The 56,979-nt window shown below is 41.8% G+C and carries 53 protein-coding genes, 4 tRNA genes and 1 pseudogene (1 of these 58 cut by a window edge); 38 read left to right on the forward strand and 20 right to left on the reverse strand.

Features of this window, described 5'->3' with window-relative positions:
* Positions 1–77 precede the first annotated feature (77 nt).
* Positions 78–407, reverse strand: a pseudogene (locus HMPREF9064_RS09625) (DMT family transporter).
* A gap of 238 nt (positions 408–645) precedes the next feature.
* Between HMPREF9064_RS09625 and HMPREF9064_RS05885 the strand changes: the two are divergent.
* Positions 646–2,172, forward strand: a complete 1,527-nt coding sequence (locus HMPREF9064_RS05885) for a catalase (protein ID WP_032997837.1) — start codon at positions 646–648, stop codon at positions 2,170–2,172.
* Between the two features lie 196 nt (positions 2,173–2,368).
* Here the strand turns inward: HMPREF9064_RS05885 and HMPREF9064_RS05880 are convergent, their stop codons facing one another.
* Both HMPREF9064_RS05880 and HMPREF9064_RS05875 read right to left on the reverse strand, forming a co-directional pair.
* Complete coding sequence (locus HMPREF9064_RS05880) at positions 2,369–2,737, reverse strand: rhodanese-like domain-containing protein (RefSeq protein ID WP_006717769.1); 369 nt, start codon at positions 2,735–2,737, stop codon at positions 2,369–2,371.
* A gap of 208 nt (positions 2,738–2,945) precedes the next feature.
* The gene (locus tag HMPREF9064_RS05875) at positions 2,946–3,767 is read right to left on the reverse strand and encodes a D-hexose-6-phosphate mutarotase (RefSeq protein WP_006717770.1); all 822 of its coding nucleotides are present in this window, start codon (positions 3,765–3,767) and stop codon (positions 2,946–2,948) included.
* 71 nt (positions 3,768–3,838) lie between these two features.
* On the opposite strand from HMPREF9064_RS05875, the gene HMPREF9064_RS05870 reads away from it, so the two are divergent.
* The 5 genes from HMPREF9064_RS05870 to rnd all read left to right on the forward strand — a co-directional run bounded on the left by HMPREF9064_RS05870 (position 3,839) and on the right by rnd (position 10,075).
* A complete protein-coding gene (locus HMPREF9064_RS05870; protein WP_006717771.1) occupies positions 3,839–5,785 on the forward strand; it encodes an ATP-dependent DNA helicase in 1,947 nt (648 codons plus the stop codon).
* A gap of 2 nt (positions 5,786–5,787) precedes the next feature.
* Positions 5,788–6,510, forward strand: coding sequence for a tRNA (adenosine(37)-N6)-threonylcarbamoyltransferase complex dimerization subunit type 1 TsaB (gene tsaB / locus HMPREF9064_RS05865; protein ID WP_006717772.1), 723 nt, complete (start codon positions 5,788–5,790; stop codon positions 6,508–6,510).
* 31 nt (positions 6,511–6,541) lie between these two features.
* The gene (locus tag HMPREF9064_RS05860) at positions 6,542–7,096 is read left to right on the forward strand and encodes a Slp family lipoprotein (RefSeq protein ID WP_006717774.1); all 555 of its coding nucleotides are present in this window, start codon (positions 6,542–6,544) and stop codon (positions 7,094–7,096) included.
* 66 nt (positions 7,097–7,162) lie between these two features.
* Positions 7,163–8,854: a long-chain-fatty-acid--CoA ligase FadD gene (gene fadD, locus HMPREF9064_RS05855; RefSeq protein ID WP_006717777.1), complete on the forward strand. Its 1,692-nt coding sequence runs from the start codon at positions 7,163–7,165 to the stop codon at positions 8,852–8,854.
* A gap of 63 nt (positions 8,855–8,917) precedes the next feature.
* Positions 8,918–10,075 (forward strand): ribonuclease D, encoded by a 1,158-nt coding sequence (rnd, locus tag HMPREF9064_RS05850; RefSeq protein ID WP_006717779.1) that lies wholly within the window; start codon positions 8,918–8,920, stop codon positions 10,073–10,075.
* Positions 10,076–10,158: 83 nt separating this feature from the next.
* Here the strand turns inward: rnd and HMPREF9064_RS05845 are convergent, their stop codons facing one another.
* The 5 genes from HMPREF9064_RS05845 to pgsA form a co-directional block, all read right to left on the reverse strand.
* On the reverse strand, positions 10,159–11,544 hold the full coding sequence (locus HMPREF9064_RS05845; RefSeq protein WP_032997838.1) for a cytochrome-c peroxidase: 1,386 nt from the start codon (positions 11,542–11,544) through the stop codon (positions 10,159–10,161).
* 917 nt (positions 11,545–12,461) lie between these two features.
* Positions 12,462–12,537 (reverse strand) — tRNA-Lys (locus HMPREF9064_RS05840).
* A 49-nt stretch (positions 12,538–12,586) separates the two neighbouring features.
* A tRNA-Leu gene (locus HMPREF9064_RS05835) sits at positions 12,587–12,673 on the reverse strand.
* 1 nt (position 12,674) lies between these two features.
* A tRNA-Gly gene (locus tag HMPREF9064_RS05830) sits at positions 12,675–12,750 on the reverse strand.
* Positions 12,751–12,904: 154 nt separating this feature from the next.
* Positions 12,905–13,462: a CDP-diacylglycerol--glycerol-3-phosphate 3-phosphatidyltransferase gene (gene pgsA, locus HMPREF9064_RS05825; RefSeq protein WP_006717782.1), complete on the reverse strand. Its 558-nt coding sequence runs from the start codon at positions 13,460–13,462 to the stop codon at positions 12,905–12,907.
* A 186-nt stretch (positions 13,463–13,648) separates the two neighbouring features.
* On the opposite strand from pgsA, the gene metC reads away from it, so the two are divergent.
* Together metC and HMPREF9064_RS05815 are read left to right on the forward strand one after the other, a co-directional pair.
* Positions 13,649–14,842, forward strand: coding sequence for a cystathionine beta-lyase (gene metC, locus HMPREF9064_RS05820; protein ID WP_006717786.1), 1,194 nt, complete (start codon positions 13,649–13,651; stop codon positions 14,840–14,842).
* Between the two features lie 200 nt (positions 14,843–15,042).
* Entirely contained in the window at positions 15,043–16,104 is a 1,062-nt protein-coding gene (locus tag HMPREF9064_RS05815; RefSeq protein WP_032997840.1) for a porin, read from the forward strand.
* A gap of 135 nt (positions 16,105–16,239) precedes the next feature.
* On the opposite strand, the gene dnaJ is transcribed toward HMPREF9064_RS05815, so the two are convergent.
* Entirely contained in the window at positions 16,240–17,364 is a 1,125-nt protein-coding gene (dnaJ, locus tag HMPREF9064_RS05810; protein ID WP_006717790.1) for a molecular chaperone DnaJ, read from the reverse strand.
* A gap of 61 nt (positions 17,365–17,425) precedes the next feature.
* On the opposite strand from dnaJ, the gene HMPREF9064_RS09890 reads away from it, so the two are divergent.
* A complete protein-coding gene (locus HMPREF9064_RS09890; RefSeq protein ID WP_155811784.1) occupies positions 17,426–17,650 on the forward strand; it encodes a hypothetical protein in 225 nt (74 codons plus the stop codon).
* Here HMPREF9064_RS09890 and HMPREF9064_RS05805 read toward each other — a convergent pair.
* The 3 genes from HMPREF9064_RS05805 to dnaK all read right to left on the reverse strand — a co-directional run bounded on the left by HMPREF9064_RS05805 (position 17,634) and on the right by dnaK (position 21,398).
* Complete coding sequence (locus HMPREF9064_RS05805) at positions 17,634–18,902, reverse strand: O-acetylhomoserine aminocarboxypropyltransferase/cysteine synthase family protein (protein WP_006717792.1); 1,269 nt, start codon at positions 18,900–18,902, stop codon at positions 17,634–17,636. The genes HMPREF9064_RS09890 and HMPREF9064_RS05805 overlap by 17 nt on opposite strands.
* Before the next feature lie 75 nt (positions 18,903–18,977).
* Positions 18,978–19,376 carry a GyrI-like domain-containing protein gene (locus HMPREF9064_RS05800; protein ID WP_006717797.1) on the reverse strand — a complete coding sequence of 133 codons (399 nt, stop codon included), beginning with the start codon at positions 19,374–19,376 and terminating at the stop codon, positions 18,978–18,980.
* A gap of 120 nt (positions 19,377–19,496) precedes the next feature.
* On the reverse strand, positions 19,497–21,398 hold the full coding sequence (gene dnaK, locus HMPREF9064_RS05795; RefSeq protein ID WP_006717799.1) for a molecular chaperone DnaK: 1,902 nt from the start codon (positions 21,396–21,398) through the stop codon (positions 19,497–19,499).
* 335 nt (positions 21,399–21,733) lie between these two features.
* On the opposite strand from dnaK, the gene HMPREF9064_RS05790 reads away from it, so the two are divergent.
* Positions 21,734–23,170 carry a YdgA family protein gene (locus tag HMPREF9064_RS05790; RefSeq protein WP_032997841.1) on the forward strand — a complete coding sequence of 479 codons (1,437 nt, stop codon included), beginning with the start codon at positions 21,734–21,736 and terminating at the stop codon, positions 23,168–23,170.
* A 356-nt stretch (positions 23,171–23,526) separates the two neighbouring features.
* Here HMPREF9064_RS05790 and argS read toward each other — a convergent pair whose 3' ends face one another.
* Positions 23,527–25,260, reverse strand: coding sequence for an arginine--tRNA ligase (gene argS, locus HMPREF9064_RS05785; RefSeq protein WP_006717803.1), 1,734 nt, complete (start codon positions 25,258–25,260; stop codon positions 23,527–23,529).
* Positions 25,261–25,358: 98 nt separating this feature from the next.
* Here argS and HMPREF9064_RS05780 point away from each other — a divergent pair, with 98 nt between their 5' ends.
* The 6 genes from HMPREF9064_RS05780 (at position 25,359) to HMPREF9064_RS05755 (ending at position 30,214) form a co-directional block, all read left to right on the forward strand.
* Positions 25,359–25,946: a VOC family protein gene (locus HMPREF9064_RS05780; protein WP_006717805.1), complete on the forward strand. Its 588-nt coding sequence runs from the start codon at positions 25,359–25,361 to the stop codon at positions 25,944–25,946.
* Between the two features lie 96 nt (positions 25,947–26,042).
* A complete protein-coding gene (locus tag HMPREF9064_RS05775; protein WP_006717807.1) occupies positions 26,043–26,498 on the forward strand; it encodes an outer membrane lipoprotein in 456 nt (151 codons plus the stop codon).
* 137 nt (positions 26,499–26,635) lie between these two features.
* On the forward strand, positions 26,636–27,718 hold the full coding sequence (prfA, locus tag HMPREF9064_RS05770; protein ID WP_006717808.1) for a peptide chain release factor 1: 1,083 nt from the start codon (positions 26,636–26,638) through the stop codon (positions 27,716–27,718).
* 43 nt (positions 27,719–27,761) lie between these two features.
* The gene (gene prmC, locus HMPREF9064_RS05765) at positions 27,762–28,661 is read left to right on the forward strand and encodes a peptide chain release factor N(5)-glutamine methyltransferase (RefSeq protein WP_006717810.1); all 900 of its coding nucleotides are present in this window, start codon (positions 27,762–27,764) and stop codon (positions 28,659–28,661) included.
* A 9-nt stretch (positions 28,662–28,670) separates the two neighbouring features.
* A complete protein-coding gene (gene kdsA, locus HMPREF9064_RS05760; RefSeq protein WP_006717813.1) occupies positions 28,671–29,525 on the forward strand; it encodes a 3-deoxy-8-phosphooctulonate synthase in 855 nt (284 codons plus the stop codon).
* Positions 29,526–29,701: 176 nt separating this feature from the next.
* A complete protein-coding gene (locus HMPREF9064_RS05755) occupies positions 29,702–30,214 on the forward strand; it encodes an NlpC/P60 family protein (RefSeq protein ID WP_032998117.1) in 513 nt (170 codons plus the stop codon).
* Between the two features lie 86 nt (positions 30,215–30,300).
* Here the strand turns inward: HMPREF9064_RS05755 and HMPREF9064_RS05750 are convergent, their stop codons facing one another.
* A complete protein-coding gene (locus HMPREF9064_RS05750) occupies positions 30,301–30,750 on the reverse strand; it encodes a LexA family protein (protein ID WP_006717818.1) in 450 nt (149 codons plus the stop codon).
* 317 nt (positions 30,751–31,067) lie between these two features.
* Between HMPREF9064_RS05750 and sstT the strand changes: the two genes are divergently transcribed.
* From sstT to HMPREF9064_RS05715, 7 genes are all read left to right on the forward strand, one after another.
* Positions 31,068–32,306 carry a serine/threonine transporter SstT gene (gene sstT / locus HMPREF9064_RS05745; protein ID WP_006717820.1) on the forward strand — a complete coding sequence of 413 codons (1,239 nt, stop codon included), beginning with the start codon at positions 31,068–31,070 and terminating at the stop codon, positions 32,304–32,306.
* Between the two features lie 124 nt (positions 32,307–32,430).
* Positions 32,431–32,943, forward strand: coding sequence for a hypothetical protein (locus HMPREF9064_RS05740; protein ID WP_006717823.1), 513 nt, complete (start codon positions 32,431–32,433; stop codon positions 32,941–32,943).
* 74 nt (positions 32,944–33,017) lie between these two features.
* On the forward strand, positions 33,018–34,124 hold the full coding sequence (dinB, locus tag HMPREF9064_RS05735; RefSeq protein WP_006717824.1) for a DNA polymerase IV: 1,107 nt from the start codon (positions 33,018–33,020) through the stop codon (positions 34,122–34,124).
* An 89-nt stretch (positions 34,125–34,213) separates the two neighbouring features.
* Positions 34,214–35,041, forward strand: coding sequence for a dihydropteroate synthase (folP, locus tag HMPREF9064_RS05730; protein ID WP_006717826.1), 828 nt, complete (start codon positions 34,214–34,216; stop codon positions 35,039–35,041).
* 66 nt (positions 35,042–35,107) lie between these two features.
* On the forward strand, positions 35,108–36,442 hold the full coding sequence (gene glmM / locus HMPREF9064_RS05725; RefSeq protein WP_006717828.1) for a phosphoglucosamine mutase: 1,335 nt from the start codon (positions 35,108–35,110) through the stop codon (positions 36,440–36,442).
* An 18-nt stretch (positions 36,443–36,460) separates the two neighbouring features.
* Positions 36,461–36,931, forward strand: coding sequence for a phosphohistidine phosphatase SixA (gene sixA, locus HMPREF9064_RS05720; RefSeq protein WP_006717831.1), 471 nt, complete (start codon positions 36,461–36,463; stop codon positions 36,929–36,931).
* Positions 36,932–37,026: 95 nt separating this feature from the next.
* On the forward strand, positions 37,027–37,605 hold the full coding sequence (locus tag HMPREF9064_RS05715) for a hypothetical protein (protein WP_006717833.1): 579 nt from the start codon (positions 37,027–37,029) through the stop codon (positions 37,603–37,605).
* Between the two features lie 18 nt (positions 37,606–37,623).
* Here HMPREF9064_RS05715 and minC read toward each other — a convergent pair whose 3' ends face one another.
* Positions 37,624–38,286, reverse strand: a complete 663-nt coding sequence (minC, locus tag HMPREF9064_RS05710; protein WP_006717835.1) for a septum site-determining protein MinC — start codon at positions 38,284–38,286, stop codon at positions 37,624–37,626.
* An 84-nt stretch (positions 38,287–38,370) separates the two neighbouring features.
* On the opposite strand from minC, the gene HMPREF9064_RS05705 reads away from it, so the two are divergent.
* The 7 genes from HMPREF9064_RS05705 (at position 38,371) to truB (ending at position 44,893) form a co-directional block, all read left to right on the forward strand.
* A complete protein-coding gene (locus tag HMPREF9064_RS05705) occupies positions 38,371–38,622 on the forward strand; it encodes a YcgL domain-containing protein (protein WP_006717836.1) in 252 nt (83 codons plus the stop codon).
* A 99-nt stretch (positions 38,623–38,721) separates the two neighbouring features.
* Positions 38,722–38,798 (forward strand) — tRNA-Met (locus HMPREF9064_RS05700).
* A gap of 155 nt (positions 38,799–38,953) precedes the next feature.
* Positions 38,954–39,409 (forward strand): ribosome maturation factor RimP, encoded by a 456-nt coding sequence (gene rimP, locus HMPREF9064_RS05695; protein WP_006717838.1) that lies wholly within the window; start codon positions 38,954–38,956, stop codon positions 39,407–39,409.
* Positions 39,410–39,432: 23 nt separating this feature from the next.
* Complete coding sequence (gene nusA, locus HMPREF9064_RS05690) at positions 39,433–40,929, forward strand: transcription termination factor NusA (protein ID WP_006717840.1); 1,497 nt, start codon at positions 39,433–39,435, stop codon at positions 40,927–40,929.
* 15 nt (positions 40,930–40,944) lie between these two features.
* The gene (gene infB, locus HMPREF9064_RS05685) at positions 40,945–43,434 is read left to right on the forward strand and encodes a translation initiation factor IF-2 (protein WP_006717842.1); all 2,490 of its coding nucleotides are present in this window, start codon (positions 40,945–40,947) and stop codon (positions 43,432–43,434) included.
* 152 nt (positions 43,435–43,586) lie between these two features.
* Positions 43,587–43,973, forward strand: coding sequence for a 30S ribosome-binding factor RbfA (gene rbfA / locus HMPREF9064_RS05680; RefSeq protein ID WP_006717844.1), 387 nt, complete (start codon positions 43,587–43,589; stop codon positions 43,971–43,973).
* Complete coding sequence (truB, locus tag HMPREF9064_RS05675) at positions 43,973–44,893, forward strand: tRNA pseudouridine(55) synthase TruB (protein WP_006717846.1); 921 nt, start codon at positions 43,973–43,975, stop codon at positions 44,891–44,893. Before rbfA ends, truB begins: the two co-directional genes overlap by 1 nt.
* 37 nt (positions 44,894–44,930) lie before the next feature.
* Here truB and HMPREF9064_RS05670 read toward each other — a convergent pair whose 3' ends face one another.
* From HMPREF9064_RS05670 to HMPREF9064_RS05655, 4 genes are all read right to left on the reverse strand, one after another.
* Positions 44,931–45,761: a DNA ligase gene (locus tag HMPREF9064_RS05670; protein WP_006717848.1), complete on the reverse strand. Its 831-nt coding sequence runs from the start codon at positions 45,759–45,761 to the stop codon at positions 44,931–44,933.
* Between the two features lie 176 nt (positions 45,762–45,937).
* Positions 45,938–46,681: a YdcF family protein gene (locus HMPREF9064_RS05665; protein ID WP_006717850.1), complete on the reverse strand. Its 744-nt coding sequence runs from the start codon at positions 46,679–46,681 to the stop codon at positions 45,938–45,940.
* Between the two features lie 31 nt (positions 46,682–46,712).
* Entirely contained in the window at positions 46,713–47,678 is a 966-nt protein-coding gene (locus HMPREF9064_RS05660; RefSeq protein WP_006717853.1) for a polysaccharide pyruvyl transferase family protein, read from the reverse strand.
* Entirely contained in the window at positions 47,675–49,198 is a 1,524-nt protein-coding gene (locus HMPREF9064_RS05655) for an oligosaccharide flippase family protein (RefSeq protein ID WP_006717855.1), read from the reverse strand. The genes HMPREF9064_RS05660 and HMPREF9064_RS05655 overlap by 4 nt, the downstream gene beginning before the upstream one ends.
* A 148-nt stretch (positions 49,199–49,346) precedes the next feature.
* Here HMPREF9064_RS05655 and HMPREF9064_RS05650 point away from each other — a divergent pair, with 148 nt between their 5' ends.
* The 8 genes from HMPREF9064_RS05650 (at position 49,347) to rfbB (ending at position 56,872) form a co-directional block, all read left to right on the forward strand.
* Positions 49,347–50,117, forward strand: a complete 771-nt coding sequence (locus HMPREF9064_RS05650; RefSeq protein ID WP_006717856.1) for a glycosyltransferase family 25 protein — start codon at positions 49,347–49,349, stop codon at positions 50,115–50,117.
* 8 nt (positions 50,118–50,125) lie between these two features.
* Positions 50,126–51,319, forward strand: coding sequence for a hypothetical protein (locus HMPREF9064_RS05645; protein WP_006717858.1), 1,194 nt, complete (start codon positions 50,126–50,128; stop codon positions 51,317–51,319).
* Positions 51,319–52,200, forward strand: coding sequence for a glycosyltransferase family 2 protein (locus HMPREF9064_RS05640; RefSeq protein ID WP_006717860.1), 882 nt, complete (start codon positions 51,319–51,321; stop codon positions 52,198–52,200). The genes HMPREF9064_RS05645 and HMPREF9064_RS05640 overlap by 1 nt, the downstream gene beginning before the upstream one ends.
* 96 nt (positions 52,201–52,296) lie before the next feature.
* Positions 52,297–53,100 (forward strand): glycosyltransferase family 2 protein, encoded by an 804-nt coding sequence (locus HMPREF9064_RS05635; RefSeq protein WP_032997842.1) that lies wholly within the window; start codon positions 52,297–52,299, stop codon positions 53,098–53,100.
* A 3-nt stretch (positions 53,101–53,103) separates the two neighbouring features.
* A complete protein-coding gene (locus HMPREF9064_RS05630; protein WP_006717863.1) occupies positions 53,104–54,225 on the forward strand; it encodes a lytic murein transglycosylase in 1,122 nt (373 codons plus the stop codon).
* A 20-nt stretch (positions 54,226–54,245) separates the two neighbouring features.
* Positions 54,246–55,049, forward strand: a complete 804-nt coding sequence (gene xthA / locus HMPREF9064_RS05625; protein ID WP_006717865.1) for an exodeoxyribonuclease III — start codon at positions 54,246–54,248, stop codon at positions 55,047–55,049.
* The gene (locus HMPREF9064_RS05620; protein ID WP_006717867.1) at positions 55,049–55,837 is read left to right on the forward strand and encodes a TIGR01619 family protein; all 789 of its coding nucleotides are present in this window, start codon (positions 55,049–55,051) and stop codon (positions 55,835–55,837) included. Before xthA ends, HMPREF9064_RS05620 begins: the two co-directional genes overlap by 1 nt.
* A 6-nt stretch (positions 55,838–55,843) precedes the next feature.
* On the forward strand, positions 55,844–56,872 hold the full coding sequence (gene rfbB / locus HMPREF9064_RS05615) for a dTDP-glucose 4,6-dehydratase (protein WP_006717870.1): 1,029 nt from the start codon (positions 55,844–55,846) through the stop codon (positions 56,870–56,872).
* 73 nt (positions 56,873–56,945) lie between these two features.
* Here the strand turns inward: rfbB and HMPREF9064_RS05610 are convergent, their stop codons facing one another.
* Positions 56,946–56,979: the end of an ArsR/SmtB family transcription factor gene (locus HMPREF9064_RS05610; protein ID WP_006717872.1), read on the reverse strand. The gene runs 269 nt beyond the window's last position; the window shows 34 of its 303 coding nt (coding positions 270–303); the start codon falls outside the window, past its right edge — the gene reads right to left on this strand; its stop codon occupies positions 56,946–56,948.

The following is a 56,979-nucleotide window of genomic DNA, read 5'->3' on the forward strand; positions in this document are numbered from 1 at the left end:
GGTAAAGTAACATGAGAAAGAACAATGAGAGCGCTTCTTGCTTTGAAGGTGACAACAATCACGTTATTTTCTGAAAATTAGTGATTCGTTGTTGAAAATAGATTAATCACCAGCACGCCGGAAATAATCAGGGCAATTCCTAACATAGCGGGCATATCGAGTTTTTGTCCAAAGGCAAACTAGGCAACCATCGCTGTCAAAATGATCCCTACGCCGGACCAAACGGCATAGACCAAGCCGACAGGCAGGCTACGGAAGACGATGGAGACCAAATAAAACGATAAGGCATAAATCAATAACGCACTTATGGTGGGAAGCGGTTTGGTAAAACTATCGCTTAATTTCAGCAAATTGGTGGCGATGACTTCCAAGCCGATAGAGCTACCTAGTAAAAGCCAAGGATTCATATTTTCTCTCCGTTTGTAAAATCTTTCTAAAAAATGACCGCACTTTAGAATGCGATTGAACCGTTCATGAAAAAACGTCAATTTTGAGCTGAATATAGCAAATTTGCATTATGCCGTCGCAATTCTTTTTTAGATAGGGTTTTTGAATTGATTTAATAGATTTTAATCGGTAAAACCTTTCTATATTATGCTTGGCGATATTTACTTCAAGCTAATACTATTTATTAAGGAGTTTTCTATGAGTGCTAAATGCCCTTTTTCTCATTTAACCAGCACGCCTTTAACGATGGGTAACGGCGCGCCTGTTGCCGATAACCAAAACAGTTTAACTGCCGGTCCACGCGGTCCGTTACTTGCACAGGATTTATGGCTAAATGAAAAATTAGCAGATTTTGTGCGTGAAGTGATTCCGGAGCGTCGTATGCATGCGAAAGGTTCCGGTGCATTCGGCACCTTTACTGTGACGAATGACATCACTCAATACACCCGCGCAAAAATTTTCAGTGAAGTCGGCAAAAAAACGGAAATGTTTGCACGCTTTACGACCGTTGCCGGTGAACGTGGTGCTGCGGATGCGGAACGTGATATTCGTGGTTTTGCTTTAAAATTCTATACCGAAGAAGGGAACTGGGATTTAGTGGGTAACAACACGCCGGTATTTTTCTTGCGCGATCCGCGTAAATTTCCTGATTTAAATAAAGCGGTAAAACGCGATCCGCGCACGAATATGCGTTCAGCCACAAACAACTGGGACTTTTGGACATTATTGCCTGAGGCATTGCACCAAGTCACTGTTGTCATGAGTGATCGCGGTATTCCGGCAAGCTATCGCCATATGCACGGTTTCGGTTCACATACTTACAGTTTCTGGAACGAAGCAGGCGAACGTTTTTGGGTGAAATTCCACTTCCGTACCCAACAAGGCATTAAAAACTTAACCGATGCAGAAGCGGCTGCTGTTATCGCAAATGACCGTGAAAGTCATCAACGCGATCTGTATGAAGCGATTGAACGGGGTGATTTCCCGAAATGGACGTTATACGTACAAATTATGCCTGAAGCCGATGCGGAAAAAGTGCCTTACCACCCATTCGATTTAACCAAAGTATGGCCGAAAAAAGACTATCCATTAATTGAAGTAGGGGAGTTTGAACTTAACCGCAATCCGGAAAACTTCTTTGCTGATGTGGAACAATCTGCCTTTGCACCGAGTAACTTAGTGCCGGGGATCGGTGCAAGCCCGGATAAAATGTTGCAAGCGCGTTTATTCAACTATGCCGATGCACAACGTTATCGTTTAGGAGTGAATTACCGTCAAATTCCGGTAAATCGTCCACGTTGTCCGGTGCACAGCAACCAACGTGATGGTTTTGGTCGTGTGGACGGTAACTACGGTAGCTTACCGCACTATGAACCGAATAGTTTTAATCAATGGCAACAACAACCGGATTTTGCCGAACCACCACTTCGTATTAATGGTGATGCGGCGCACTGGGATTTCCGTAACGATGATAACGATTACTTCAGCCAACCGCGTGCATTATTTAATTTAATGAATTCGGAGCAAAAACAAGCGTTATTCAATAACACGGCAGCCGCAATGGGGGATGCACCTAATTTCATCAAATATCGTCACATTCGCAACTGTCATTGGTGTGATCCGGCGTATGGTGAAGGTGTTGCCAAAGCATTAGGCTTAACTGTTGAAGATGCTTTAAAAGCACGTGAAGTAGATCCTGCTTTAGGTCAACCAGGATTGTTGTAATTTCAGGTTTTAATGCATATAGGTTGAGCGACAAAAAAACACCTGAAAAATGGATTGGGCTTTATCATAAAAAAACATCACCTGAAATCTTAATAGCCGTGATATGCAATTTTTCGATAGAGCTCAGTCAAAAATTACTTATAAAAAATCCCCTAAATTAAACATTTAGGGGATTTTTGTTTTTAATAAGGTATGATTATTTCATGCCTTTCTTAACCAAATCTTCATAACCGCCATGGTTGGTAACGTTGGTGTAACCTGCTTTTTTCAGTGCGTTTAACGCCACTTCTGCACGGCGACCGCTGCGGCAGTAGAGGTTGATAGGTGCGTCTTTATCCGGGCTAACGGATTGGATGCGTTCAAGGATTTGATCGTGTGGAATGTTCACCGCATCTTGTAAATGGCCCGCGTTAAATTCTTCAGCAGAGCGAACGTCAATCCAAACGCCTTTTGTATTTGCTTGTTGTGCCACCGCTTTTTCAGTTTCAGGTATAGAGGCTGCAGAGGCAGCTAAGGGTACTGTCATCCCAGCAGCAAAAACGATCGCAGTTATCAATTTTTTCATGATTTAATCTCCTTTTATATGGATGGTTATGTGTTTTGAATCGCCCATTATGTTACTCACAAACACGGCAGTAATAAATGGCAAATTAGTCCAAAAATGAGATGTTTTATGAATCGTTTTGATAGAAAATTTTAGGGGATTTAGGCAGATCTCAAGCGATCAGATGTTGAGTTTTGAAAAACATCTAAAAATCTGACCGCACTTTGAACTATTTCACACTCAATCTCACCGCCACGGTTTCGCCAGCCTCAAGATAGCGATGGATCCTTGCGGTTTCTACGCATACCATGGTTTGATAGCCATTTTCAGCCATGCTGCTTGTGGCTTTATGCCATGGGTTCCATAACACCACATCGCTGGCATTTTGATGTGTCACGAATAGGGTGCGTTGGTTGGCTTGGTCGTGAATTTCCGTTGGCTGTGGTGGCGCGGTATAAATGCAATCCACGTTTTCATTGATGGTGCGTGGTGAGGGCACGGTTTCCTGCGATTTAGTGAGAGAGTTAAAACAGGTTGTTGGCAGGTTGGCGATACTCGTGTTGGCGATGTTGCCAATGTTGAAATAACTGTGTAGCGCTAGTTGTACGTTTTCCATGCCGGTTTCGCCGTAGTGAGTAAAGCGTAGATCGCAATGTTCGGTGAACAGCATTTCAATTTTAGCCAAGATGATGTTGTGTTTGGAAAATAACGAAAAAACCAACTGCACTTTGTCGTTGTTAATCTCGTAGTCGCTTAATTGCCATAGGCTGGTACGAGCGAAGCCGTGCGCAGGCGTGCCGGCATTACCAAACCATGGGTAGCAAATAGGGATGCCGCCACGAATGGCGTTACCGGCTTTAAACGGCTCAATGTCACTTAACCACAATACGTCTTGTTTGCTGTGTGTCGGTTGCCAGCTGAATAAATGTGCCCCTTGTAAGGCGATTTTGGCGGTGCCGACAGCGTGGTGTAAATGTAAAACGGGAATGTCGTTATACGCATATAAGCTCAATTCCGGTGTGATTTGTTGTTGTAATTGAATGTTCATCATCTTGTCCTTGTTGATTCAGTAAGAAGGGGAAATCTGCTATACTGTGCCGACTTTTTAACAGGTGAAAAATAATGGCGTATTCAAAACAAATTAGCAAGGCGTTTTCCCCAGACGGTGCATTGAGCGCCCATATCAAGGGCTTTCGTCCCCGCGCAGAACAGGTCGACATGGCGACGGCGGTGGGCAATGCCATTGAACAGCAAGGGGCGTTAGTGGTGGAAGCCGGTACGGGTACGGGCAAAACCTTTGCGTATTTGGCGCCGGCGTTATTGGTGAAAAAGAAAACCATCATTTCCACCGGTTCCAAAAACTTGCAAGATCAGCTGTTTAATCGCGACTTACCCGCTATTCAAAAAGCTCTCGGATATAGCGGCAAAATTGCTTTGCTCAAAGGACGTGCCAATTATTTATGTTTAGAACGTTTGGAACAGGTGATTGCGCAAGGCGTGCTGGGTGATCGCAGTGTGCTGCATGATTTATCTAAAGTGCGCAAATGGCGCAACGCCACGAAGACCGGCGATTTGTCCGAATGCATTGAGATTGCCGAAGACAGCCCGATTTTGCCTCAACTCACCAGCACGGCCGAAAGTTGTTTAGGGAGTGATTGCCCCAATTATGCGGATTGTTTTGTGGCATTGGCGCGTAAAAAAGCGCTGAATGCCGATTTGGTGGTGGTCAACCATCATTTATTTTTTGCTGACATGGCAGTGAAAGAAAACGGCTTCGGCGAATTGATCCCGAATGCTGAAGTGATTGTGTTTGATGAAGCGCACCAACTGCCTGATATTGCCAGCCAATATTTTGGTCAATCGGTCACCTCCCGTCAACTTTTTGATTTATGTAAAGACATTCAAATTACCTACCGCACCGAAGTGAAAGATATGAAACAGCTTGGTGTGGCGGCAGATCAACTTTTAAAAATCGTGCAGGATTTTCGTTTAATGTTGGGTGAAGGCAATTTGCGCGGTAATTGGCGACAAATGCTGCAACAAAGTGCGGTTAAAAAAGCCTTTGATTTTTTACTGGAAAAACTGAATTTTACTGCCGAAGTGGTGAAATTAGGCTTGGGGCGTTCACAAACGCTAGACAGCATTTTTGAGCGCATCGCGCAGTTACAAAATCTACTTAAACGCCTGACGGAAACAGAAATCACCGGCTATTGCTATTGGTTTGAATGTATCGGTCGCCAGTTTGGGCTACACATTACGCCACTTACTGTGGCGGACAAGTTTGGTGAGCAAATGGCAAAACAAAAATGCGCCTGGATTTTCACTTCTGCCACCTTGGAAGTGGGCGGCACTTTTGCCCATTTTTGCCAGCGTTTAGGTATTCAAGATGCGGAGCAGAAAATTCTGCCAAGCCCTTTTAATTATGCAGAGCAATCTTTGCTTTGCGTGCCACGTTATCTGCCGGCAACCAATCACAGCAGCACGTTCACTCAATTAGGCAAAATGTTACTGCCGATTATCGAAGCCAACCAAGGCCGTTGTTTTGTGCTTTGCACGTCTTATGCCATGATGCGTAGCCTGGCAGATTATTTTCGTGAAAACAGTGAACTGACGATTTTATTGCAGGGTGAAACGGCGAAAACTACGCTGTTGGAACAATTTATTTTGCAATCGCACAGCGTGCTGGTGGCAACTTCCAGTTTTTGGGAAGGCGTGGACGTACGAGGCGATGCGTTGTCATTGGTGATTATCGATAAATTGCCCTTTACTGCACCTGATGAGCCATTATTGAAAGCACGTATTGAAGATTGTCGTTTGCAGGGCGGCGATCCGTTTAACGATATTCAAATTCCCGAAGCGGTGATTACCTTGAAGCAGGGCGTTGGGCGATTAATTCGTGATGTGACCGATCGCGGTGCTGTGATTATTTGCGATAACCGTTTGGTGATGCGCCCTTATGGAGAAACCTTTTTGCGCAGTTTGCCGAATTTTAAACGTACGCGGGATTTGCACAAAGTGGTACAATTCCTGACAACCTTGAAGACAGACGATAACAAAGAATCTATATAACCATGAAAAATGTCACATTATTAGCTTTAGATACTGCAACAGAAGCTTGTTCTGTTGCTTTGTTACGTGGTGGTGAAAAAACACATTTAGCGCAATTTGCACAGCGTGAACATACTAAACATATTTTGCCGATGGTGGATGAAATTTTGGCTCAAGCAGGCATTACGCTACATCAAGTGGATGCCCTGGTTTTCGGTCGTGGCCCGGGTAGCTTTACCGGTGTGCGCATTGGTGCAGGTATTGCGCAAGGCTTAGCCTTCGGGGCTGAATTGCTGGTGATTCCTGTGTCCAATTTGGCCGCAATGGCACAAGCTGCCTATGTGCAATATCAGGCGGAAAATGTGTTGACAGCCATTGATGCTCGTATGAATGAGGTGTATTTTGCCCAATGGCAGGCGCAAAAAGTGCGGTCAGATTTCGGCGAGTTTTTAGATTGGCAGCCGATGATTGCCGAGCAGGTTTGTAGCCCGTCAAACGTCATTGAGCAGGTATCTCAACAACATCATGAAAACGCCGTTTTAGCAGGAACCGGCTGGGCGGCTTATCCTGAGTTAAAAGAAGCGAATCTTGGTAAAGTGACAGAGATCACCTTGCCTTCCGCTTTATATATGCTGGATTTGGCATTGCCAAAATGGTTTGCCGGCGAGACCATTAGCCCGTTGGAGATTGAGCCGATTTACTTACGCAATGAAGTGACGTGGAAGAAATTGCCGGGGCGAGAATAGATTTTAATCACCTTTTGAGAGGAGCATTAAAATGAGCAAAAAAATAGGGTTAATATTGACCGCACTTTCTCTTGTTTTAACCGGTTGTGTGTCGGCGCCGCAAGGGTTAGAGCCAAAACAATTTGATGCGTTAAATTTAAATAACATTCAACAGCAAGATTATGATTGTCGTTGTGTGAAAGTACGTCTGGGCGGCAAAGTGATTTCCGCTACCGCATTAAAAAATCAGACAAAAGTGGAAGTGTTGAACCAAACGGTCGCGTATTTCTCTGCAAAACCGATGATTGATAGCCACAGTAATGGGCGTTTTATTGCTTACTTAAACGGCTTTGTGGATCCGGAAAACTTAAAAGATCAATATATTACCGTTGCCGGTGTGCTAAGTGGCAAAGAGCAGGGCAAAATTGATCAAGCGGATTACAGCTATCCGGTGGTGCAAGCCCATCAATATCGTCTTTGGAAGCTCGTGCAAGAATATTATTACGATCCGGACGACATGTATGATTACGGACCATTTTATCCATACGGCTGGTGGGCGCCGAGATTTATGTGGGCCGAACCACGCCTTCGCTATAATTTGTATTAAGTTTGGGCGGAATGTTAAAATTCCGCCTCATTTTATAAAAATAAAGAAAAAAGAGAAGGAATCACTATGACTAAACCTTGGTTTCAAAATTATCCGGAAGGCTCTGAGCGTGAATTGGATACGTCAGAATATGATTCGATTTTAGATATGTTTGATAAAGCGATTCGTGAACATCCCGACCGCGCCGCTTATATTAATATGGGACAAGTGTTAACGTTTCGTAAATTGGAAGAACGCAGTCGTGCTTTTGCAGCCTATTTGCAAAATGAATTGAAGTTAGAACGTGGTGAGCGTGTGGCATTAATGATGCCGAATTTGTTGCAATATCCTATCGCGTTATTTGGGATTTTACGTGCCGGTCTTGTGGTGGTGAACGTGAATCCGCTTTACACACCACGCGAGTTAGAACACCAGCTGCAAGACAGTGGCGCTAAAGCCATTGTGGTGGTGTCTAACTTTGCCTCTACGTTAGAAAAAATTGTTTTCAACACTTCTGTGAAACACGTTATTTTGACCCGTATGGGCGATCAGTTGTCTTTCGGTAAACGCACATTAGTGAACTTCGTGGTGAAATACGTGAAGAAACTCGTGCCAAAATATAAGTTGCCAAATGCGGTCACGTTCCGTGAAGTGTTGAGTGTCGGTAAATATCGTCAATATGTGCGTCCGCAAATGGAACGCGATGATTTGGCCTTTTTGCAATACACAGGTGGCACTACGGGCGTAGCAAAAGGGGCGATGTTGTCGCACGGCAATATTATCGTGAATGTGTTCCAAGCCAAGTGGATTGCCCATCCTTTTGTGGGTGATCGTAGTCGTGAGCGATTAGCCATTTTGGCCTTGCCGTTGTATCACGTTTTTGCCCTCACCGTGAACTGCTTGCTGTTTGTTGAATTGGGGGTGACTGCCGTATTAATTACGAACCCGCGTGATATTCCGGGTTTCGTAAAAGAACTGAAAAAATATCCGTTTGTGGCGATTACCGGCGTGAATACCTTGTTTAACGCCTTGTTAAACAATGACGAGTTGAAGAACGTGAATTTCTCTGCCTTAAAACTTTCCGTGGGCGGCGGTATGGCGATTCACCAATCTGTTGCCACTCGTTGGCATGAATTGACCGGTTGTAACATTATTGAAGGTTACGGCATGACAGAATGCTCTCCGCTAATTGCGGCATGCCCGGTGAATGTGGTGAAGCATAACGGCAGTATTGGTGTGCCGGTCCCGAACACCGATATTCGAATTGTGAAAGAAGACGGTTCTGAAGCGGCTCTCGGTGAAGCAGGGGAGTTGTGGGTGAAAGGCGAACAGGTGATGAAAGGTTATTGGCAACGCCCGGAAGCCACCGCAGAAGTGATCAAAGACGGTTGGATGGCAACCGGTGATATTGTGATCATGGATGAAAGTTACAGCTTGCGCATTGTGGATCGCAAAAAAGACATGATTTTGGTGTCCGGTTTTAACGTGTATCCGAATGAAATCGAAGATGTGGCGATGTTAAACAATAAAGTGGCTGAAGTGGCGGCAATCGGCGTGCCAAATGACGTGTCCGGGGAAACCATCAAACTCTTCGTTGTGAAGAAAGAGGACAGTTTAACCCGCGATGAATTACGACAACACTGCCGCAAATATTTAACCGGCTATAAAATTCCAAAAGACATTGAGTTCCGTGAGGAATTGCCGAAAACCAACGTGGGTAAAATTTTACGTCGTGTTTTACGTGATGAAGAAATTGCGAAACGTGCGACAACTGCCTAAGTTATTTTATTAATCAATGCGAGAGAGAATGTCGCTTTACAGCACATTCTCTCCTTTATTTCTATGACATATCAAATAAAAGAATGTAACACCCCGCCACGCTTTCAATTAATTACAGATGATCAGGCATTGTTTGATGTTTGTGAACAGGCAAGAACACAAAGTGCGGTGGCATTAGACACTGAATTTGTTCGGGTCAGAACCCTGCACCCGAAATTAGGGTTAATTCAATTATATGCCGGTGATGAAGTGGCGTTAATTGACCCGACAATGATTCAGGATTTTTCCCCTTTTATTGCCTTACTTGCCGATGAAAGCGTATTGAAAGTATTGCATGCCTGCGGTGAAGATTTGGAAGTTTTTCAACATTATTTCCAACAATTACCACAGCCTATGTGCGATACACAGGTGATGGCGAATTTTCTTGGTTTTGCCGGTTCTGCCGGTTTTGCTACGTTGGTACAACATTATTTCCACATTGAAATTGATAAAGGGGCGTCACGCACCGATTGGTTGGCGCGCCCGTTATCCGAGATACAGTTACGATATGCCGCTGCGGATGTGTGGTATTTGTTGCCTTTATATGTACAAATGCAGACACAATTGGCACAAACCGAATGGCAAAGTGCGGTCAAAAATGAATGTGAATTTTTGCTGCACAAACGGGCACATGCTGTTAAAAATCCTGATACGGCTTATTTTGCGATTCCGAATGCGTGGAAGTTAAATCGCTTAGAATTAATGCGTTTAAAATTGCTCGCAAAATGGCGCATGGAAGAAGCTATGAAACGGGATTTAGCATTGAATTTTGTAGTTCGTGCAGAAAATTTATGGCAAGTGGCAAAATACAATCCGAAGAATACGTCGACTTTATTGGAGCTCGGCTTGAGTACGGCGGAAGTCCGCATTCACGGTAAGAAATTGTTGCAAATTATTGATCAGGTGAAACGCATTTCAGAGGAGGATTATCCGCCGCCAATTCAACGTTTGGCGGATGATTCGCGCTATAAAGCCGCATTGAAAGCATTGCAGCAACAATTAATTCAGATTGCTCCGGCGAATTTACCGAAAGAAGTGATTGCCAGTAAACGTCATTTAGAAAGTCTGATGAAGTGGCACTGGCGAAAAGAAACGGAGGATGAGCCGCCGGAATTATTAAGTGGTTGGCGTAAACCCTTTGGTGAAAGGCTGTTGGAATCCTTAAAAGCATTTGATGCATAAGATATTTAAATAAAAAAGTGCGGTGAATTTTTACGACGTTTAAAAACGTGTTGAAAATCCACTGTACTTTTTATTGATGGTGATTATTGCAATTTCTTACCTTCAAATTCACCAGTGAGACTTTCTAAGAAAGACGTAATGTCATCAATGTCTTGTTGTTGAGGTTTTACGTTGCTTTGATATTGCAACATAATTCGAACAGCTTCTTTCAAGTCTTTTGCAGAAGCATCGTGCATATAAGGCGTAGTTAATGCGATATTACGCAATGACGGCACTTTAAAGCGATGCATATCATACGGATCCTTGGTTTGTGCGAAACGACCTTGATCGGCTTCCGTGATTGGTGTGCCGCGATCTTTGAAGTAATCGCCATAAATACCCATGTATTCGTAAGATTGTCCGCCCATATTCACACCGGTATGGCAGGTATCGCATTTATGTTTCTTAAACAATTCGTAGCCTTTTAATTGCTGCTCATTTAATGCGGTTTTATCGCCTTTCAAGTAACGGTCAAAATCGCTATTTGGCGTGATTAAGGTTTTTTCATATTCACCGATAGCGTGGGTTAATGTCGCTTGGCTCACTTCAGGATACACTTTTAAGAATTCTTTTTTGAATTCTTCATCCTGTTTAAATTTCGCTACGATGTCATCCCAGGTGTGGCTGCCCATTTCAACTGGGTTAATCGGTGGTCCACCTGCTTGGTCAGCAAGATCGATTGCACGACCATCCCAGAATTGGACGAAGTTAAATGCGGAGTTAAATACGGTTGGTGCGTTGATGCCGCCTTTTTTGCCTTCAATACCGATAGAGACATCCAAGCGGTCAACCCCACCTTTGTCGAGTTGGTGGCAAGTTTCACATTGAACGGTACCATCTTGAGAGAGGCGGTCATCCATAAAGAGTTTTCGACCGAGTTCTACTTTAGCCGGATCGGTCATGATGGAATCCGGAATTGGTTGGATCAGGCTGTGAGGATTTGTCCCTTCCGTGTTTGCAGGTAAAAAGGCTTTACGTTGTTCGCGAATCCAATTTAATAGCGTGGTTTTTTCGTTTTCATCCGGACGACTTCCCCAGTGAACATGGCGGAATGTTGCTACCGGCATTTCATTATTTTCAATCACGCGTTCAAGTTTTGCTAAATCAACTTCAGATAATTTACTCGGATCTTTTAAACCATCCAGTAATTTGTTTAATAAAAAGACGCGTTTACCTGATTCAATATCGCGACTTAAGATGGAATCCGCTAACGGAAGATTAGCATAGAAAGGCAAATCAGCATTAGGGGAGTGGCAATATTGACAACCGTTATCTAACAAGATTTTGGCAACCTTTTGTTGCTCAGCAGAGTAATTACCCTCAGCAAGTAATTTTTCTGATTGCCCCTTATCATATAGATGAATATACCCAACAACGCCTAAATAACCTGCAATCGCGATGACTGCGGCTTTAAGTGCAAATTTTTTCATAATCATGCTCCAATATTAAAAAAGTAAAAACAGCAGGGCGATTATGGCTAAAAACAGAATCTAACTATATGATTTAAATCAATAAACTTGATTTGAAAAAGCAATGGATTTAATCGCTTTTATTAATCAAAAATAGGTAATTGAGTGAAAAATATGCACTTAGAAGGCTTAAAAATACAATAAATAAGGCAAATTAAAAGGTGATTATCAATAGGTAAAATCAAACGTGGAAACCAAGCGATATAAGACAAATTCTTGTATATAAAAGAGAACCGCGCCGAATTCGACGCGGTTTGGTTTCACCCGAAGGTGAGTTCATGGTTTTTCAATGCGTTAGGAGTGACGTCAATCTAACAAAATCAATTTGATGTTCAGCTTGACTTGTTTTAAGCCTTTCTTTTCATTCTCGCTTTTTGAGAGAAGCAGAGCGCCACAAATGGGACGTATCTAGTGATGCATATAGTTGCTACTGTTCTCCAGCAGCTGAAACTTTCGTTCCTTATATCCTAAGATATTCGCCTTGACTCCATCCCTTTCACCGCTGTTGCTACTTTATAACGACTAAAGAAAGAAGCGGCAACATTCATGTTGAAGTATTACAGTTATAATAGGAATAGGCCTTTGACTCTTGGCCGATAGCCTTGTTGAAGACACCCAAGGAATCATCAAATTGTCCTTGTGTGTAATTCTCTTTCTATATCGAACCCTTCCGAATCATTCATAATAGAATTGCTTATTCTCACGTACAATCAAACGTTGTTTTTCAAGTGGAGCTAAAACTGTTAAGGCTATTTTCGATAATTGTTATAAGGAGAGGGAGACGCATTTAATAAATAAGGGTAACGCCTTATTTTATTCATTAAAGAGAAAATAAAGATTAAGAGAAAGAATATATCGAATAATTGGGAATTTATATTTGGTGGGTCGTGAAGGATTCGAACCTTCGACCAACGGATTAAAAGTCCGCTGCTCTACCGACTGAGCTAACGACCCAACGATATGATTTAAAAGGGGAATTTAATAAACTAAGGAGTGTATTAAATGGTGCCCGAGGCCAGACTTGAACTGGCACGCCTCGAAAGGCGAGGGATTTTAAATCCCTTGTGTCTACCGATTCCACCACTCGGGCTTGGAGCGGGAAACGAGGCTCGAACTCGCGACCCCGACCTTGGCAAGGTCGTGCTCTACCAACTGAGCTATTCCCGCATCATTATTTAGCAGTGCTAAACAACGGAGTGCATTTTACTTATTTATGATTGTGAGTCAAACAGAAATTTAAAAAAAATTATTTAACTGCTTAAAAAAAATTCAACTTTGGAAAATACACGAAATAAAAATACCTTCAAAAACGACCGCACTTTTATTTGCGCAAGTCTTCTAATAGACTGTCTTTAGCCGCATTCAGATATTGCAACATAGACCAAATTGTTAAAATGGCAGCAACATAAAGCAGAACTATGGCAATGATTTCCATTGCGGTATTATAACGCCATAACAATCCACCTAACGCAAGCATTTGGGAGGTTGTTTTTACTTTGCCTAACCAAGATACTGCGACTTTACTGCGGCTACCTAATTCAGCCATCCATTCACGTAAAGCAGAAATAATAATTTCTCTTGAAATGACCACGATTGCGGGAATCGTAATCCAAAAAGTATGGTTATATTCCACCACTAAGACCAAACCCGCGACCACCATAATTTTATCCGCGACAGGATCCAAAAAGGCTCCGAATCGGGTGGTTTGTTTCCATTTTCTTGCTAAATAGCCATCAAGCCAATCGGTGACACCGGCAATGAAGAAAAGTAGAGTAGTTAAGAAAGGCGCCCAATCGAAAGGTAAATAAAAGGTAATAACAAAGAAAGGAATCAAAATAACGCGAAAAATCGTAAGAAAAATGGGAATATTAAGTTTCATGATTCATTTTGCTAGAGGTGAATAGTGTGCTTATTCTAAATCAGATTCTTCCCTTTTAAAATGCCAATTTAGAAATTTGATTTAAAAAGAAACTCTAGTGATGATAAGAATTTGGCGTTAATATTTTTAACGGCAAAAACGACCGCACTTTTACTCGATTTTTTTATTATTTTATAGGATGTCATCATGTCAGAAAAATCTCTTGCAACCGCGTTAGTTCATGCGGGCAGAAAAAAACGTTATACCCAAGGCGCCGTTAATCCAGTGGTGCAACGTGCTTCTTCTTTGGTTTTTGATTGTTTAGCCGATAAAAAACACGCCACAATGAATAGAGCAAAAGGTGAACTCTTTTATGGCAGACGCGGCACACTAACACATTTTGCTTTGCAAGATGCAATGTGTGAATTAGAAGGTGGTGCAGGTTGCTATTTGTATCCTTGTGGTGCTGCCGCTGTGACAAACAGCATTCTGTCCTTTGTACAAACCGGTGATCATATCTTAATGACCGGTGCGGCTTATGAGCCTACACAAGATTTTTGCAATATCATTTTGCAAAAAATGGGGATAGCAACCACATATTATGATCCGATGATTGGCGAGGATATAGCCCGCTTAGTTCAACCGAATAGTAAAGTCTTATTTCTTGAATCGCCGAGTTCGTTAACCATGGAAGTGCCTGATATTCCAGCCATTGTGAAAGCGGTGCGAAAAGTAAATCCGGAAATCGTGATTATGATTGATAACACGTGGGGCGGTGGCGTTCTTTTTAAAGCTTTAGAACATGATATTGATATTTCCATCCAAGCGGGGACGAAATATTTAGTGGGACATTCTGACGTGATGATCGGTACCGCCGTGTCTAATGCTCGTTGTTGGGATAAATTGCGTGAGCATTCCTATTTAATGGGACAAATGGTGGATGCCGATAGCGCTTATACGACAGCTCGTGGTTTACGCACGTTGGGTATTCGATTAAAACAACATGAGGAAAATAGCATTAAAGTGGCACAATGGTTGGCACAACAACCTGAAGTCAAAGCCGTATATCATCCGGCATTGCCAAGCTGCCCAGGGCATGTATTTTTCCAACAAGATTTTCTTGGAGCAAGTGGTCTATTTTCATTTGAATTAAAACAAAAGCTTACTCAACAACAGTTAGAAGCATTTATGGATCATTTTGAATTATTTACGATGGCGTATTCTTGGGGCGGCTTTGAATCGCTTATTCTTTGTAATCAGCCGGAAGAAATAGCCAAAATTCGCCCGAATATTTCACGTAAATTAGAGGGAACGCTGATTCGTATTCACGTTGGTTTGGAAGATGTTGATGATTTAATTGAAGATTTAAATGCCGGGTTTAGACGATTAAATGCAATTTGAGAACGTTTTTTCCTAAATTGACGTAGGAAAATGTGATCTGTATCAGAAAATAGGTAGAAAAAAAGGAACTTTTTATTGACGGTCTGGTTTTTCTTTGGCAACATTTAGTCGCTTCAAAAGAAGTAGCTTGGACTATTCGCAATTTGAAAAGTTCAAATTTACCTTAATAACAAGTAAGTTCTGAAAAAGGAATGATGATTATGAAAAAGACAGTAATCGCATTAGCAATCGCTGCTTTAGCAGCGGCAGGCACTTCAAGTGCAGCAACAGTTTATAACCAAGATGGTACTAAAGTTGACCTTGGCGGTTCTTTCCGTATCTTCTTAGGTAAAGCAGGTGAAAACCAACGTGGTGATTTAATCAACGATGGTTCACGTATTAAAGTAAATGCATCTCACGCGTTAGACAACGGTTTATCTGCATTTGTTGGCTATGAAACTCGTTTCAACGGTGACCAAAAATCTAACCAACCAAGTTCTACCACTGGTTTTGGTAATATCACAACAAAAAAATTATTTGTTGGTTTCGGTTTTGAAAACGTAGGTAAATTAAGCTTTGGTCGTCAAGCGACTACTTCCGATGATGTGTTAGGCGACAGCTTATACTACCGCTCTGGTAACTACAACCTTTTAACTACCGATGCTGATAAATCTATCAAATTCCGTTCTGCTGACTTCGCAGGTTTCAGCTTTGGTGCTGACTACTTATTCGGTCATGCTAAAAAAGACGTTGCAGGTTATAAAAGTGGTTACGGCGTAAGCGCATTCTATAACTACGATTTCGCTGAAAACCACAAAGTTGATGTTGCAGCGGGTTACACAGTTGATCAATTTGATACAGCAGGAAGTACTGAAACTAACCAAAAAAATCATAACTGGTTGTTAGCGACTCACTATCAACTTAACGATTTCTACTTCGGTGCGGCATATGGTCAAGGTGTAGAGAAATACAGATCTGCTGAAAGCCAAAACAGAACTAAATTTATCTTCTTAGAATCTAAATATGACTTAAATGGTCTTACCGGTATTCCATCAACTGTTGGTTTACAATGGCAACGTTTAGGTACTAAATATGATGAAAACGCAGTTTCAGCACAAGATAAAGCGAAAACTGTGAAAAATCAATATATTGCAGTGGTTGACTACAAATTCAACAAATATGTAGTGCCTTATGTACAATATACTCGTGAAACTGTTAAAGATAACGAAGGTCTACGTACTAACGAAAATATCTTCGGTGCAGGTTTACGCGTACACTTCTAATTTGAGTTAATACTCATTGAAAAGACCGACATTATGTCGGTCTTTTTTTATACCTAAGTTTTATACGTAAAAAAGTGCGGTAGAAATTTTGAGTATTTCTACCGCACTTTGGTTTTGTTTTGGATTAGGTTAACTTTACTTTGTTAGATCATCAAAGAAACGTTTTACACCATCTAAAAAGCTAGAAGATTTAGGACGCTGTTTCGTTTGCCCTTCCAAGCTTTCTTCAAGCTTCCTTAGCAATGCTTTTTGTTCTTCGTTGAGTTTCACCGGTGTTTCTACCACAATTCGACAGATTAAATCACCGGCATAACCGCCACGTGAGGTAACGCCTTTGCCACGCATACGGAATAATTTGCCGGTTTGGGTCTCTTCCGGGATTTTTAATTTAACGCGTCCATCCAATGTTGGTACTTCAATTTCACCCCCAAGAGCAGCCATAGTGAAGCTAATCGGCACTTCACAATAAAGGTTGCTGCCATCACGCTCAAAAATGTGATGCTCTTTCACATGGATTACAACATATAAATCGCCTGCCGGTGCCCCATTTTCACCTGCTGCGCCTTCGCCTGATAAGCGCAATTGATTTCCTGTATCTACGCCGGCCGGGATTTTTACGGAAAGGTTTTTCGGTTTATTCACTCTGCCGTCACCGTGGCAAGTTTTACACGGTTTCTCAATTTTCTTACCGGTCCCATGACAGAAATGACAAGGTTGTTCCGTCATAAAGAAACCTTGTTGGCGGCGTAAGCGGCCAGCACCGTGACAATGTGGACAGGTTTCCACTTTTGAACCGGCTTCAGCGCCAGAGCCATGACAAGTTTCGCAAGGGGCAAGCGTATGAATTTTAATGTCTTTTGTCGTGCCTTTGACGGCTTCTTCAAGGGTGATTTCTAGGTCATAGCGTAAATCATCACCACGCACAACACGTTGGCGACCACGTCCGCCGCCACCGAAGATATCCCCGAACATATCGCCAAAAATATCGCCGAAATCTGCACCGCCAAAACCACCACCGCCGGCACCAAAACCTTGTTCAAATGCGGCATGTCCGTATTGATCATAGTTGGTCCGTTTTTGCTTATCGCTCAGTACTTCATAGGCTTCTTGGATTTCTTTAAATTTTTCTTCTTTCGCTTTATCACCTTGAGTTCTGTCCGGATGATATTGCATAGCAAGCTTTTTATAGGCTCTCTTAATTTCCTTTTCATCGGCGGATTTAGAAATGCCGAGAAGTTCGTAGTAGTCTTGTTTTGCCATAATGTTTCAATTTTCCGTTTAAAATATCAAATGCTACTTTTATGATTGTCTATTGTATTACATGAACAATATCGCTAAAGACAAAATGATACCAAAAGGCAGAAATATCAAGAGCCAACACATGAATTTATTAAGGCATGGTTCGGCTTATTTTCGTTTGTTACAGTCAAACGAAAGCCAACAAACTAAAGTGAGCCGTCTATATTTCTGTTACGATATGATTTTGTCGTTGTTCAAAGAGGCAGGCCGATTGTCTGCCTTGAATACCATCATTTTGCTGCATTGAAGGCTTGTTCTAAGTCAGCCAAAATATCTTGAACACTTTCAATACCACAAGAAAGGCGAATTAATCCTGCGGAAATGCCTGCTTTTTCTAATTCGATTTCACTTAATTGGCGATGCGTTGAGGTCGCAGGATGTAACGCACAAGTACGAATATCCGCCACATGCACTTCACGCGAGGTCATTTGTAAGGCATTTAGCCATTTTGCCGCAGCGTCTTTGCCCCCCTTGATTTCAAAAGAAATGACACCACACAAACCGTTTGGTAGGTATTTTTGTTTGAGCGCGTAATCCGTGGAACTGATTAACCCCGGATAGCTTACTTTTGCTACTTGTGGGTGTTTCTCCAAAAACTCAGCCACCGTTTGTGCATTTTCATAATGACGTTGCATACGCAATGCAAGGGTTTCCATGCCGACATTCAATAAGAAACTGTTTTGCGGTGCCGGTGTTGCGCCTAAATCACGCATTAATTGCACGCGCGCTTTAACAATATAAGCGGCAGGGCCAAATGTTTCCGTATAGACTAAACCGTGATACGTTTGGTCCGGTGTGCTTAATTGCGGATATTTGCCGTTATTCCAATTAAAGTTGCCACCATCCGTAATAGATCCGCCAAGTGCAATGGCATGGCCATCTAAATATTTAGATGTGCTATGAATAACCACGTTTGCGCCAAATTCGATTGGGCGGCAAAAATAAGGAGTGGCAAAGGTGTTGTCGATTAGTAACGGTGCCTGCGCAGCTTGGGCTAAGGCAGCAAATTTTTCAATATCTAGCACTCGTAACGCCGGGTTTGCAATGGTTTCGGCAAAAACAGCTTTGGTATTTGGACGAATAGCCTTTTTGAGTTCTTCGAGCGGCAAATCTTGATCCACAAAACTGACTTCAATCCCCATTTTTTTGAACGTGTGTGCAAATAAATTGTAGGTGCCGCCATAGACACAAGAGGAAGAAATAAAGTGATCACCGGCTTCTAAAATATTCAACATGGCATAAAACACCGCCGATTGCCCTGAGGCGGTACACATTGTCGCCACACCACCTTCAAGTGCGGTAATTTTTTCTTCTGCAGCATTCGTGGTTGGATTTGCCAGGCGAGTATAGAAATAGCCAGCCGCTTGCAAATCAAATAATTTACCGATTTCTTCCGCAGAGTCGTAAGTGTAAGTCGTACTTTGTACGATGGGTTGAACACGCGGCTCACCATTTTTAGGGCTATAGCCGGCATGGAGACATTTTGTTGCAAATTCCATTATTTTTCCTTGGGTTGTGTTTATTTTGAGGGGAAAAGTGCGGTCATTTTTTATAAAATTTTACACACTTTGAGCTTAACAATGTGGTTCAACGGCGATATAAATTTCTACTAAACCATCAGAGTGGTATTTTTCAAAATCCACAGAATAAGCCCGCTTAAGTAAGCCTTGTTGTTCTTTTTTCCAGATCAGTTGCCATGTTTGATAAATTTCATCTGCTTGGCAACGAAAAACTTCGTAGAAACTCAAATCTTCAATTTCAATCGCCGGGATATCTGTCTCTAATACGGCTTCACTTGCAATCGCAAAATCATAGTCTGCTTGGTAATTCGCAGCATAATTAAAATAAATGCCATAACAATAGTGACCTTGTGGCAGTTTATCGAAATTATTTTGCCAAAGGGTTGGGATGATCTTATTTGCTATGTTGTTATTTAAGCGTTGTTGTACGATTGGGTAGAGTTTTAGCGCCATTTGTTCTCCTGGTTTATTTTTTCTGACTTCACTTTTTTAAATAAAGTCAGAAAAAATTGTGGTTGATGAATGCACCAAAAGGGCGTATTGCTACGCCCTTTTATTTTAGTGAGAGTGAAACTACTTATTATCTTTCACTTCTTCAAACTCAGCATCCACAACATCATCGTTTGGTTTGCCGTTGCTTTGCGCTTGTTGTGGCTCACCTTGCGGTTGTGCTGTTTGTGCAAGTTTTTGTGCAACTTCGGCAAGGGCTTGAAGTTTGGCTTCAATCACTGCTTTGTCTTCGCCTTTCACTGCTGCTTCTAAGTCGCTTAATGCGCTTTCAATAGCGGCACGATCTGCAGCAGGTACATTGTCACCGGCTTCACTTAATTGTTTGCGGGTGCTGTGTACAAGGTGATCTGCTTGGTTGCGAGCTTGTACTAATTCTTCAAATTTACGGTCAGACTCCGCGTTCGCTTCGGCATCGCGTACCATTTGTTGAATTTCTTCATCACTTAAACCGGAAGATGCTTTAATGGTGATTTGTTGTTCTTTACCTGTGCCTTTGTCTTTCGCAGAAACGTGGATGATACCGTCTGCATCGATGTCGAAGGTTACTTCAATTTGTGGCATACCACGCGGAGCAGGGTTGATGCCTTCAAGGTTGAATTGACCTAAAGATTTATTGGCAGAAGCCTGTTTACGTTCACCTTGTAACACATGAATGGTTACCGCACTTTGGTTATCTTCCGCCGTTGAGAACACTTGCGATTTTTTGGTTGGAATCGTCGTGTTTTTCTCAATTAAAGTGGTCATCACACCACCCATGGTTTCGATACCTAATGATAATGGGGTAACGTCTAACAACAATACGTCTTTTACATCACCAGCTAACACACCGCCTTGTACCGCTGCACCAATTGCAACAGCTTCATCCGGGTTCACGTCTTTACGTGGTGCTTTGCCGAAGAATTCTTCCACTTTTTGTTGAACAAGTGGCATACGGGTTTGACCGCCCACGAGAATAACATCATCAATTTGAGACGCTGTTAATCCGGCATCGTTTAATGCAACTTTTACCGGCTCAAGGGATTTCGCCACTAAATCTTCCACTAAGGATTCTAATTTCGCACGAGTCAACTTGATGTTTAAGTGTTTAGGACCGGTTGCGTCCGCCGTGATGTAAGGAAGATTTACATCGGTTTGTTGTGCGGAAGAAAGCTCAATTTTTGCTTTTTCACCGGCTTCTTTTAAACGTTGCATTGCAAGCGGATCTTTGCGTAAGTCAATGCCTTGTTCTTTTTGGAATTCATCGACTAAATAGTTGATCACACGGTTATCGAAGTCTTCACCCCCTAAGTGAGTATCACCGTTGGTTGCCAATACTTCAAAGGTTTTTTCGCCACCCACTTCATCAATTTCGATGATAGATAAGTCGAATGTACCGCCCCCTAAGTCGTAAACCGCGATAGTTTTGTTACCTTGACCTTTATCTAAGCCGTAAGCTAGTGCGGCTGCAGTAGGCTCGTTGATGATACGTTTAACTTCTAGGCCTGCGATACGACCTGCATCTTTGGTTGCTTGACGTTGCGCATCGTTAAAGTAGGCAGGCACGGTAATAACCGCTTCAGTAACCGGTTCGCCCAAGAAATCTTCGGCGGTTTTTTTCATTTTTTTCAACACTTCGGCAGAAATTTGCGGAGGTGCTAATTTGTCGCCTTTCACTTCAACCCATGCATCGCCATTATCGGCTTTTGTAATAGTAAATGGCATGATGTCGATATCACGTTTTACTTCAGCATCTTCAAAACGACGGCCGATTAAACGTTTGATTGCGAATAAGGTGTTTTTTGGGTTGGTCACCGCTTGGCGTTTTGCCGGTTGACCGACTAAAATTTCGTTATCATTTGTATAAGCAATGATTGACGGCGTGGTGCGATCGCCTTCTGCGTTTTCAATCACACGTGGTTTATCGCCATCCATCACAGCAACACAAGAGTTTGTTGTACCTAAGTCAATACCAATAATTTTTCCCATTTGTTTTCTCCTCGTAAAATTTTAAATTCGGTGTAATGGTTTACGGATTGTAAGATGTGGATTGAATTTTGCATTTCAAGGCATTTATTTAAAAATTTTTTCAATGCATGAAAAGTGCGGTTCGAAAATCAGATGGATTTTCAGTGCTAGCTTTACCCAAAGGCTTGTTGCTAGAACGGCACATTTGCGGTTCAATCCTGATTCGTTTTGTAAAATGAGGATAAAAGTAAGAGATTCAAGAGGAAGAGAAAAATTTAGTGATCTTTTTTCTAAAAAATCAAATTTGTGCTAGATTAGCCGAGCTATTTCACTTTTTATTTATTAAGGACAGAGGTATGAAAAAATCAACGTTAACGTTAGGTGTTATTGCTGCATTAGGTGCCGCCTGGGTTGGTGGTGCATGGTACACGGGAAAAGTGGCAGAAGAAGAATTTGTCCATCAAGTCAATCTCGTGAATAAAGATCTTAGCCAATCAGCTGATTCTCTCGGTTTGGATATTCGCTTTGATCATGTGTCTTTCGAGCGTGGTTTATTTAGTTCTAAAACTAAATATGACATTTTAGTGGCTGAGCTTGAAAATCCGAGCAAAACGTGGACGTTGCCATTTGAGGGGACGTTATACCATGGCCCGTTGCCGTTAAATCAGCTAAGTCATTTTAATTTCATGCCAAGTCTGTTTTCCAGTGTGGATTTGATCACTAAAAATGAAACAACAGCCCCTTGGTTTGAAGCAACAAAAGGTAAAACACCGATTACGGTGACTACCTTTGTCGATTATAACCAAAGCGGATCTTCTCATGTGGATCTTGTGCCTTTTGAAGCTGTGATGGAAGAAGGAACATTGGCTGTGAATGGCTTGGATATGAAACTGGGCTTCAAGCGCGATGGTGTGAATAAATTAGATTTTGCGCTGAATAAACTTCAATATAGTGAGCCGGATAAAAATGCTTCTGTTGAATTCAACGATTTGAAAATTGATGCTGAGTATCAACGCATTCCCGAATGGACGTATCTTTCCACCGGCAAACAATCTTTGTCAGGCGGTGCGGTGAAGTTCAATGCAATAGATTCTGAAGGAAAAAACAATCACGTTGAATTTAAAAATTGGAAAGTCGATTTTGATACGGTAAGAAAAGATAACATCTTAGATTCCGGGGCAAAAATTGTATTTAACGGAATTTCTGTCCGTGATTTTGATTTAGGAGATTTAACCATTGATATGGCGTTAAACCACGTTGACGGTGAAACCTTTAACCAGTTAATTCAGGTTTATAACGAATCCGCGAAACAACAGCATGATGAGCTTACCGATGAGGAAGTGCAGATCACGAAAAAATTTATTGATACTCAACCGCAGTTTATCTTAAATCCGACACTTAGCAATAAAGCCGGTAAATTAGCTTCCAATTTAGATATTTCTATGGCAAGCGCTGATTTTGAAAATGCTATCGGCCAAGGAAAGATTTTCCGTTTGTTTAACCACTTTATTTTCAAAATGGATGCCAATAAAGAAGCGTTAATTGAGGAAGCTGCGACGGTATTGCAGTTAGACCGACTTGATGATAAAGAACAGGCAACTAAAGTGGCAACAGAACAAGTTAATTTAGGCGTTAAAAATGGTGTGCAGCAAGGTATTCTGGTTGAGGACGGAAAATCCGTTAAACTCGATCTTGTGCTGGAAAAAGGTGAGCTTAAATTAAACGGAAACGTGATTCCGGAAGAACAGGTGGCTTCAATGTTGTTCTTAATGGTGATGTCAATGGGACAGTAGTTTATATCAATATCCCTCGATAATATTGTGCATATAAAGTGCGGTCGATTTACAAAACGTTTTGAATGTCGACCGCACTTTCTGTTTATAGCGCCTTTCTTATCAGAGAATAAATTGATGTAAAACCGTGAGTGAGTTCACAAAATTACAAATAACCGTTTGCTTTATAATGTCATGTTGCTATCCTTAGCCCCAACAAAAATAAGTGCTATACAAATAGCCAAACATATTTTGCTTTCCGAGTAGTGCCTCCTGTGAGGCACTTTTTTTTACCCGATTTTTTTCATTCTTGATGGCATGATTTTAAGCATAAAAAAATCCCGCCATAAAAAGCGGGATGTGATTTATTAATGAGATTACATTTTCTCAACGGTTTTAATGCCGAGTAAATCCAATCCTTGTTTTAGCGTTCTTTCTGTTAACAACGCCAGTTTTAAGCGACTGAGTTTCACTTGATGATCGTCATTATTCAGAATCGGGCAATGCTCGTAGAAGGAAGAGAATACGCCGGCCAATTCGTATAAATAAGCGCAAAGTACATGCGGTGTACCTTCTTTTCCAACCACTTGAACTGCCTCTTCAAATTGCAATAATTTGATTGCCAAAGCACGTTCTTTTTCATCAGTAATGCTTAATGTGGCTTGTTCCACTTCGCTTAGGGCTATTTGGCTACGATTGAAAATCGAACGAATGCGGGTGTAGGCATATTGCATATAAGGCGCTGTGTTGCCTTCAAAGCTCAACATATTGTCCCAGTCGAACACATAATCCGTGGTGCGGTTTTTCGATAAGTCCGCATATTTCACCGAACCGATACCAACAGCTTCAATGACATCCGCTTTTTCTTGTTCAGAAAGTGCGGTGGATTTTTGTGAAATTAATACGCCCGCACGTTCAATGGCTTCGTCTAATAAATCGGCCAGTTTTACGGTGTCACCACTACGGGTTTTGAATGGTTTTCCATCTTTGCCTAACATCATGCCGAAATTTTTGTGTTCTAGCTGGAAACTGTCCGGCACATAGCCCGCTTTACGGGTGATGAGCCAAGCTTGTTGCATATGTTGGCTTTGGCGAGTGTCGGAGAAGACTAACGCACGATTGGCTTTTAAGGTTTCATAACGATATTTGGCAGCCGCGATGTCGGTGGTGGTGTAAAGGAAACCGCCGTCTTTTTTCTGCACAATAACACCCATTGGATCGCCGTCTTTATTTTTGAATTCATCCAAATAAACCACTAATGCGCCGTCATCTTCTACGGCCAAACCTTGTTTTTTCAGATCTTCAACAATGCCCGGCAACATTGGGTTATACAAACTTTCACCCATCACATCTTTGTCTGTTAAGGTCACATTGAGACGATCGTAGTTGTGTTGGTTTTGTTGCATAGTGATTTTCACCAGTTTTTGCCACATAGTGCGGCAATACTCATCACCACTTTGCAGTTTTACAACATAGTTACGGGCTTTTTCGGCAAAGACCGGATCTTCGTCATAATGTTTTTTTGCTGCGCGATAAAAGGCTTCTAAATCGCTCAATTCCATTTCGCTGGCATGTTCGTTTTCCATTTTTTCCAAATAGGCAATCAGCATACCGAATTGAGTACCCCAGTCGCCTACATGGTTGGCGCGGATGACGTTGTTACCTAAAAATTCAAGTGTGCGTACAACGGCATCGCCAATAATGGTGGAGCGTAAATGTCCCACGTGCATTTCTTTGGCAACGTTCGGGGAGGAATAGTCCACAACCACGGTTTGTTTTTCCGGATTGTGTACACCTAATTTCGGATCTTGTACAGCGCGGCTGATGTTGTCTGCAAGCCAAGTATCTTTTAGAAAAATGTTAATAAATCCCGGGCCGGCAATTTCCGTTTTTTCTGCAATGTCTTGTAATTCGGCTTTGTCTAATACGCTTTGAGCAAATTCACGTGGGTTTAATCCCAATTTCTTGGCGGCCGGCATGATGCCGTTAGCTTGATAATCACCAAACTGCACTTTGCCCGATTGGCGAACGAGGGCTTCACATTGTGCGTCGGCACCGGCTGCAATCATCGCCTGTTTGATTTTTTCGGATAAAATAGATTGAATATTCACGGCTGAACCTTAATTTTTTGAAATAAGTTTGGGCTGATAAAAAATAGCTAGATATAATACCGTTCTTTCACCTTTCAGAAAAGCCAAAAAGGAAAATTATGTCATTTCGCTTTCCCCATAAAATATTTGAAAAACAGACCGCACTTTTTGCCGACTTTCAGGATTTTGAGCAAAAAATTCAGGCATTGGCACAACAGATCAATTTAGATTTAAACCAATATGAAATTGATCACCTTTCTTTGCGGGTGAATACCGAGCAAACGGCGAAGGCTTGGCTGACGCTATTGTTAGAGTATGGTTCGGTGTTGAGCGATAACCTGATTAACGGTAGAGTGATTTATTTGATTCAGTTACATGAGCCTTTGCGTTTGGCGCAACAAGAGGTTGATGTGGTGGAATTACCTTTCCCAAAAGATAAACATTATCCGCAGGAAACTTGGGAGCATATTGAGGTGGTTGTTCCATTTTTACCCAATGAAACCGCAGCTGAATGGTTAGCAAGAATAAAAAATACATTCTTGCGGAACCAACCCGAACGTTTTAAAGTCAAAACGAGCGAACCGAAAGGATGTGGTGAAACACTGCTCAATTTGTCTGTTGCAGTAAGTTTTGTGGATAAAATGCAGAATCCTACTTGTATCAAGTTCCACCCATACAGCATCAAGCAAATTGTAAGCGCGGTTTGATGATATAAAGCGGTTCAATAAAATCAGATTTATCGTTTATTTATCAAAGAATAAATAAGCAAAATAAAAGGTTAATTTCGTGTTTAAGGAGCTTTTATGAAAAAGATCGCATTAGCTATTTTAATGAGCTTAACTCTTGTTGGGTGTGCCAATGAAGATATTTATGGCGGTAACGTCTATTCTGGCGCTCAAGCGAAAGAAGCCCGCTCGATTAGTTACGGCACAATCGTTTCCACTCGCCCAGTGAAAATTCAATCAGACAATCAAGGTGTGGTCGGCACGATCGGTGGTGGCGCGATTGGCGGTATTGCCGGTTCCACGATTGGTGGTGGCACAGGCAGAGCCCTAGCAACTGCGGTTGGTGCGGTTGCCGGTGCAGTTGTCGGTAGTAAGGTTGAAGAAAAAGCGAGCCAAGTTAGCGCCATTGAAATGGTTATTCGCAAAGATGACGGCAAAGAAATCGTTGTGGTGCAAAAAGCCGAAGCAAATTTAGTGCCAGGTGCGCGAGTGCGTATTGTTGGCGGTTCACGTTTGAATGTTTCCGCACTTTAATTTAAATAAGATGAGAAAGGCTTTTGAGATAGCTCGAAAGCCTTTTTTATTGCCTAAACTTCAATAACATTTCTATTCTGTGCTAGAATGCCCCGATTTTTTTATTTCCCTTTCCATTTTCCTTCGAAGGTTAAAGAATGAAACCCTCTATTATCAATAAATTAGATAGCTTAAAAGAACGTTATGAAGAGCTTGAAGCGTTGTTAGGCGATGCTTCTGTCATTAGTGATCAAGATAAATTCAGAGCCTATTCCAAAGAATATTCGCAACTTGAAGACGTGGTGAAAAGTTTTAGCCGTTGGAATCAGCTCAATGCCAATTTAGAAGAAGCGCAGCTCCTGCTTGACGATCCGGAAATGAAAGAAATGGCACAAATGGAGATTGAAGAATCCAAAGCCGAACTGGAACAAGTTGAGCAGCATTTACAAATTCTCTTATTACCGAAAGATCCGAACGACGAATATAACTGCTACCTTGAAATCCGTGCCGGTACTGGTGGTGATGAAGCTGGGATTTTCGCCGGCGATCTTTTCCGTATGTATAGCCGTTATGCGGAAACCAAACGCTGGCGCATTGAAGTGCTGAGCGAAAACGAAAGCGAGCAGGGCGGATTTAAAGAAATTATTGCTCTTGTCAGCGGCGATGGTGCCTATGGTCAATTAAAATTTGAATCAGGCGGTCACCGTGTACAACGTGTACCAAAAACTGAGTCACAAGGGCGTATTCATACCTCTGCGTGTACTGTTGCAGTGATGCCGGAATTACCGGAATCTGAAATGCCGGAAATTAACCCGTCAGATTTGCGTATTGACACCTATCGTGCTTCCGGTGCGGGTGGTCAGCACATCAATAAAACCGATTCCGCCGTGCGTATTACGCATATTCCAACCGGCATGGTGGTGGAGTGTCAGGATGAGCGTTCACAACATAAAAATAAAGCCAAAGCCTTGTCTGTGCTGGCTTCCCGTTTAGTACAACAAGAACAGGAAAAATTGGAGCAAGAGCAAGCGGATACCCGTCGTAACCTTTTGGGTTCCGGTGACCGTTCTGATAAGATTCGTACCTACAACTACCCACAAGGGCGTGTGACTGATCACCGCATTAACTTGACGATTTATCGCTTAGATGAAGTGATGAACGGTAAAATTGACGACTTGATTCAGCCGATTATCACCGAATATCAGGCGGATCAGTTGGCGGCATTGTCCGAACAGAATTAACGAGAGAACGAGCTTAACGGCTCGTTCATTTTATTTGACGAAAATGAATTATCAACAATGGCTGCAACACGCCGCGCAAGCGTTAAATCAGGCAAATCCTACGGAAAATGGCAGAACTGATGCACAGGTGTTATTGCAATTTGTGACGCAAAAATCTCGCGCATTTATTTTGGCTTTTGGCGAGACAGCGTTGGACGAAAAAACACAAGAAAAACTGACCGCACTTTTATCCCGTCGTTTGCAAGGTGAACCCATCGCTTATCTTCTCGGTGAAAAAGAGTTTTGGTCGTTGCCGTTGAATGTGTCGGCAGGTACGCTGATTCCGCGTCCGGATACCGAAATTTTGGTGGAAAAAGCTGTAGCGATTTCTGCAGAGGCGTTACAAAAGTGCGGTCAAAATTCCCAATGTTTTCGTATTTTAGATTTGGGTACCGGCACGGGTGCGATTGCCTTAGCGTTAGCGTCTGAATTAAAACCTATTGCGCAAAAACAGCAAATTCAGCTAGAAGTTATTGGAGTGGATGTTATGCCGAATGTGGTGGCGTTGGCGACATCCAATGCGGAAAAAAATCAGTTAGGCGTCAGTTTTTTACAAAGTCATTGGTTTGACAAGATGACAGGCACATTTGATTTGATTGTGAGTAATCCGCCTTATATTGATGCAAAGGATGAACATTTAACCCAAGGAGATGTACGCTTTGAGCCCTTGTCAGCGTTAGTGGCGGAAGAAGAAGGCTATGCGGACTTACGTCATATTATCGCCAATGCGCCGAAATTTATGCGGACAGGCGGTTATCTGTTGGTGGAACACGGTTGGCAACAAGGGGAAAAAGTGCGGTCGATTTTCCAAGAGAATTTTTGGACATCGATTGAAACTTTACGGGATTACGGAAATAATGAGCGCGTAACCTTAGGTTGTTGGGCTCAAATTGAAAATAAATAAGGAAGACATATGCAAAATAAATGCATTCAATTAGGCGATATTCAAATTGCCAACGATAAACCCTTTGTCTTATTTGGCGGCATGAATGTGCTCGAAAGCCGCGATATGGCAATGCAAGTGTGTGAAAAATATGTGGAAGTGACGCAAAAATTGGGCGTGCCTTATGTGTTTAAAGCCTCTTTTGATAAGGCAAACCGTTCTTCCATTCATTCTTATCGCGGCCCGGGCATGGAACAGGGATTGAAAATTTTTGCTGAGTTAAAGCAAACATTCGGTGTAAAAATCATTACGGATGTACATGAAATTTATCAATGCCAACCGGTTGCGGAGGTGGCGGATATTATTCAGTTACCGGCATTTCTTGCTCGCCAAACAGATTTAGTCGAAGCGATGGCGCGCACCGGTGCAATCATTAATGTGAAAAAACCGCAATTTTTAAGTCCGGGACAAATGGGCAATATTGTGGAAAAAATCGCTGAATGCGGCAACGATAAAGTGATTTTGTGTGATCGTGGCACGAATTTCGGCTATGACAATTTAATTGTTGATATGTTGGGTTTCAGCGTGATGAAAAATGTCTCTAAAGGTTGTCCGGTGATTTTTGATGTGACCCATTCATTGCAATGTCGTGACCCGTTTGGCGCTGCCTCCGGTGGGCGTCGCGCGCAAGTTACCGAACTTGCCCGTGCCGGTCTAGCTATCGGTTTGGCGGGGCTATTCTTAGAAGCTCACCCAGAACCGAGCAAAGCAAAATGTGATGGCCCGTCAGCGTTACCGTTAGATAAATTAGAAGCCTTCGTTGCACAAATGAAAGCAGTTGATGATTTGGTGAAATCCTTCCCTGAATTAGACACTTCTAACTAGTCTCTTCAATATTCAATATATAGTGCATAAAATTCCTTTTATGCACTATATATGCGATAAAACATGAATTTTATGAAATTAAACTGAGCTTTTTCTGGATTTTTTCTTCATTTTACGCTAGGATGCGGAAAAATTTTGTCAATGAATCTCTATTTAAATAAAAAAATTTAATGTTTATGTTTAAAAAATTTTTGATGATTGTTCCTTTATTTGTTTTGGCGGCATGTTCAAATTCTACAAAGAATGTTGCTGCTTCAGTACAAGATCAAGAACAGTTAAACCAATTAATTCATGCGCAACTAAAAACGAATAAACCGCATCAATATTCTGAGGTAATGGATAAACAACTTGCGAACGTATATCAAGAATGGGCAGGTACACGTTATCGTTTAGGCGGTCTGACGAAAGGGGGCATTGATTGTTCCGGTTTTATGCAAACGACTTTCTTGAAAGCTTATGGTTTAGCATTGCCTCGCTCTACATCTGAACAACGTTATGTCGGCACAAAAATTGAAAAAAGTGAATTAAAAGTTGGTGATTTAGTTTTCTTCCGTAAAAACAAGCATGTTGGCGTGTATATTGGCGGTGATAAATTTATGCATTCCAGTACAAGTCGTGGTGTCATTATTGAGTCATTAAATGATGATTACTGGGCAAGGACTTATACTCAATCTCGTCGAGTGCTTTAAGTTTATTTTTCTGAAACATAAAAGAGCGGTCAAAAGTGTTAGCATTTTTGACCGCTCTTTTATTTGAGATGCCGGTAGTTCTTTTATTAGGCGGCAAACCCGAGTGTATTTTTACGTTGTAGTTGATGAATGACATTGGTTACGGTGCCTACAATCGGTAGTTCTCGCCAATTGGTCGTTTTAATATTTTCCATTTTAGAGTCCAAAGATAAGAAAATAAATTCCCCGTTGTTGTGTGCAATAAACTCATATACGTGAAATTCATTGTTTACTTCAAGGACGATCAATTCGTCTAAAAATAATTCCTCATTATTTTCTACGACCAACATATCACCTTCTTCAATTCCCCAGGCGAGCATATTGGGATTTGTCATTCGAATAAAACATGTTTGTTGAGGACGTTTAATGCAGTACAAGTTGAGATCAAGTTTTTTATTGAAACTACGATTTTCTTGTTTCATATCTTCAAAAAAAGGAATGGGTTGATAAGAAAACATGTGATCGTTTTGTGCAACAACGTTGTGGTGGTAGTTCATATCTGCTCCTCAGTAAAATAAACTGTATTTTTATACAGTTAAATATACTGTTTTTATATCCAGTAAGTCAACAGGTGAAAAATAAATTTTTGAATTATTTTTTCGATAGGATAATGCAAGAATTATTGTTTTCTAAAAAAGTATTAGGTTTATTAAATTTAATCTAAAGAAATTTATCAAAATTTCTATAAACTTAATGAAAGTTAAATGTTCGTATTTATTTTATCAAAAAAATCCGCTATCTTTATCGCCCTAGGGGAATCAGTTTTGATTCTAAGATCAACCGCAAGTGATTGCATAACTCTCGTTAACTTATTATGAATATGTCTCGTTTAATTTCACTCTTCTTCCAAGGCAGTTTGGTCAAACGTATTGCTGTTGGTTTAGTGTTAGGTATTTTGGTCGCACTCATTACACCTATGTTACAACCGACATTAGGTTTTAACTTGGCTGAAAAAGTCGGTGTGTTAGGTCAAATTTTTGTTCGTTCACTACGTGCTGTTGCACCATTATTGATCTTTGTTTTGGTTATGGCCGCAATTGCCAATAAGAAAGTGGGTTCCAAAACTAGCATGAAATCCATCATTGTGTTGTATTTGGTCGGTACTTTCTTAGCAGCATTAGTTGCTGTTATTGCAGGATTCTTGTTCCCAACAGAAGTTGCATTATCAGTAAAAGAAGATATTTCCGCTGCACCAAAAGGTGTTGGAACCGTATTGTTGGATTTAATTTTCAATATGGTGGACAACCCGTTAAATGCATTATTTAAAGCAAATTTCATTGGCGTATTAACTTGGTCTATCGGCTTAGGTTTGGCCTTACGTCATGCTTCTGATGCAACTAAAACCGTGATTTCTGATATTTCTGAAGCGGTCTCCAAAATTGTTTATGTCGTTATTTCATTTGCGCCAATCGGTGTATTCGGTTTAGTTTCTGAAACATTAGCGGATAAAGGCTTGGTGGCATTAGGTGGCTATATTCAATTATTAAGCGTGTTAGTCGGCTCCATGTTGTTTGTAGCTTTTGTTGTGAATCCGGTTTTAGTTTTCTGGAAAATCCGTCGTAATCCGTATCCACTCGTTTGGACTTGTTTACGTGAAAGTGGCGTAACCGCATTCTTTACCCGTAGCTCTGCAGCGAATATTCCGGTGAATATCAATCTTGCGAAACGCCTGAATTTAGATGAAGAAACGTATTCTGTTTCTATCCCGTTGGGCGCAACCATTAATATGGCTGGTGCTGCGATTACGATCACTATTTTAACGCTTGCGGCAGTAAATACGTTAGGTATTGAGGTTTCTTTTGGTAGCGCGATTTTGTTAAGTCTTGTTGCCAGTTTATGTGCTTGTGGTGCTTCCGGAGTTGCCGGTGGTTCATTATTGTTAATTCCATTAGCATGTAGTCTATTTGGAATTTCTGATGATGTTGCGGCACAAATGATCGGGGTTGGTTTCATTATCGGTATCTTACAAGATTCTACAGAAACCGCACTTAACTCATCTACTGACGTACTTTTTACTGCAGCCGCTTGTATTGCAGATGAAGACAAAAAGTAGAAGATAAACTTGTACAATTGAAATAATCAAAAAGGATAGAAATTCATCTATCCTTTTTACTTTTTATTTCGCGCGGTATATTCTTTTAACCCATTACTTCTTAATTTAGATAGAGGTCATTTGAATGAAATTATTTGTTTTCATTTTTTTATCGTTCATCTTTTCCTGCAATACGGTTGTTGCGGCAGAAAAAAATATTCAAGGGATACAAAATCAGCTCGAGCAACAAGTTGATAAAAAAAACTCAAATGCGCAAAGTGTTTCCTTGGGCGTTTTTCAAAATTATGTTGTTGTAGGTTTTGAAGGGCGGGAGATTGCGGTCGATGACAATAATCAGGCTTATGTCTTGGTCAAATTTACAGTTGAGAATAAAAGCAATAAACCAATAAGATTTCTTCAATGGCTAAGTGTCTATACATACGATAAACAAATTGTTCATTTACAAAGCGTGCCATTAAGTTTTGCTCAACCAATGGCGCCTGCAGCTAAGGCGGATATTAATTTGCGAATTCCATTTAATAAAGTGCCGAATGAATATCGCTCTTTATTTAGTAATGTACAAGAAAACTTAATGATTTATGCCGTACCGGAAAATGTTGTTTTTGCGGATGGGCAAAAAATGAATGTTAAAAATTAAATACTGCTTTTTTATCCAGTGATTTATGCTAAAGTGCGGTTAGAAAATAACATGTTTTTTAACCGCACTTTTTTATGCCTGATTCTCTTTCCCGCAAGCCTAGAAAAATTATTCACATTGATATGGACTGTTTTTACGCTTCCATTGAAATGCGTGAAAATCCTACATTGGCGGATAAGCCTGTTGCTGTTGGTGGAAGGCCAGAGCAACGAGGCGTGTTGACAACATGTAATTATATTGCCCGAAAGTTTGGGCTACACAGTGCAATGCCAACCGCACAGGCGCTAAAATTGTGCCCTCATTTGGTTTTACTGCCGGTTAACATGCCTCTATATCGCGAGGTTTCCCGTCAAATTCATCAAATTTTCCAGCGTTATACGACAATCATTGAACCGCTTTCTTTAGATGAGGCTTATTTAGATGTAACCGATTGTGATAAATGTGCCGGTTCGGCAACTTGGATCGCACAAGATATTCGCCAAGCCATTTGGGATGAACTTCGGTTAACCGCTTCTGCCGGTGTTGCACCATTAAAATTTTTAGCCAAAATCGCATCTGATCAAAATAAACCAAACGGGCAATTTGTGATTGAGCCGAAAGATGTCGATGAGTTTGTTGCTCATTTGCCACTTAAAAAAATTCCAGGTGTGGGCAAAGTAACCTCGGAAAAATTACTGCAAATGGGCTTAGCATATTGTGCAGATGTACAAAAAATTGATCGGCATCTCTTGTTAAACGCATTGGGTAAGATGGGGCAACAAATTTGGTCATACAGCCATGGTATTGATGAGCGAATGATTCAGCCTCATCGAGAGCGTAAATCCATTGGTGTTGAAACGACATTATTGACGAATATTACTGCCTTGGAACAGGGCATTGCCGTGTTGGATGAGTTATATGCTCAATTAGTAAAACGAGTGCAACGTTCTGCTGTTAGTATTCCTTTTTCACAGTTGAGAAAAATCGGCGTGAAACTCAAGTTTGAAGATTTTCAGGTGACGACTCTAGAAAAAAGTGCGGTAGTTTTTTCGAGAGAAAATTTTCAACAGCTGCTAAGTCAAATTTGGCAACGGAGACAGGGGAGAAGTATTCGTTTAATTGGCTTGCATGTCATGTTGCCGGAAGAAAATCATTCAGGGCAAATGAGCTTGTGGGGATTTTCTGAAGAGCGTGATAAATAACCTCCTTTCTTATGCTTTCTTTTTGGCAGGCTATAGAAATTCTCTTATAATACACCGCACTTTTTACCTAAACGGTAAGCGAATAATCTATGAAATTAACAGCAAATAATAAAACACTCGATCTTTCTACCCCTAAAATTATGGGGATCCTCAATTTCACCCCGGATTCTTTTTCTGATAGCGGTAAATTTTTCCAATTAGACAAGGCGTTGTTCCAAGTAGAAACGATGTTGAAGCAAGGCGCATCGATTATTGACATTGGGGGAGAGTCAACTCGTCCGATGGCAGAAGAGGTAACGTTAGAAGAGGAACTTGAGAGGGTTGTTCCTTTAGTTGAGGCGGTGAGAAAACGGTTCGATTGCTGGATTTCGGTAGATAGTTCCAAAGCACAGGTGATGCAAGAGGCCGCTAAGGTGGGCATGGATCTGATTAATGATATTCGTGCTTTACAAGAACCGGATGCATTACAAACCGCTGCTCGTTTGGCATTGCCGGTGTGCATTATGCATATGCAAGGGCAACCGCGAACAATGCAGCTCAATCCGCATTACGATGATGTGGTGGCGGATATTTTAAAATTTATGCAGCAGAGAACGGAACAATGTTTGGCTTCCGGAATCAAAAAAGAGAATCTGATTTGGGATCCGGGCTTTGGTTTTGGCAAAAGCGTGCAACATAATTATTGTTTGTTACAACAATTTTCTGTTTTCTGTGAACAAGGGTATCCGGTGTTGGCGGGAATTTCCCGTAAATCTATGATTGGTGCCGTATTGGATAAGCCTGTAGAACAACGGACCGTGGGCAGTGTGGCTGCCGCATTAATTGCTGCGATGAAAGGCGCCAGCATTTTGCGTGTGCATGATGTTGCTGAAACTGCTGATGCCCTTAAAATTTGGCTTGCAACACAGAATGCGTAATTGTGCTGTCAGACGAACGACGGCATAAAATAATAAATGACATTTTTATTAAGAAGGAATTGAAACATGGCTGAACGTAAATATTTTGGGACTGATGGGGTGCGTGGCAAAGTAGGTAACCATCCGATTACGCCTGATTTTGTTTTAAAACTCGGTTGGGCTGCAGGTAAAGTGTTAGCGACACAAGGGTCTCGCGTGGTGCTGATTGGTAAAGATACCCGAATTTCGGGCTATATGCTTGAATCCGCCCTTGAAGCCGGTTTGGCAGCAGCCGGTTTATCTGCCGCATTTACCGGCCCAATGCCAACCCCAGCGATTGCTTATTTAACCCGCACTTTCCGCGCGGAAGCCGGTATCGTGATTTCCGCTTCCCATAATCCGTATTATGACAATGGGATTAAATTCTTTTCTACACAAGGAACGAAATTACCCGATGATGTGGAGGAAGCTATCGAAGCCATGTTGGAGCAACCGATGGACTGTGTCGAATCTGCCGAATTAGGGCGTGCCAGCCGAATTAAAGATGCGGCAGGGCGTTATATTGAATTCTGTAAAAGTACGTTTCCGGCTCACTTGAGTTTAGAGGGATATAAAATTGTGGTGGATTGTGCCAATGGCGCAACCTACCATATTGCGCCGAATGTTATGCGTGAATTAGGCGCGGAAGTTATTGAAATTGGCACCCATCCGAATGGCATGAATATTAATGAAAAATGCGGTGCAACGGATATTAAAGCGTTACAACAAAAAGTGTTAGAAGTAAAAGCGGATGTCGGTTTGGCGTACGATGGTGATGGTGACCGTTTAATTATGGTGGATCATCTCGGTAATAAAGTCGATGGTGACCAAATATTATTTATTATTGCCCGTGAAGCCTTGCGCGAAGGGCGTTTGCAAGGCGGTGTCGTAGGCACCCTAATGAGCAATATGAGTCTTGAACTTGCCTTAAAACAATTAGCCATTCCGTTTGTGCGTGCCAATGTGGGCGACCGTTATGTGTTGGAACAAATGCAAGAACGCGGTTGGGGCTTAGGCGGTGAAAACTCGGGGCATATTATTATTGCGGATCGCAATACGACCGGCGATGGCATTATTGCGTCTTTAGCCGTGTTGACAGCAATGGTAAAACATCATTTGTCGCTGAACGAATTAGCCGATGCAGTTAAATTATTCCCACAAGTGTTAATTAATGTGCGTTTTGCCGGGGGGAATAATCCATTAGAAAGCGACGCCGTGAAAGCGGTGGCTGCCGAGGTTGAAAAGCGCTTGGCCGGCAAAGGACGTATTTTACTGCGTAAATCAGGCACTGAGCCGTTAATTCGCGTGATGGTGGAATGTGAAGACGGCACATTGGCTCAGCAATGTGCAGAAGAAATCGCGGAAGCGGTGAAGGCCAATTAATCTTTAAGGTCGTTATAAATGCATTTATTTATTATGCGTCATGGTGAAGCAGAATTGATGGCGAACTCGGATAAAGCGCGTCATCTTAACGCTAACGGCAGAGAGCAATCCCGACTTCAAGGAATGTGGCTAAAATCCACCGCACTTGAGTTCGATAAAGTCTTGGTGAGCCCTTATACCCGTGCTTTAGAAACCTTTGATGAAATTAATCAGGTTTTTGAGCAACAACTTTCTGATAAATTGGAAGTGTGGGAAGGTATTACGCCTTATGGTGATTCCGGCTTGGTGAGTTCTTATGTGGCTTTGTTGGAAAAAGAAGGGCACCGCAATCTCCTGCTGATCTCTCATTTGCCTTTGGTGGGGGATATTGTGAAGGAATTGTGCGGTCGAAATCCGGCGAGTTTTTATCCTGCTACGATTGTTGAGGTTCATTTGAATAATCACCGAGCTGAAGTTAAAGAAATAAAATATTTCAGTAAAACGAATTAAAAAACATTTCTTTTTACGTCATTTTGTTACACACTGTAAACGTCTTACAAAATAGGTTTGTGAGGCGTTTATTTTTTTATTCGTTAGGAGCTACTATGAAAAGAACAGTATTAACCGCCTTAGTCTTAGGTGCAGTGTTAAGTGTTACCGCTTGTGATGACAATAAAACTTCACAAAAAGTTGAACAGGCTAAAACCAGTGTTTCAGAAGCGAAAGATGCGGTAGTCAGTGCAGCACAAGATGTAAAAACGGCAACCGTTGAAGCTGTCAAAGAAACAAAAGACGCTGTGGCAGCAAAAGCTGGCGAAATGAAAGAAGCTGCTGCTGAGAAAGTCACTGAAGCAAAAGAAGCTGCAGCTGAAAAAATGGATGCAATGGCAACCAAAGCAGGAGAAATGAAAGACGCTGCGGCTGAGAAAGTGGCTGAAGCAAAAGAAACTGCAGCTGAAAAAATGGATGCAATGACAACTAAAGCAGGTGAAATGAAAGACGCAGCTGCTGAGAAAGTCGCTGAGGCAAAAGAAACCGCCTCTGAAAAAATGGATTCAATGGCAAGTAAAGCAGGTGAAATGAAAGATGCCGCAGCAGAGAAAGTGAGTCAAGCTGCAGATGCAGTATCTGAAAAAGCGGCTGAAGTGAAAGAAGCCGTAAAAGAACGCACTGAAAATAAATAAAAAGCAGATTGTCTGCTTTTAGAATGGGATAAAAACTAATTTATCCTTTTCAGCAAAAATCCTGACTGAACGATATAAAAATTCAGTTGGGATTTTTTCTTTGTGTAAGAAACGGCTATTTACCGCTAAAAATTCGGCATCTAAATATTGTGTATAGATCGCACCGGAATTGCTGTTGACCCCCGCCATGGCACGTCCTAATAATTCGCCATAAATATGAATATTGCCGTCTGCTGCGACTTCAGCGCCTTGTTCTACGTCGCCATGAATAATCAAATCACTGTTTTTCGCATAAATGACCTGCTTATCAATAACGCTGTGGGTTATGACTTTTGTCGGCAGACTACGAGGTTCGGGAAGTATTTCTGAAAGATTATCAATGTTGCCTAGAATCGGTAAGTCGGCGGTTAAAATTAATTCTCTTTGCAGATGATTTTGCCAGTCGGCAACCCCAATGACGTGAATGTGATATTCGGCAAGCAGGGCTTTTAGGTCGGTTAAATTCACTTTTTCCAGCATCGGATTGAATTGCAAAATTACTTCAATGTTTTTAAATAATGAAGGGGAAGTTTTGCTTTTCTTCGCCAATGCGCGCTTAATTGCGGTCAAGCTTGAACTATGGATACTGATAAATACAGCAGAAAATTGACCTGTTCGTAGTTCGATAATATCTTGAGCCATAAAGAAATTCCAAGGAAAAAAGTTGCTTAATGATAATGAATTATTGCAAAATCGGCAACTTGAACCTTGTCTTGGAGCAAAATTATGCTATGTGCTATTTATAAAAGCCCAAAAGAAGCGGGCATGTATCTTTATATTGAAAAACGCGATCAATTTGATGCGCTACCTGAAGCGTTATTAACGGTTTTTGGTAAACCGGTTTTTGTTATGTTGTTTAATCTTGCCGGTACAAAACCGTTGGTAAATGCCGATAAAACGGAAGTGTTACAGCAAATGAAAGAAAAAGGATTTTACTTACAAACGCCAAAAAAAGACGATTGGTTGTTTAGTCTTTAAAAGTGCGGTGGATTTTCAGACCGTTTTTTCTCAGGCTTTTACTGAATTAAATCTTGCTATTTGTGTTCTAGAACACTATAATACGCCACATATTTCGGACGCGGGGTGGAGCAGCTTGGTAGCTCGTCGGGCTCATAACCCGAAGGTCGTCGGTTCAAATCCGGCCCCCGCAACCAATCACAAGTTCAGTAAAAAGAACCCCAATTTTGGGGTTTTTTTATACGATAAATTTGTTGTTTAAATATCAACGCGTTGTTTTTAATACGTTGATAATTATTGAAAAACTGGGCTGTAAGCCCTTTTTTTACGTCTATCGTTTAGGGAGGTTGTTTTGGCAACTTTGGAACAAAAATTACAGGATTTATTACAAGGCTCGGTAGAAGATCTAGGCTGCGAGCTTTGGGGCATTGAATGCCAACGCGTCGGTCGTTATTTAACCGTGCGTTTATTTATTGATAAAGAAGGTGGTGTCACAGTAGATGACTGTGCCGATGTAAGCCGTCAAGTGAGCGCAGTGTTAGATGTGGAAGATCCGATTGCCGATAAATATAACCTTGAAGTGTCCTCACCTGGGTTAGATCGTCCGCTATTTACCTTGGCGCAATATACCCGTTATGTCGGTCAGGAAATTGTCGTGCATTTGCGTATTCCAGTGGCGGATCGTCGTAAATGGCAAGGCGAATTGGCTAAAATTGAAAATGACATGATTACGTTGATTGTGGATAAACAAGAACAGGTTTTGGCGTTTGGCAACATTCAGAAAGCCAACGTTGTTGCGAAATTTTAAATTTAAAGAAGGATAGAAAAAGCATGAGTAAAGAAATTTTATTAGCGGCAGAAGCCGTATCCAATGAGAAATTGCTTCCGCGTGAAAAAATTTTTGAAGCGTTGGAAAGCGCTATTGCCCTTTCCACCAAAAAGAAATACGAATATGACGTTGATGTTCGTGTTGCGATTAATACTAAGACCGGTGAGTTTGACACATTCCGTCGTTGGTTAGTGGTGGAAGAAGTGAATAACCCGACAAAAGAAATCACCTTAGAAGCAGCTCGTTTTGAAGACCCTAATGCACAAATTGGTGATTATGTGGAAGATCAAATCGAATCTATCGCCTTTGACCGTATTGCGATGCAAACTGCGCGTCAAGTGATTAGCACGAAAATTCGTGAAGCAGAACGCAGCAAAATCGTTGACCAATTCCGTTCGAAAGAAGGACAAATTATTACGGCGACCGTGAAGAAAAGTAACCGCGATAGCGTCATTTTAGATGTGAATGGTGAAGACGGTAATAAAGCAGAAGCGGTGATGTTGCGTGAGGATATGTTGCCACGTGAAAACTTCCGTCCAGGTGACCGTGTGCGCGGCGTGTTATATAAAGTGAGTCCGGAAAGCAAAGGCGCACAATTATTCGTGACGCGTGCTAAACCGGAAATGTTAATTGAATTATTCCGTTTGGAAGTGCCGGAAATTGGTGAAGAATTGATCGAAATTAGAAGTGCAGCACGCGATCCTGGTTCTCGCGCTAAAATTGCGGTGAAGAGCAATGATAAACGTATTGACCCTGTAGGTGCTTGCGTAGGGATGCGTGGTGCTCGTGTTCAAGCGATTACCAATGAATTAGGCGGTGAACGTGTTGATATCGTGCTTTGGGATGACAACCCGGCACAATTTGTGATCAATGCTATGGCTCCGGCAGATGTGAGTTCTATCGTGGTTGATGAAGATAAACATGCGATGGATATTGCGGTAGAAGAAGCTAACTTAGCGCAAGCCATTGGTCGTAATGGTCAAAACGTGCGTTTGGCAACTCAATTAACCGGTTGGGTGTTAAACGTCATGACTACCCAAGACTTAAATGCAAAACACCAAGCGGAAGACGACAAAGTATTGAACTTGTTCATTGATGCCTTGGAGATCGACGAGGAGTTTGCACAATTATTAATTGATGAAGGTTTCTCTACGTTAGAAGAATTGGCTTATGTTTCCGTGAGCGAATTAACCGCCATTGACGGTTTGGAAGATGAAGATTTAGTAGAGGAATTGCAAACCCGCGCGAAAAATGCCATTACAGCGAAAGCATTGGCAGAAGAAGAAGCGTTGAAGAAAGCAAAAATTGAAGATCGTTTGTTGAATCTTGAAGGCATGAATCGTCACATCGCCTTTAAATTGGCAGAAAAACAAATCACGACCTTGGAAGATCTTGCTGAGCAAGGCGTTGATGATTTAGCCGACATTGAAGGACTCAGTGCCGAACAAGCTGCAGATTTAATTATGGCAGCTCGAAACATTTGTTGGTTCACTGAGTAATGAAGGAGTGAAAAGATGACAGAAGAATTAAAAAATGCCCCAAAGAAACTGAGCTTACAGCGTAGAACAAAAACGACCGTGAGCGGAACGAGCGCTTCTGGTAAGAGTAAAGAAGTGCAGGTTGAAGTACGTAAAAAACGTACAATTCCAACAGAAGCGGCACAAAGAGCTGAAGAGGCCGCAAAATTAAAAGCGAAACAAGAAGCTGAGCAAAAAGCGGCGGAAGAAAAAGCGCTAAGAGAAAAAGCCGCCAAAGAGAAAGCAGCGAAAGACAAAGAAGCCGCGGAAAAAGCGAAACAAGCTCAAAGTGCGGTTGAAAATAAACCTAAATCGGTTGATCCGGAAAAAGAAAAACGTAAAGCCGAAGAGGCGGAATTACGCCGTAAAGCGGAAGAGTTAGCCCGTCAAAAAGCGGAAGAACAAGCGCGTAAAGCGGCTGAGGAAGCGAAACGTTATGCTGAAGCTGATACGTCAAGCAATGAAAGCGCATCAGAAGATTATACCGATTACAATTTAAGCTCTCGTTATGCTTTAGAAGCAGAAGATGAAGAAGAACGTCGTAATGAAGGTCGCGGTCGCGGTAAAAATAAAGTGGCCAAAGCGAAAAAAGGCGGACGTGATGACGAAAGCAATAAAAACGAGCGCGAGTCTAACCGCCGCAATCTAAAAGACGGTAAATTCGGTAAGGGTAAAAATGGTAAGAAAGGTGCAGCATTACAACAAGCCTTTACAAAACCAGTTCAGGCTGTGAAAACGGATGTTGTCATTGGTGAAACCATTACCGTTGCAGAATTAGCAAATAAAATGGCGACCAAAGCGACCGAAATCATCAAAGCGATGATGAAAATGGGCGAAATGGTGACCATCAATCAAGTGCTTGACCAAGAAACGGCACAATTAGTGGCAGAAGAATTAGGTCACAAAGTCATTCTTCGTAACGAAAATGAACTTGAAGAAGAAGTATTAGGCGATCGTGATGTTAATGCTGAAAAAGTGACGCGTGCGCCGGTAGTAACTATTATGGGCCACGTTGACCATGGTAAAACCTCATTACTTGACTACATTCGTAAAGCCAAAGTGGCAGCCGGCGAGGCGGGTGGTATTACTCAGCACATCGGTGCATACCATGTAGAAATGGATGACGGTAAGATGATTACCTTCCTAGATACTCCGGGACACGCGGCATTTACCTCCATGCGTGCACGTGGTGCGAAAGCAACGGATATCGTCGTGCTTGTGGTTGCAGCAGATGATGGTGTGATGCCTCAAACCATTGAAGCGATCCAACACGCGAAAGCAGCCGGTGCGCCTTTAGTGGTTGCGGTGAATAAAATTGATAAACCGGAAGCCAACCCGGATCGCGTAGAACAAGAATTACTTCAACATGAAGTGATTTCTGAAAAATTCGGTGGTGATGTGCAATTCGTCCCTGTTTCTGCGAAGAAAGGTACTGGTGTTGATGACTTATTAGATGCCATCTTACTTCAATCAGAAGTACTTGAATTAACGGCTGTAAAAGACGGCATGGCAAGTGGTGTAGTAATTGAATCTTACCTTGATAAAGGCCGCGGTCCGGTGGCAACCATTCTTGTTCAATCAGGTACTTTACGTAAAGGTGATATCGTACTTTGTGGTTTTGAATACGGTCGTGTTCGTGCAATGCGTGATGAAAACGGTAAAGAAATCGATGAAGCCGGTCCATCTATTCCAGTGGAAGTGTTAGGTCTTTCCGGTGTGCCTGCAGCGGGTGATGAAGCAACTGTCGTTCGTGATGAGAAAAAAGCACGTGAAGTGGCATTACACCGTCAAGGCAAATTCCGTGAAGTGAAACTGGCTCGTCAGCAAAAAGCGAAACTCGAAAATATGTTTAGCAATATGACGGAAGGGGATGTCGCTGAACTGAATATCATTGTGAAAGCAGACGTACAAGGTTCTGTAGAAGCAATTATTCAATCGTTACAAGATCTTTCTACTGATGAAGTGAAAGTGAAAGTTGTCGGTTCCGGTGTAGGTGGTATTTCTGAAACTGACGCAACGTTAGCCGCAGCCTCCAACGCGATTATGGTCGGCTTTAACGTCCGTGCGGATGCATCAGCCCGCCGTATTATCGAAGCCGAAAATATCGACCTTCGTTATTACTCCATCATTTATGAACTCTTAAATGATGTGAAAGCAGCGATGAGCGGTATGTTACAACCTGAATTCAAACAAGAAATCATCGGCTTGGCTGAAGTGCGTGATGTGTTTAAACATCCGAAATTCGGTGCGATTGCTGGTTGTATGGTGACTGAAGGTATTGTGAAACGTAACAACCCAATCCGCGTATTACGCGACAACGTGGTGATCTTCGAAGGTGAATTGGAATCTCTCCGTCGCTTCAAAGACGACGTATCTGAAGTTCGTAACGGTATGGAATGTGGTATCGGCGTGAAGAACTACAATGACGTAAAAGTCGGCGACCAGATTGAGGTGTTCGAAGTCGTTGAGATTAAACGCTCGATTTAATCTTAAAAGAAAGTGCGGTCAAATTTGACCGCACTTTTTGCCTTACTCTATGTGATATAACTTGCCCTTTATGGCAACATAAACGTTCCCAAGGGGAAAAATTATGCCTAACCGAAGGTGTTCTTACCTGCGGACAATTAAAGAGAAACAAAATGGCTCGAGAATTCAAACGTAGCGACCGTGTCGCACAAGAAATCCAAAAAGAAATCGCGGTGATTTTACAACGCGAAGTGAAAGATCCGCGTATTAGTATGGTGACGGTGTCCGACGTGGAAGTGTCTAGTGATTTAGCTTATGCAAAAGTTTTCGTCACCTTCTTATTTGATCATGATGAACAGGCGATTGCGCAGGGCATGAAAGGCTTGGAAAAAGCGGCGCCTTATATTCGCACGCTGTTAGGCAAAGCTATGCGTCTGCGTATCGTGCCGGAGATTCGTTTTATTTACGATCAATCTTTGGTGGAAGGTATGCGCATGTCTAACTTGGTGACCAATGTTGTGCGCGAAGATGAGAAAAAACACGTTGAGGACAAAGACTAATGTCCAAACCGCGTAAACGTGGGCGTGATATTCACGGCGTGTTTTTGTTGGATAAGCCGCAAGGTATGTCTTCCAACGACATCATGCAAAAAGTGAAACGCATTTTTCAGGCAAACAAAGCGGGGCATACCGGCGCGTTAGATCCGCTTGCCACCGGAATGTTGCCTATCTGTTTGGGCGAAGCCACCAAGTTTTCGCAGTTTTTGTTAGATGCCGATAAACATTATTTAGTCACGGCAAAACTAGGGGAACGTACTGATACATCCGATGCAGAAGGACAGATTGTTGAAACTCGTGAAGTAAAGGTTAAAACATCTGAAATTTTGACCGCACTTGAGCAATTCCGTGGGAATATTTTGCAAGTGCCAACCATGTTTTCGGCGTTGAAGCATAATGGCAAACCGCTTTATGAATACGCCCGTCAAGGTATCACGGTGGAGCGGGAAGCGCGTCCCATTACGATCTTTGAACTGAACTTCATCGAATACAATGCGCCTTATTTAACCCTAGAGGTGCATTGTTCCAAAGGTACTTACATTCGCACCTTGGTGGATGATTTAGGTGAGGTATTGGGCTGCGGCGCTCATGTAACGATGTTGCGTCGCACAGCAGTAGCGGATTACCCAACAGAAAAAATGCTAGATTGGCACGCTTTACAAAGCTTGGCAGAACAGCAAGATTTAGCTTTATTAGATGCTTTATTATTGCCGATGGATACTGCCGTGGCAAAATTGCCGGCGTTAATCTTAAATGAAAGTCAAACACAAGGTATCGGATTTGGTCAACGGATAAAATTCGATAACCCCAACAGGTTGCAAGGACAAGTGCGGTTGTTTTCTCATGAAAATCGCTTCCTTGGTGTGGCAGTGATTGATGAAAATAACGTGATTCGTCCACAGCGATTAGTGGTATATGAATAGAAAGTGCGGTGAAATTTCACCGCACTTTTTTTATGTTTTATGGTGCGCTTGGTTCTTCGATTTTTTTGCGCCAGTAAGTGGCAAATCTTGGTTTCCCCTTGTTGGTTAACCCGCGGTATTTATAGGTGATGCTTGAACCGATAGGTGGGGGATTGATGCGATCAGCCAATTTGAACCCGGAACCAATTTTGAATTGCCCTCGGTGATTTTCGCAGGTAACCGATCCCATGACATTTTCAAATTGCCCTTTGCCGGTATGGTGGGCGATAACCGTGCATTCTTCATCAAGTGCGGTCTTTAATTTAAGAATTTGTGCGCTGCGTTTTCTTTCGTAGGGCGCATTGGGGTTACGAATCACGATGCCTTCGCCTTTTTGCTGTTCTACTTGCTGTAGAAATTGTCGAATATGCTCCGGGCTTTCAATAGGAGTCTGTTCGATGATTTCAATGTATTGAGAGGGATGTTTTGCTAAATAGGCTTTTAATGTTGCCAAACGGGCAAATAAATCCCCTTTAGCATCAGGCACATCAAAGATATATAGTTTTAATGTATGCCAACCCTTATCTTGATAAGCGCGCACGATAGAAGAGATTTCTGCAAATTGATCACGTTGGCTAAATAATTCCCCATCAATGGCAAACGGCGGAAAATTTTCTAGAAAATAAGCGGGTGGAGCCAGAGAAACGCCTCCTCGAGTAAAAAGCTGTTTGCCATCCCAATAGCCACGTACGCCATCCAATTTTTCACTCATCACCCATCCGGTTACGTTTTGATCTTTATAGTTTTCTAACAACATCAAATCAGGTTTTTCGGCGTAACAAGACACGCTAAACAAGAGCAGACTAAAGCAAAGTTTGAAATAACGCATAGAGGATTCCTTGAAATAAAAATCATCTTAAAACAAGGCATTGGAGCTGTAGAAAAAGGCTCATGATTTTGCGAGCATGATCGCAACTAAAAAATAAACGGACATAAAAAATGCGCCTGAAGAAGGGCGCATTTTAACGTGGGGCTGATTGAAAGTGCGGTAAGAAAACAGATAGATTATTTCTCTTTGAGATAGCCGATCCACTCTTTCAGTAATTGCATATTTTTTGCCATTGCACCTGCTTGAGGCACAAAGTGCATCATGTTTAATCCGTAAGAGTCAGGTGTAATGCCTTCGCCTACGCTTGCCGGCAAGACATCAAAGCCTTGCTGTTGAAACAAGAGTTTTGCCCGTTGCATATGCCATTCATTAGTCACCAGAATGATTTTATGGATGCCTTCTTTTTCTAGTAATTGACGGGTGTATAAGGCATTTTCTTTGGTGGTTAAAGATTTTTCTTCTAGCCATTTCGTCGGTACATTAAAGAACGTCTGTAATTCTTCTGCAGAAACTTTGCCTTCTGAGGCTCCGGTTGGGCTGACACCGCTAATCAATAACGGCAGTTGCGTTTCTTTTTGTAAATAAGCCGCGTAGCGCAAACGTTCTAGTTGTGTGGCAGAAGACGCAAGCGGTGCGTAGAGTTCTTTGCTATCACGCACGCCTCCCCCCAATAAAACGATCGCTTGAGCCTGTTTATAATCGTTTAAGGTTAAATGATCTTCGGTGACTAAGCTGTCTTTTAAGGTTTGTGCCGTGTAGGGAATGCTGACCAGATAGAGCAGCACAATGCCGAAAAAAGCACAAAGGCGACTTAATGTTTTGCATTTAAAGAATGAAAATAAAAGAGAAAATAGCCATAAAATCAAAATATTAAATGGTGGTAGCATCATGGCTGTGATGAGTTTTTTGAGTTCAAACATGATTTCATTCCATTAATTAATACACAACATCTTATTTTTGTTGAGTATAAAACTCGACAAAATCCAGTGGTTTTGTCCATAAATTGGCGTAGCCGGTGTTTTTGCCGTAAGAGTTATCGCAAACCATGTTCGGGATTTCCAATAAACAGGAAAAAATATGACCGTGCAGACGCGTCGTGGTGATGTTGTCATAGCTTAAAAACGTTTTGGCAACGCGTTTTATAATGCGTTTGGTGTATGCTTTCCAAAAGCGATGAACACTATTTTTTAAGCCGGTTAACTGATGACGCTTGGCGAATTTAGCTAAACGCCAAGTAGCGGCTAAGACTAAATCATCTCGTTCGGACAACATATCTTCCCAGTCTTTAATATGACTTCCTACAGGGAGTTGTGCGGTAATATTTTTTTCGATATCACTGGCTTCGATGTCTTTACGCAGGAAATAGAGGGCGTTTCCGCTTTGTGTCTTTTTCGTCGGCAATGTCCCGTACAGTTCATGCGCCATGTCCGGTGATAAATACACGTTTGGTGAAAACTGTTCAAAAGTTTTTGCCGTTCTTTCGTCTCGTGCCAGTAAATGACAATCCGAATGTTGGGCAAAAAGTGCGGCGGATTTTTCTAACGTTTCTTGGCTTTTATAGAATAACGTTTGTGGCAACACAATCACCCGATTGTTTGGAAAGGTTTGTACCACCGTTTCGCGAATTTTTTGGTGTTGCGGATAAAGGTCACCGAAATTCCCCCCGCCGTGGAGCAAAATTGTGGTGTTTGGGGTGATTTTTTGTTTCAGTTCTTCAATGTCCACATCAAATTCACTGCGTTTTAAGGTGACACGAATATTGTGATCCGTAAAAAACTGTTCTGTTCCGTGATAAATCAATAAATCGCCCACGTTTAAATGCAATGGATAATCAAGATAAAAAACATCGTTTTTATCTTGAATTAAATCTGCAATCGGAGCTAACTTGTTTTTTAAATCAATGAGTTGTTGATTCATCTTTTCACTCTTTTTCTTAAATAGCTAAATAAAAAGTCTTTTTCAGTTTTGTTTAATCCCACCATTAAGATGACTGAAATGAGTACGACTTCAAGAAGGAACGCTTCTCCTACAAATTCCAAGAATGAGTAGGTTCGCTGTGTGTCCGAGAAATAAATTAAGCCTAATAATAAGGCGAAAACCAGGCTGATATTTGTTAAGTATGAGACAAATTCTTTGCGATTAAATTTAATTCTTTTGTTAATAAAGTAGAGACGATAAAGCTGCATCAAAAGTGCGGTGCAGAATTTTCCAATAAAGGCATAGACCGGATTGTAACCTAAAGTAAACAGATAATAGGCAAGCGGCACGGTGCAAAGATCGATAATCGCCAAGATAACGTTGTATTGTTTAATGGTTTTAGAACCTATGGCTAACGCCGTCATCCAAAACGATCCCGCCATAGCACTGATGAGGGAGCAAACAAGCGTGGCTTGTACCAGTTTATCGGTGTACATCGGCACATTATCGCCCAACCAAAGGGTAAGTAAGGTGTGACTAAAATACAGCACCGGTGCAGATAAAATCGCGATTAAATAAAAAGAATATTTTGAGGTGCCTAAGATCAACTTTTTATTTCGCTCATAGTCTTTTCCCGCATAGGATTGCACCAGTTGCGGGTTAAACGCCACTTGGAAGTTGTTCACAAAACTATACACGGCGGTATCCACTTGAGTCGCAATACCGACCGCCGCATTTGCGGCAACGCCGAAGAACAGGTTGGTCACCATATTCAACCCTTGCGTTGATCCTACATAAGCGAGTTGTCCCACCAGCATCCAGCCGGAAAAACTCATCATTTCTTTGGTGGTATGCAAATCTTTCTCAAAATGGAAACGGGTTTCCGTGTAGAAAGCCTTGCGTGTGAAACGAAAATAAAGGGTAAACACCAATAGGCTGACACACAACAACAAGAGGCTATAAGAAATCAGTTTGTCGTAGTGTTCGATATGCATCAAAATAAAGATAGCGGTCAGTTTAAAGGCAGTTTCTGCCAATCCTAGCCAAGCATAGAAAGACATGCGTTCATGGGCAACAATCATGGCGTTAAAAGGCACTTTGATAATTTCAATCAAGGCAATGATCAAGGCAACCTGATAAACAATATTGGCCGCTTGCATACGTGCGGCAGGAATAATTAATTTATGGTTAAGGAACCACAGCCCAACAGTTTCTGCCAATAGCACCACAACCAACATAATCAATAAGTGATTGAGAATACTGATGTTAAACACTTTATTAATACGCTTGCTGTCGTTTGAGGCTTTTTCTACATTAATGAAGCGTTGTGTGGTGGCGGTCATGGTGCCATTAAAGAAAGAGAACAAAATCACCACGCCCATGACAATGTTGTAGATCCCGAAATCTTCCACGCCTAACACGCGCAACACCACGCGTGAGATATACAGCATCGCGCCCATGTTGAAGAGCATGCGGATATAAAGAAAGAGGGTGTTTTTAGCAATGGTTTTGTTGGACATCGGGAAAATCGAACTTGTGTTTTTACCGTAAAATAGGTGGGGGATTATAGATTTCTTTAGTATAATCAGCAATCTTTTATGCAACTATTTCGGTTTCCCGCCAACTGATAGACAAACCAGCAGACAATCGATTTTATAGAGATTTTTTATGAAGAAATATTTGATTTCGTTAGATAAGGATGTTCAGCGTCGCGAATTGTTCTTTTCTCAGCCTAACACGGCAGATTTTGAGGTGTTTTCCGCGATTAACACCATGCAGAAAGAATGGGATGCGTTGGCCGAAGTGTTCAATCCGACAAAGTTTGAGCAACATTATGGGCGCAACGTCACAAAAGGTGAAATAGGCTGTACCTTGAGCCATCTTGAGGTTTATCGCCGAATCGTTGCCGATGAGCGTATTGCGGAAACGGATTATGCGTTGATATGTGAAGATGATGCGCTGTTTAATGCCGATTTATCAGAAAAAACGACCGCACTTTTAACTCAACATTGCTCGGCAGATATTATTCTCATCGGGCAATCTAAAATCGCGACTTTTAATGACGTGGAATTGGAAATCAATTATCCGACAACATTTTCTTTTTTACGTCAAAAAGTGGCGGATGTGACGGTGGCATATCCGTATAAAAGTTATTTTGCCGGCACAGTGGCGTATCTCATTAAAAAGTCTGCAGCTCGTCGTTTTCTTGACGTGTTGATACAAGAAAAAGCTTTTTGGTTGGCAGATGATTTCCTGTTGTTTGAAACGCAATTTCACCTAAATAACAAGGTGGTACGCCCGTTAATGGCTATTGAAAATCCAACCCTCATGAGCAATTTAGAGGCGATTCGCGGCTCTAAATCTAATAATTTGGCAAAAAAATTATTGAAATACCCGTTAAAGAAACTGTTTGCAATTAAAAAGAATTTAGGAAAATAACGAAAAAAATGACCGCACTTTTTAACCTTTTTTATCTCTACGATCCTTGGTTATTCCATATGTTACGTATGTCATGGATAGTCGGGCTGGTCGCCTTCCTGTTTTTGGCATATCGCTATTTTAAGAAACAACAGGCGCAGGGCATTGTGTTGCCGTTAGACAGTTTGGCGGTGTTGTTCGGCTTAATTGTATTTAGCCTGATTCCATTGCTTATCAACGGCACGCGAGATTTCTCCGTGATCACCATGTATGTAAAATTGCTGATTTTATTTGTGTTTGGCGTGGGGATTTATAATGCATTTTATGCCCGTCCGAACGGGCAGTTCGCCGTTGTGAAGGATTTACAAATCGGTGTACTCCTGCAATTTATATTGGGCTTGTTGGCGTTGTTTGGCGTGTCTTGGATCGTGGATTTCTTGCTTTCCACGAATGCCTTATTACCCGATCGTTTTTATGGATCCGAACAAGAGTATCGCTTATATAACGTCACCTCGGCGGCTTTTTTCCAATTGAGTTTGTTCTATTTGATGTTGTTTCATTTCTTGTTGGCGTATAACGAGAAACAGAATACCTTGCCGAGCGTGCTGATTTTTTTCATGTTATGTATCGGGCTGATTTCCGGCAGAACTTTCTTGACTATTTCCGTTATCAGCATTTTGGTGTATTTCAAAGTGCGGTATCTTCCGGCGTTAATTTCTTTTGCGTTGCTCGTATTGTTACTGGCGTATTTTTTACCGGAAAATCCGTATGTGGCGCATGCTCTTGAACCGGTGATTAATTTATTGCATGGCGAAGGCTTTGTGAGTTCTTCAACGGATACGTTGATGAAAAACCATTTGTTTATGCCAACCTTAAAGCAATTTATTCAAGGTGACGGTATGTATATGACAGGTGAATTGGTGGTTGGGCGTTATTACGGCCATACCGATTCCGGCTTTTTGCGCCAAATTCTCTACGGTGGCGTGTCTTATGCTTTGGTGTGTTTTGTCGTGACCTTCTATTTTGTGCGCAAGGTGGCGTTAAATTGGTTTGATGGTAGTTGGAAATTTACCCTTTCCACGTTGGCGATTTTGTCCCTTTGCAACGTGAAAGCCGATACCTTTGCTTTCCCGGGCATTATGTTTGTGATGTTGATGTTTTTATCGTTGTTCGGTAGCCAAGGGAAACAGCTTGTGTTGTTTAAACAAAAGGAGGCGAACTAATGTTCAGTATCATTGTTCCTTCTTATAATCGAAAAGATGAAATTCCAGTATTATTGGAAAGTTTAACCAAGCAAACCACTTATAATTTTGATGTGGTGATTGTGGATGATTGCTCGAAAGAGCCCGTTGAAGTCACACAATCTTATCCATTCTCGATTAACGTTATTCGTAATGAAACCAATCAAGGCGCTGCGGAAAGCCGCAATATCGGAGCGCGCTCTGCGCAGCAGGCATGGTTGTTGTTTTTAGATGATGATGATCGCTTTGCGCCCAATAAATGTGAGATGTTGGCGGAAGTTATTGCTGCGCACGAAGACATTAATTTTATCTACCATCCGGCCAAATGTGAAATGGTGAATGAAGGTTTTAGCTATGTGACCAACCCGATTGAGCCACAAGAGATTAGCGTTGAGCGCATTTTACTGGCGAATAAAATTGGCGGTATGCCGATGATTGGGGTGAAAAAAGATCTATTTTTAAAAATAGGCGGATTATCCACCGCACTTCGATCTTTGGAAGACTATGATTTCTTGCTGAAACTTGTGCAAGATCCAACGTTTAAAGCGTTCAAAGTAGCAGAACCATTAACTTATTGTACGTTCCATACCAAGCGTTCGAGCGTTTCTACGGATACCACCAATACGAAAAAAGCCATTGAATATATCCGTCAGCATTATGTGAAAACGGAGGCACAGGCGCGCAATTTCAATATTAATGCGAGCTACATTTTGGCGTATCCACATATCATGAATTTATCCCGTAAAGCCGCTTTTTACTATTTTGAGATTTTTAAATTAACGAAAAGTATTAAGCAGCTAGTGATTGCCTTGGTCGTTTTAATTTCCCCTAAATTGGCAATTAATTTGAAACGGTTTATGTGATGTTTGTAGGGACGGGCTTTATGCCTGTCCGATGCCAAAGTTGAATATATAAGGACAGACATAAAGTCTGTCACTACGAAAACAAAGAGAAAAGAGATGAAATTTTCAGTTTTAATGTCCTTATACGTTAAGGAAAATCCACAATATTTAAGAGAATGTTTTGAAAGCCTTGTGGCGCAAACCCATCCTGCCGATGAAATCGTCTTAGTGTTTGATGGGGCTGTGACACCGGAATTAGACGCGGTGGTCACTGAATTCGAAACAAAATTACCATTAAAGGTAGTGAAGTTGCCAAAAAACTTAGGCTTAGGCAAAGCGCTTAATGAAGGATTAAAACATTGTGCGCATGATTGGGTCTTCCGTATGGATACCGATGATATTTGTGTGCCGGAACGGTTTGAAAAGCAAGTGGCATTTATTGAACAACATCCGGAAACGATCATTTTCGGCGGACAAATCGCTGAATTTGGTGACAATGTTAACGACATCGTGGCGTATCGCAATGTGCCGACAACGGCGCAAGACATTGTGAAATTCACGCAAAAGCGTTGTCCGTTCAATCACATGACGGTGGCGTATCAAAAAAGTGCGGTCATAAATTGTGGTGGATATGAAGATCTGCAAGAAGATTATTATTTGTGGATTAAGCTCGTGGCGCAGGGCCAAAAAGTGGCGAATTTGCCGGATATTTTGGTGTACGCCCGCGTGGGCAATGGCATGGTCGGGCGTCGTCGTGGTTTAAATCAAGCCAAAGCAGAGTGGCGTTTGTTTAAATTGAAATATCGTTTAGGTATCCAAGGATTATTTTCCGGCTTGTTTACGTTTGCTTTGCGTTCCGGGGCGCGATTGTTGCCAACGTCCTTATTGAAAAGTCTTTATCATACGTTCTTGAGAAAATAGCCCATGACGTTTACCTCATTTTTAAAAACATCCGTTATTTTCACCGCACTATTTGTGGCAGGTTGTTCTTCTCATGCTCCTTCCTCTTCAAGTAGCGGAACTCATGGTATTCACGCTGTTGCGGCAGAGGCGGTTTATAGTAAGCCTCGCACATTAGAGAATTTCAATGATTATGTGAATTTCTTGAAAGGCAAAGCCGCTGCAGAAGGGGTTTCTGTGGAGGTATTGAATGCGCAAAATAACATTAACTACATCCCAAAATCCGTGGATTTGGACGATCAACAAGCAGGGCGAATTCGTAAACGCGATCCTAATGCGCCGCCGGTGATAAACCCGAATGGCACGACCAATTACTTAAATCGCGTATTAACCGAAAATAAAGTAGAGACGGCTTCTGCACGTTATTGGGAGCAACTGCCACAACTGGAAAAGGCGAGCCAAACCTTTGGCGTCCCGAAAAATTATTTGATGGCATTGTGGGGTATGGAAAGCAGTTTTGGCTATTACCAAGGCAGTTATGATGTGTTGTCCGTATTAGCCACGTTAGCGTTTGATGGGCGTCGCGAAGCGTTATTTAGTAAAGAATTTATTGCGGCAATGAAAATGCTGCAACGGGATCATATCCAACGCCACAAAATGTTGGGGTCTTGGGCGGGTGCCATGGGGCAAACCCAATTCATGCCAAGTTCCTATTTGCGTTATGCCGCGGATGGAAACGGAGACGGTGAGAAAAACATTTGGACGGAACACTATGATGTGTTTGCCTCTATCGCCAATTATTTGCATACCGAGGGCTGGAACCCGAATTTGCCTTGGGGTATTGAAGTCACGGTGAACCAGCCGATCGATATGGCATTATCCGGTATTGAAGAAGGCAAACAGCGTAGCCTGAGTGACTGGCAGAAACTGGGCGTGACGGCCAAATTTTTCACATCAGAAACACAGCAAAAACTGACCGCACTTTCTCAAACGGATCTGTGGTTGGTGAGACCGGATCGTGAATTGGGGCGTGCGTTTTTAGTGTCAAACAACTATCGCACGCTATTGCATTGGAACAAGTCGAATTATTTCGCCGTGAGTATCGGTATGTTTGCTGATAGAATTCAGCAGCGCATGGGAAACTAAAGAAAATTTAAGGAATCAACATGAAAGTCATGTCATTTAACATCAACGGATTAAGAGCAAGACCACATCAATTAGAAGAAATCATCGATAAATATCAACCGGATATCCTCGGCTTGCAAGAGATTAAAGTGGCAGATGAAGTTTTCCCTTATGAGTTGGTGGATCATCTTGGCTATCACGTCAATCATTTTGGCCAAAAAGGGCATTATGGCGTGGCTTTGTTGAGTAAACAGGCGCCATTATTGGTGAGAAAAGGTTTCCCGACCGATGATGAAGAGGCGCAAAAACGCATTATCATGATTGACTTAGACACGCCATTTGGTCAATTAACGGTGATTAACGGCTATTTCCCACAAGGTGAAAGCCGCGAACATCCAACCAAATTCCCAGCAAAACAAAAGTTCTATGCGGATTTACAACGCTATTTGGAACAAGATCACAATGCACAAAACCCGGTGATCATTATGGGCGATATGAACATCAGCCCGTCTGATTTGGACATTGGTATCGGCGAAGAAAATCGTAAACGCTGGTTGCGCACCGGTAAATGTTCCTTCTTGCCGGAAGAGCGCGAATGGTATCAACGTTTATACGCGTATGGCTTAGAAGACACTTTCCGTTATTTGAACCCGACGGTAAACGATAAATTCTCATGGTTTGATTACCGTTCCAAAGGGTTTAATGATAATCGCGGTTTACGCATTGACCATATTTTGGCAAATAAAGCGTTGGCGGCGCATTGCGTGGATAGCGGGATTGCTCTTGATATTCGTGCCATGGACAAACCATCAGATCACGCACCGATTTGGGCGGAGTTTAAATAATGCCGTTAAAAAATCCTGGACAAAATTGGCAAAATTACCGTACGTTAATTAACGGCAATATGGCTTCGTGCACCGTTAATTTAGATATTTTTGAACAATTTACCCCTGATAAATTCAACAAGATCGTGCAGGTTTCATTGCCTTACGAGGCGGATGAAAATACGATGCCGACGTTAGATGAACATCATCGGGTGGTGAAGGAATTATTCAAAATTTTGGTACAGGCTTCCGCATTGCCAGAGCTACTTTATGCCGGACATATTTTTACTGAAGGGCATTTAAAGCTTTATTTTTACTGTGATGAAACCACCGCACTTTTTGGTGTGCTTGACCAGTTTAAGGAAAACATTGAAGAGATTACAGTGCAAGAGGATCCGAATTGGGATACTTACTTTGACTTTTTATTGCCATCACCATTGGAAATGAAACTTAATGTCACAGAAGAAATTTTGGATATGTTGCAACAAAACGGCAGAGATTTAGCGGATAACTATCTTGTTGAACATACTTTCCAGTTTGCAGAAGAACAGCAAATGTTCCAGTTTATGGAGGAAGCCAATCTTCGTGATCTTTCCTATCATTCCATGAGTTACAGCAGTGCCCCGGTGATTTTTGAGGATGAAGACGACAAAGAAGGGTTTTATATCGTCAAAATAGAACAGGAAATGACGTTAGATAACGATGATATTTTCCGTTATGTGGAGCAGTTTGAACGATTGGCGGAAAAATTTTCCGGTGAGTATGTAGGCTGGGAAAGCGATACCATTAATCAGGTGAAAGCGAATTAATCCTCTATGAAAATTCTTGTGACCGGCGGTGCCGGATTTATTGGTTCAGCGTTTATTCGTCATAGTATTTATCACACGCAAGATCAGATTGTGAATTTGGATAAATTGACCTATGCCGGTAATCTCGAGGCATTACATGAAGTGGCGAATGATCCGCGTTATGCTTTTGAACTGGCCGATATTTGTGATATGCAAGCGGTTCAACGCATTTTAAAAGAACATCATCCTGATTGTGTGGTGCATTTTGCAGCTGAAAGCCACGTGGACCGTTCTATTCATGGTGCGGCGGCATTTATCCAAACCAATATTGTTGGCACCTATACGCTGTTGGAAGCTGTACGTGATTATTATCAACAACTGTCAGGCGAGAAGAAAAAGACCTTCCGTTTTTTGCATATTTCGACAGACGAAGTTTATGGTGATGTGGCAGGGACGTTAGATTTGTCTTCGGAAACTTCAGCTTATGCGCCAAGTAGCCCTTATTCAGCTTCAAAAGCTTCATCGGATCATTTGGTTCGTGCTTGGCACCGCACTTATGGACTGCCGATAATCATCACGCATTGCGCGAATAATTATGGACCTTACCAATATCCGGAAAAATTGATTCCGGTGATGATTTTAAATGCATTAAGTGGAGAGCCGTTGCCGATTTATGGCAATGGGCAGCAAATTCGGGATTGGCTATACGTTGAGGATCATGTTCAGGCGCTGTATCTTGTTCTTCAGCAAGGGCGTATTGGGGAAAGCTACAATATTAGCGCGCATTGTGAAAAAACGAATCGAGAAATTGTACAGGTACTCTGTGATATGTTGGAAGAACTTGCGCCCAACAAGCCGAAAGGAATAAGACATTATCAAGATCTTATTGTGCATACGGCTGACCGTCCGGGACATGATGTGCGTTATGCACTTGATGCCACAAAAATTCGTCAAGAATTGCATTGGCAACCACAAGCAGATTTTATCGCATCGATGCGCACCACCGTTCAATGGTATTTAACGCACCTTGATTGGTGTGCAAAAGTGCGGTCGTAAAATTCGATAAAAATGCAAGTATGGATTTTATAAAATGAAAAAACGCAGAAGTGGGTTCTGCGTTTTTTTATGTTCATTTTTCAGCGGATGAGTCACAGAAAAAGCCG

The organism is Aggregatibacter segnis ATCC 33393 (assembly GCF_000185305.1).
Lineage (GTDB): Bacteria > Pseudomonadota > Gammaproteobacteria > Enterobacterales > Pasteurellaceae > Aggregatibacter > Aggregatibacter segnis.

What these genes read in the sequence shown, in the direction of transcription:
- HMPREF9064_RS05885 (WP_032997837.1), top strand. Translation starts at nt 646, where the DNA reads ATGAGTGCTAAATGCCCTTTTTCTCATTTAACCAGCACGCCTTTAACG.
- HMPREF9064_RS05880 (WP_006717769.1), bottom strand. Translation starts at nt 2,737, where the DNA reads ATGAAAAAATTGATAACTGCGATCGTTTTTGCTGCTGGGATGACAGTA.
- HMPREF9064_RS05875 (WP_006717770.1), bottom strand. Translation starts at nt 3,767, where the DNA reads ATGATGAACATTCAATTACAACAACAAATCACACCGGAATTGAGCTTA.
- HMPREF9064_RS05870 (WP_006717771.1), top strand. Translation starts at nt 3,839, where the DNA reads ATGGCGTATTCAAAACAAATTAGCAAGGCGTTTTCCCCAGACGGTGCA.
- tsaB (WP_006717772.1), top strand. Translation starts at nt 5,788, where the DNA reads ATGAAAAATGTCACATTATTAGCTTTAGATACTGCAACAGAAGCTTGT.
- HMPREF9064_RS05860 (WP_006717774.1), top strand. Translation starts at nt 6,542, where the DNA reads ATGAGCAAAAAAATAGGGTTAATATTGACCGCACTTTCTCTTGTTTTA.
- fadD (WP_006717777.1), top strand. Translation starts at nt 7,163, where the DNA reads ATGACTAAACCTTGGTTTCAAAATTATCCGGAAGGCTCTGAGCGTGAA.
- rnd (WP_006717779.1), top strand. Translation starts at nt 8,918, where the DNA reads ATGACATATCAAATAAAAGAATGTAACACCCCGCCACGCTTTCAATTA.
- HMPREF9064_RS05845 (WP_032997838.1), bottom strand. Translation starts at nt 11,544, where the DNA reads ATGAAAAAATTTGCACTTAAAGCCGCAGTCATCGCGATTGCAGGTTAT.
- pgsA (WP_006717782.1), bottom strand. Translation starts at nt 13,462, where the DNA reads ATGAAACTTAATATTCCCATTTTTCTTACGATTTTTCGCGTTATTTTG.
- metC (WP_006717786.1), top strand. Translation starts at nt 13,649, where the DNA reads ATGTCAGAAAAATCTCTTGCAACCGCGTTAGTTCATGCGGGCAGAAAA.
- HMPREF9064_RS05815 (WP_032997840.1), top strand. Translation starts at nt 15,043, where the DNA reads ATGAAAAAGACAGTAATCGCATTAGCAATCGCTGCTTTAGCAGCGGCA.
- dnaJ (WP_006717790.1), bottom strand. Translation starts at nt 17,364, where the DNA reads ATGGCAAAACAAGACTACTACGAACTTCTCGGCATTTCTAAATCCGCC.
- HMPREF9064_RS09890 (WP_155811784.1), top strand. Translation starts at nt 17,426, where the DNA reads ATGAACAATATCGCTAAAGACAAAATGATACCAAAAGGCAGAAATATC.
- HMPREF9064_RS05805 (WP_006717792.1), bottom strand. Translation starts at nt 18,902, where the DNA reads ATGGAATTTGCAACAAAATGTCTCCATGCCGGCTATAGCCCTAAAAAT.
- HMPREF9064_RS05800 (WP_006717797.1), bottom strand. Translation starts at nt 19,376, where the DNA reads ATGGCGCTAAAACTCTACCCAATCGTACAACAACGCTTAAATAACAAC.
- dnaK (WP_006717799.1), bottom strand. Translation starts at nt 21,398, where the DNA reads ATGGGAAAAATTATTGGTATTGACTTAGGTACAACAAACTCTTGTGTT.
- HMPREF9064_RS05790 (WP_032997841.1), top strand. Translation starts at nt 21,734, where the DNA reads ATGAAAAAATCAACGTTAACGTTAGGTGTTATTGCTGCATTAGGTGCC.
- HMPREF9064_RS05780 (WP_006717805.1), top strand. Translation starts at nt 25,359, where the DNA reads ATGTCATTTCGCTTTCCCCATAAAATATTTGAAAAACAGACCGCACTT.
- HMPREF9064_RS05775 (WP_006717807.1), top strand. Translation starts at nt 26,043, where the DNA reads ATGAAAAAGATCGCATTAGCTATTTTAATGAGCTTAACTCTTGTTGGG.
- prfA (WP_006717808.1), top strand. Translation starts at nt 26,636, where the DNA reads ATGAAACCCTCTATTATCAATAAATTAGATAGCTTAAAAGAACGTTAT.
- prmC (WP_006717810.1), top strand. Translation starts at nt 27,762, where the DNA reads ATGAATTATCAACAATGGCTGCAACACGCCGCGCAAGCGTTAAATCAG.
- kdsA (WP_006717813.1), top strand. Translation starts at nt 28,671, where the DNA reads ATGCAAAATAAATGCATTCAATTAGGCGATATTCAAATTGCCAACGAT.
- HMPREF9064_RS05755 (WP_032998117.1), top strand. Translation starts at nt 29,702, where the DNA reads ATGTTTAAAAAATTTTTGATGATTGTTCCTTTATTTGTTTTGGCGGCA.
- HMPREF9064_RS05750 (WP_006717818.1), bottom strand. Translation starts at nt 30,750, where the DNA reads ATGAACTACCACCACAACGTTGTTGCACAAAACGATCACATGTTTTCT.
- sstT (WP_006717820.1), top strand. Translation starts at nt 31,068, where the DNA reads ATGAATATGTCTCGTTTAATTTCACTCTTCTTCCAAGGCAGTTTGGTC.
- HMPREF9064_RS05740 (WP_006717823.1), top strand. Translation starts at nt 32,431, where the DNA reads ATGAAATTATTTGTTTTCATTTTTTTATCGTTCATCTTTTCCTGCAAT.
- dinB (WP_006717824.1), top strand. Translation starts at nt 33,018, where the DNA reads ATGCCTGATTCTCTTTCCCGCAAGCCTAGAAAAATTATTCACATTGAT.
- folP (WP_006717826.1), top strand. Translation starts at nt 34,214, where the DNA reads ATGAAATTAACAGCAAATAATAAAACACTCGATCTTTCTACCCCTAAA.
- glmM (WP_006717828.1), top strand. Translation starts at nt 35,108, where the DNA reads ATGGCTGAACGTAAATATTTTGGGACTGATGGGGTGCGTGGCAAAGTA.
- sixA (WP_006717831.1), top strand. Translation starts at nt 36,461, where the DNA reads ATGCATTTATTTATTATGCGTCATGGTGAAGCAGAATTGATGGCGAAC.
- HMPREF9064_RS05715 (WP_006717833.1), top strand. Translation starts at nt 37,027, where the DNA reads ATGAAAAGAACAGTATTAACCGCCTTAGTCTTAGGTGCAGTGTTAAGT.
- minC (WP_006717835.1), bottom strand. Translation starts at nt 38,286, where the DNA reads ATGGCTCAAGATATTATCGAACTACGAACAGGTCAATTTTCTGCTGTA.
- HMPREF9064_RS05705 (WP_006717836.1), top strand. Translation starts at nt 38,371, where the DNA reads ATGCTATGTGCTATTTATAAAAGCCCAAAAGAAGCGGGCATGTATCTT.
- nusA (WP_006717840.1), top strand. Translation starts at nt 39,433, where the DNA reads ATGAGTAAAGAAATTTTATTAGCGGCAGAAGCCGTATCCAATGAGAAA.
- infB (WP_006717842.1), top strand. Translation starts at nt 40,945, where the DNA reads ATGACAGAAGAATTAAAAAATGCCCCAAAGAAACTGAGCTTACAGCGT.
- rbfA (WP_006717844.1), top strand. Translation starts at nt 43,587, where the DNA reads ATGGCTCGAGAATTCAAACGTAGCGACCGTGTCGCACAAGAAATCCAA.
- truB (WP_006717846.1), top strand. Translation starts at nt 43,973, where the DNA reads ATGTCCAAACCGCGTAAACGTGGGCGTGATATTCACGGCGTGTTTTTG.
- HMPREF9064_RS05670 (WP_006717848.1), bottom strand. Translation starts at nt 45,761, where the DNA reads ATGCGTTATTTCAAACTTTGCTTTAGTCTGCTCTTGTTTAGCGTGTCT.
- HMPREF9064_RS05665 (WP_006717850.1), bottom strand. Translation starts at nt 46,681, where the DNA reads ATGTTTGAACTCAAAAAACTCATCACAGCCATGATGCTACCACCATTT.
- HMPREF9064_RS05660 (WP_006717853.1), bottom strand. Translation starts at nt 47,678, where the DNA reads ATGAATCAACAACTCATTGATTTAAAAAACAAGTTAGCTCCGATTGCA.
- HMPREF9064_RS05655 (WP_006717855.1), bottom strand. Translation starts at nt 49,198, where the DNA reads ATGTCCAACAAAACCATTGCTAAAAACACCCTCTTTCTTTATATCCGC.
- HMPREF9064_RS05650 (WP_006717856.1), top strand. Translation starts at nt 49,347, where the DNA reads ATGAAGAAATATTTGATTTCGTTAGATAAGGATGTTCAGCGTCGCGAA.
- HMPREF9064_RS05645 (WP_006717858.1), top strand. Translation starts at nt 50,126, where the DNA reads ATGACCGCACTTTTTAACCTTTTTTATCTCTACGATCCTTGGTTATTC.
- HMPREF9064_RS05640 (WP_006717860.1), top strand. Translation starts at nt 51,319, where the DNA reads ATGTTCAGTATCATTGTTCCTTCTTATAATCGAAAAGATGAAATTCCA.
- HMPREF9064_RS05635 (WP_032997842.1), top strand. Translation starts at nt 52,297, where the DNA reads ATGAAATTTTCAGTTTTAATGTCCTTATACGTTAAGGAAAATCCACAA.
- HMPREF9064_RS05630 (WP_006717863.1), top strand. Translation starts at nt 53,104, where the DNA reads ATGACGTTTACCTCATTTTTAAAAACATCCGTTATTTTCACCGCACTA.
- xthA (WP_006717865.1), top strand. Translation starts at nt 54,246, where the DNA reads ATGAAAGTCATGTCATTTAACATCAACGGATTAAGAGCAAGACCACAT.
- HMPREF9064_RS05620 (WP_006717867.1), top strand. Translation starts at nt 55,049, where the DNA reads ATGCCGTTAAAAAATCCTGGACAAAATTGGCAAAATTACCGTACGTTA.
- rfbB (WP_006717870.1), top strand. Translation starts at nt 55,844, where the DNA reads ATGAAAATTCTTGTGACCGGCGGTGCCGGATTTATTGGTTCAGCGTTT.